Annotated in this window: 57 protein-coding genes and 1 riboswitch (1 of these 58 cut by a window edge); of the genes, 25 read left to right on the top strand and 32 right to left on the bottom strand. The window is 63.8% G+C overall.

Going from position 1 to position 54,865, the window contains the following annotated elements; genetic code table 11:
• Together H0241_RS32425 and H0241_RS32420 are read right to left on the bottom strand one after the other, a co-directional pair.
• Window positions 1-189: the beginning of a glycosyltransferase family 2 protein gene (locus tag H0241_RS32425; protein ID WP_181061838.1), read on the bottom strand. It extends 747 nt beyond the left edge of the window; only the first 189 of its 936 coding nucleotides appear in the window; it begins with the start codon at window positions 187-189; its stop codon lies beyond the left edge, outside the window.
• Between the two features lies 1 nt (window position 190).
• On the bottom strand, window positions 191-1,186 hold the full coding sequence (locus tag H0241_RS32420) for a glycosyltransferase (protein ID WP_181061837.1): 996 nt from the start codon (window positions 1,184-1,186) through the stop codon (window positions 191-193).
• A 277-nt stretch (window positions 1,187-1,463) separates the two neighbouring features.
• Between H0241_RS32420 and H0241_RS32415 the strand changes: the two genes are divergently transcribed.
• Window positions 1,464-1,784 carry a DUF1330 domain-containing protein gene (locus tag H0241_RS32415; protein ID WP_181061836.1) on the top strand — a complete coding sequence of 107 codons (321 nt, stop codon included), beginning with the start codon at window positions 1,464-1,466 and terminating at the stop codon, window positions 1,782-1,784.
• A gap of 9 nt (window positions 1,785-1,793) precedes the next feature.
• Here H0241_RS32415 and metW read toward each other — a convergent pair whose 3' ends face one another.
• Window positions 1,794-2,408: a methionine biosynthesis protein MetW gene (metW, locus tag H0241_RS32410; RefSeq protein ID WP_112562220.1), complete on the bottom strand. Its 615-nt coding sequence runs from the start codon at window positions 2,406-2,408 to the stop codon at window positions 1,794-1,796.
• On the bottom strand, window positions 2,405-3,574 hold the full coding sequence (gene metX / locus H0241_RS32405) for a homoserine O-acetyltransferase MetX (RefSeq protein ID WP_181061835.1): 1,170 nt from the start codon (window positions 3,572-3,574) through the stop codon (window positions 2,405-2,407). Before metX ends, metW begins: the two co-directional genes overlap by 4 nt.
• A 60-nt stretch (window positions 3,575-3,634) precedes the next feature.
• Window positions 3,635-3,712: riboswitch (SAM riboswitch) on the bottom strand.
• A gap of 128 nt (window positions 3,713-3,840) precedes the next feature.
• On the opposite strand from metX, the gene hisC reads away from it, so the two are divergent.
• On the top strand, window positions 3,841-4,950 hold the full coding sequence (hisC, locus tag H0241_RS32400) for a histidinol-phosphate transaminase (RefSeq protein ID WP_181061834.1): 1,110 nt from the start codon (window positions 3,841-3,843) through the stop codon (window positions 4,948-4,950).
• A 6-nt stretch (window positions 4,951-4,956) separates the two neighbouring features.
• Window positions 4,957-5,892, top strand: a complete 936-nt coding sequence (locus H0241_RS32395; RefSeq protein ID WP_181061833.1) for a prephenate/arogenate dehydrogenase family protein — start codon at window positions 4,957-4,959, stop codon at window positions 5,890-5,892.
• Window positions 5,893-5,901: 9 nt separating this feature from the next.
• Here H0241_RS32395 and H0241_RS32390 read toward each other — a convergent pair whose 3' ends face one another.
• On the bottom strand, window positions 5,902-6,837 hold the full coding sequence (locus H0241_RS32390) for a sugar kinase (protein WP_181061832.1): 936 nt from the start codon (window positions 6,835-6,837) through the stop codon (window positions 5,902-5,904).
• Window positions 6,838-6,897: 60 nt separating this feature from the next.
• Complete coding sequence (locus tag H0241_RS32385; RefSeq protein ID WP_181061831.1) at window positions 6,898-7,896, bottom strand: DUF2125 domain-containing protein; 999 nt, start codon at window positions 7,894-7,896, stop codon at window positions 6,898-6,900.
• A gap of 122 nt (window positions 7,897-8,018) precedes the next feature.
• Here H0241_RS32385 and H0241_RS32380 point away from each other — a divergent pair, with 122 nt between their 5' ends.
• The gene (locus H0241_RS32380) at window positions 8,019-8,564 is read left to right on the top strand and encodes a gamma-glutamylcyclotransferase (protein WP_181061830.1); all 546 of its coding nucleotides are present in this window, start codon (window positions 8,019-8,021) and stop codon (window positions 8,562-8,564) included.
• On the opposite strand, the gene H0241_RS32375 is transcribed toward H0241_RS32380, so the two are convergent.
• Window positions 8,554-9,531, bottom strand: a complete 978-nt coding sequence (locus H0241_RS32375) for a quinone oxidoreductase family protein (RefSeq protein WP_181061829.1) — start codon at window positions 9,529-9,531, stop codon at window positions 8,554-8,556. The two genes, H0241_RS32380 and H0241_RS32375, sit on opposite strands and share 11 nt — an antisense overlap.
• Before the next feature lie 167 nt (window positions 9,532-9,698).
• Here H0241_RS32375 and H0241_RS32370 point away from each other — a divergent pair, with 167 nt between their 5' ends.
• From H0241_RS32370 to H0241_RS32360, 3 genes are all read left to right on the top strand, one after another.
• A complete protein-coding gene (locus H0241_RS32370) occupies window positions 9,699-10,667 on the top strand; it encodes a GlxA family transcriptional regulator (RefSeq protein WP_181061828.1) in 969 nt (322 codons plus the stop codon).
• 155 nt (window positions 10,668-10,822) lie between these two features.
• Window positions 10,823-11,770 carry an aldo/keto reductase gene (locus H0241_RS32365; RefSeq protein ID WP_181061827.1) on the top strand — a complete coding sequence of 316 codons (948 nt, stop codon included), beginning with the start codon at window positions 10,823-10,825 and terminating at the stop codon, window positions 11,768-11,770.
• A gap of 88 nt (window positions 11,771-11,858) precedes the next feature.
• On the top strand, window positions 11,859-12,485 hold the full coding sequence (locus tag H0241_RS32360) for a LysE family translocator (protein WP_181061826.1): 627 nt from the start codon (window positions 11,859-11,861) through the stop codon (window positions 12,483-12,485).
• Between the two features lie 12 nt (window positions 12,486-12,497).
• Here H0241_RS32360 and H0241_RS32355 read toward each other — a convergent pair whose 3' ends face one another.
• Entirely contained in the window at window positions 12,498-13,298 is an 801-nt protein-coding gene (locus H0241_RS32355) for a lysophospholipid acyltransferase family protein (RefSeq protein ID WP_181061825.1), read from the bottom strand.
• Window positions 13,299-13,414: 116 nt separating this feature from the next.
• Window positions 13,415-14,320, bottom strand: a complete 906-nt coding sequence (locus tag H0241_RS32350) for a LysR family transcriptional regulator (RefSeq protein WP_181061824.1) — start codon at window positions 14,318-14,320, stop codon at window positions 13,415-13,417.
• A 103-nt stretch (window positions 14,321-14,423) separates the two neighbouring features.
• Between H0241_RS32350 and H0241_RS32345 the strand changes: the two genes are divergently transcribed.
• Window positions 14,424-14,975: a carboxymuconolactone decarboxylase family protein gene (locus H0241_RS32345; RefSeq protein WP_181061823.1), complete on the top strand. Its 552-nt coding sequence runs from the start codon at window positions 14,424-14,426 to the stop codon at window positions 14,973-14,975.
• 44 nt (window positions 14,976-15,019) lie between these two features.
• Complete coding sequence (locus H0241_RS32340; protein WP_181061822.1) at window positions 15,020-15,652, top strand: pyridoxamine 5'-phosphate oxidase family protein; 633 nt, start codon at window positions 15,020-15,022, stop codon at window positions 15,650-15,652.
• 97 nt (window positions 15,653-15,749) lie between these two features.
• Here H0241_RS32340 and H0241_RS32335 read toward each other — a convergent pair whose 3' ends face one another.
• The 3 genes from H0241_RS32335 to ftsE form a co-directional block, all read right to left on the bottom strand.
• A complete protein-coding gene (locus H0241_RS32335) occupies window positions 15,750-16,469 on the bottom strand; it encodes a YdcF family protein (RefSeq protein ID WP_181061821.1) in 720 nt (239 codons plus the stop codon).
• 134 nt (window positions 16,470-16,603) lie between these two features.
• Window positions 16,604-17,593, bottom strand: a complete 990-nt coding sequence (locus tag H0241_RS32330; protein ID WP_181061820.1) for a cell division protein FtsX — start codon at window positions 17,591-17,593, stop codon at window positions 16,604-16,606.
• Window positions 17,586-18,245 carry a cell division ATP-binding protein FtsE gene (gene ftsE, locus H0241_RS32325; RefSeq protein ID WP_023685344.1) on the bottom strand — a complete coding sequence of 220 codons (660 nt, stop codon included), beginning with the start codon at window positions 18,243-18,245 and terminating at the stop codon, window positions 17,586-17,588. The genes H0241_RS32330 and ftsE overlap by 8 nt, the downstream gene beginning before the upstream one ends.
• 180 nt (window positions 18,246-18,425) lie before the next feature.
• On the opposite strand from ftsE, the gene H0241_RS32320 reads away from it, so the two are divergent.
• From H0241_RS32320 to H0241_RS32310, 3 genes are all read left to right on the top strand, one after another.
• Window positions 18,426-19,070 (top strand): hypothetical protein, encoded by a 645-nt coding sequence (locus H0241_RS32320; RefSeq protein WP_181061819.1) that lies wholly within the window; start codon window positions 18,426-18,428, stop codon window positions 19,068-19,070.
• A gap of 22 nt (window positions 19,071-19,092) precedes the next feature.
• Window positions 19,093-19,635, top strand: coding sequence for a hypoxanthine phosphoribosyltransferase (gene hpt, locus H0241_RS32315; RefSeq protein ID WP_181061818.1), 543 nt, complete (start codon window positions 19,093-19,095; stop codon window positions 19,633-19,635).
• A 64-nt stretch (window positions 19,636-19,699) separates the two neighbouring features.
• The gene (locus H0241_RS32310; RefSeq protein ID WP_181061817.1) at window positions 19,700-20,071 is read left to right on the top strand and encodes a response regulator; all 372 of its coding nucleotides are present in this window, start codon (window positions 19,700-19,702) and stop codon (window positions 20,069-20,071) included.
• 6 nt (window positions 20,072-20,077) lie between these two features.
• Here the strand turns inward: H0241_RS32310 and H0241_RS32305 are convergent, their stop codons facing one another.
• Complete coding sequence (locus H0241_RS32305; RefSeq protein WP_181061847.1) at window positions 20,078-21,028, bottom strand: DMT family transporter; 951 nt, start codon at window positions 21,026-21,028, stop codon at window positions 20,078-20,080.
• Window positions 21,029-21,250: 222 nt separating this feature from the next.
• On the opposite strand from H0241_RS32305, the gene H0241_RS32300 reads away from it, so the two are divergent.
• The gene (locus H0241_RS32300) at window positions 21,251-22,114 is read left to right on the top strand and encodes a LysR family transcriptional regulator (RefSeq protein ID WP_181061816.1); all 864 of its coding nucleotides are present in this window, start codon (window positions 21,251-21,253) and stop codon (window positions 22,112-22,114) included.
• 18 nt (window positions 22,115-22,132) lie between these two features.
• Here the strand turns inward: H0241_RS32300 and H0241_RS32295 are convergent, their stop codons facing one another.
• The 3 genes from H0241_RS32295 to H0241_RS32285 all read right to left on the bottom strand — a co-directional run bounded on the left by H0241_RS32295 (window position 22,133) and on the right by H0241_RS32285 (window position 26,234).
• Window positions 22,133-22,504 carry a glyoxalase superfamily protein gene (locus tag H0241_RS32295; protein WP_181061814.1) on the bottom strand — a complete coding sequence of 124 codons (372 nt, stop codon included), beginning with the start codon at window positions 22,502-22,504 and terminating at the stop codon, window positions 22,133-22,135.
• Window positions 22,505-22,545: 41 nt separating this feature from the next.
• Window positions 22,546-25,155, bottom strand: coding sequence for a TIGR02302 family protein (locus H0241_RS32290; protein ID WP_181061813.1), 2,610 nt, complete (start codon window positions 25,153-25,155; stop codon window positions 22,546-22,548).
• A 137-nt stretch (window positions 25,156-25,292) separates the two neighbouring features.
• Entirely contained in the window at window positions 25,293-26,234 is a 942-nt protein-coding gene (locus H0241_RS32285; protein ID WP_181061811.1) for a threonine/serine dehydratase, read from the bottom strand.
• A 50-nt stretch (window positions 26,235-26,284) separates the two neighbouring features.
• On the opposite strand from H0241_RS32285, the gene H0241_RS32280 reads away from it, so the two are divergent.
• Window positions 26,285-26,587, top strand: a complete 303-nt coding sequence (locus H0241_RS32280; protein ID WP_181061810.1) for an ArsR/SmtB family transcription factor — start codon at window positions 26,285-26,287, stop codon at window positions 26,585-26,587.
• A gap of 20 nt (window positions 26,588-26,607) precedes the next feature.
• Here H0241_RS32280 and lysA read toward each other — a convergent pair whose 3' ends face one another.
• The 3 genes from lysA to argH all read right to left on the bottom strand — a co-directional run bounded on the left by lysA (window position 26,608) and on the right by argH (window position 29,619).
• Complete coding sequence (gene lysA, locus H0241_RS32275; protein ID WP_181061809.1) at window positions 26,608-27,876, bottom strand: diaminopimelate decarboxylase; 1,269 nt, start codon at window positions 27,874-27,876, stop codon at window positions 26,608-26,610.
• 64 nt (window positions 27,877-27,940) lie between these two features.
• Entirely contained in the window at window positions 27,941-28,147 is a 207-nt protein-coding gene (locus H0241_RS32270) for a hypothetical protein (protein WP_181061808.1), read from the bottom strand.
• A gap of 71 nt (window positions 28,148-28,218) precedes the next feature.
• Window positions 28,219-29,619, bottom strand: coding sequence for an argininosuccinate lyase (argH, locus tag H0241_RS32265; protein ID WP_181061807.1), 1,401 nt, complete (start codon window positions 29,617-29,619; stop codon window positions 28,219-28,221).
• A gap of 35 nt (window positions 29,620-29,654) precedes the next feature.
• Between argH and tlpA the strand changes: the two genes are divergently transcribed.
• Window positions 29,655-30,350, top strand: coding sequence for a thiol:disulfide interchange protein TlpA (tlpA, locus tag H0241_RS32260; protein ID WP_181061806.1), 696 nt, complete (start codon window positions 29,655-29,657; stop codon window positions 30,348-30,350).
• Here tlpA and H0241_RS32255 read toward each other — a convergent pair.
• On the bottom strand, window positions 30,347-32,794 hold the full coding sequence (locus tag H0241_RS32255; RefSeq protein WP_181061804.1) for a bifunctional diguanylate cyclase/phosphodiesterase: 2,448 nt from the start codon (window positions 32,792-32,794) through the stop codon (window positions 30,347-30,349). The two genes, tlpA and H0241_RS32255, sit on opposite strands and share 4 nt — an antisense overlap.
• Before the next feature lie 44 nt (window positions 32,795-32,838).
• Complete coding sequence (locus tag H0241_RS32250; protein ID WP_235984597.1) at window positions 32,839-33,963, bottom strand: endonuclease/exonuclease/phosphatase family protein; 1,125 nt, start codon at window positions 33,961-33,963, stop codon at window positions 32,839-32,841.
• 264 nt (window positions 33,964-34,227) lie between these two features.
• On the opposite strand from H0241_RS32250, the gene H0241_RS32245 reads away from it, so the two are divergent.
• From H0241_RS32245 to H0241_RS32225, 5 genes are all read left to right on the top strand, one after another.
• Window positions 34,228-35,580, top strand: a complete 1,353-nt coding sequence (locus H0241_RS32245; RefSeq protein WP_181061803.1) for an extracellular solute-binding protein — start codon at window positions 34,228-34,230, stop codon at window positions 35,578-35,580.
• Window positions 35,581-35,698: 118 nt separating this feature from the next.
• Window positions 35,699-36,583 carry a carbohydrate ABC transporter permease gene (locus H0241_RS32240; protein WP_181061802.1) on the top strand — a complete coding sequence of 295 codons (885 nt, stop codon included), beginning with the start codon at window positions 35,699-35,701 and terminating at the stop codon, window positions 36,581-36,583.
• A gap of 7 nt (window positions 36,584-36,590) precedes the next feature.
• Window positions 36,591-37,505: an ABC transporter permease subunit gene (locus H0241_RS32235; protein ID WP_181061801.1), complete on the top strand. Its 915-nt coding sequence runs from the start codon at window positions 36,591-36,593 to the stop codon at window positions 37,503-37,505.
• A gap of 14 nt (window positions 37,506-37,519) precedes the next feature.
• On the top strand, window positions 37,520-38,620 hold the full coding sequence (gene ugpC / locus H0241_RS32230) for a sn-glycerol-3-phosphate ABC transporter ATP-binding protein UgpC (protein ID WP_181061800.1): 1,101 nt from the start codon (window positions 37,520-37,522) through the stop codon (window positions 38,618-38,620).
• Between the two features lie 76 nt (window positions 38,621-38,696).
• The gene (locus H0241_RS32225) at window positions 38,697-39,500 is read left to right on the top strand and encodes a phosphodiesterase (RefSeq protein WP_181061798.1); all 804 of its coding nucleotides are present in this window, start codon (window positions 38,697-38,699) and stop codon (window positions 39,498-39,500) included.
• Between the two features lie 6 nt (window positions 39,501-39,506).
• Here H0241_RS32225 and H0241_RS32220 read toward each other — a convergent pair whose 3' ends face one another.
• The 3 genes from H0241_RS32220 to H0241_RS32210 all read right to left on the bottom strand — a co-directional run bounded on the left by H0241_RS32220 (window position 39,507) and on the right by H0241_RS32210 (window position 43,322).
• Window positions 39,507-40,589, bottom strand: a complete 1,083-nt coding sequence (locus H0241_RS32220; protein WP_181061797.1) for an ABC transporter ATP-binding protein — start codon at window positions 40,587-40,589, stop codon at window positions 39,507-39,509.
• Window positions 40,586-42,160, bottom strand: a complete 1,575-nt coding sequence (locus H0241_RS32215) for an ABC transporter permease (protein WP_181061796.1) — start codon at window positions 42,158-42,160, stop codon at window positions 40,586-40,588. The genes H0241_RS32220 and H0241_RS32215 overlap by 4 nt, the downstream gene beginning before the upstream one ends.
• Window positions 42,161-42,314: 154 nt before the next feature.
• Entirely contained in the window at window positions 42,315-43,322 is a 1,008-nt protein-coding gene (locus H0241_RS32210; protein ID WP_181061795.1) for an iron ABC transporter substrate-binding protein, read from the bottom strand.
• Between the two features lie 205 nt (window positions 43,323-43,527).
• Between H0241_RS32210 and H0241_RS32205 the strand changes: the two genes are divergently transcribed.
• From H0241_RS32205 to H0241_RS32195, 3 genes are all read left to right on the top strand, one after another.
• Window positions 43,528-44,064, top strand: coding sequence for a sigma-70 family RNA polymerase sigma factor (locus tag H0241_RS32205; RefSeq protein ID WP_112562252.1), 537 nt, complete (start codon window positions 43,528-43,530; stop codon window positions 44,062-44,064).
• A gap of 1 nt (window position 44,065) precedes the next feature.
• Window positions 44,066-44,704, top strand: coding sequence for an NrsF family protein (locus H0241_RS32200; RefSeq protein ID WP_181061793.1), 639 nt, complete (start codon window positions 44,066-44,068; stop codon window positions 44,702-44,704).
• Window positions 44,705-44,904: 200 nt separating this feature from the next.
• Window positions 44,905-46,839 (top strand): PAS domain S-box protein, encoded by a 1,935-nt coding sequence (locus H0241_RS32195; RefSeq protein ID WP_328824931.1) that lies wholly within the window; start codon window positions 44,905-44,907, stop codon window positions 46,837-46,839.
• Between the two features lie 28 nt (window positions 46,840-46,867).
• Here H0241_RS32195 and H0241_RS32190 read toward each other — a convergent pair whose 3' ends face one another.
• From H0241_RS32190 to H0241_RS32160, 7 genes are all read right to left on the bottom strand, one after another.
• The gene (locus H0241_RS32190) at window positions 46,868-47,746 is read right to left on the bottom strand and encodes a 3-hydroxybutyryl-CoA dehydrogenase (protein WP_181061792.1); all 879 of its coding nucleotides are present in this window, start codon (window positions 47,744-47,746) and stop codon (window positions 46,868-46,870) included.
• A 120-nt stretch (window positions 47,747-47,866) separates the two neighbouring features.
• Window positions 47,867-48,796, bottom strand: coding sequence for an electron transfer flavoprotein subunit alpha/FixB family protein (locus H0241_RS32185; RefSeq protein ID WP_181061791.1), 930 nt, complete (start codon window positions 48,794-48,796; stop codon window positions 47,867-47,869).
• Window positions 48,797-48,816: 20 nt separating this feature from the next.
• Window positions 48,817-49,566, bottom strand: coding sequence for an electron transfer flavoprotein subunit beta/FixA family protein (locus tag H0241_RS32180; protein WP_023671670.1), 750 nt, complete (start codon window positions 49,564-49,566; stop codon window positions 48,817-48,819).
• 216 nt (window positions 49,567-49,782) lie between these two features.
• Window positions 49,783-50,583 (bottom strand): rhomboid family intramembrane serine protease, encoded by an 801-nt coding sequence (locus H0241_RS32175; protein WP_181061790.1) that lies wholly within the window; start codon window positions 50,581-50,583, stop codon window positions 49,783-49,785.
• Between the two features lie 32 nt (window positions 50,584-50,615).
• A complete protein-coding gene (locus H0241_RS32170) occupies window positions 50,616-51,197 on the bottom strand; it encodes a cob(I)yrinic acid a,c-diamide adenosyltransferase (protein WP_181061789.1) in 582 nt (193 codons plus the stop codon).
• Window positions 51,198-51,216: 19 nt separating this feature from the next.
• Window positions 51,217-51,408, bottom strand: coding sequence for a twin transmembrane helix small protein (locus tag H0241_RS32165; RefSeq protein WP_112562259.1), 192 nt, complete (start codon window positions 51,406-51,408; stop codon window positions 51,217-51,219).
• A 23-nt stretch (window positions 51,409-51,431) separates the two neighbouring features.
• Window positions 51,432-52,298 (bottom strand): SDR family oxidoreductase, encoded by an 867-nt coding sequence (locus H0241_RS32160; protein ID WP_181061788.1) that lies wholly within the window; start codon window positions 52,296-52,298, stop codon window positions 51,432-51,434.
• Between the two features lie 60 nt (window positions 52,299-52,358).
• Here H0241_RS32160 and H0241_RS32155 point away from each other — a divergent pair, with 60 nt between their 5' ends.
• Window positions 52,359-53,207, top strand: coding sequence for a YihY/virulence factor BrkB family protein (locus H0241_RS32155; protein ID WP_181061787.1), 849 nt, complete (start codon window positions 52,359-52,361; stop codon window positions 53,205-53,207).
• Between the two features lie 87 nt (window positions 53,208-53,294).
• Here H0241_RS32155 and H0241_RS32150 read toward each other — a convergent pair whose 3' ends face one another.
• Window positions 53,295-54,191: a DMT family transporter gene (locus tag H0241_RS32150; RefSeq protein ID WP_181061785.1), complete on the bottom strand. Its 897-nt coding sequence runs from the start codon at window positions 54,189-54,191 to the stop codon at window positions 53,295-53,297.
• A 214-nt stretch (window positions 54,192-54,405) separates the two neighbouring features.
• Between H0241_RS32150 and H0241_RS32145 the strand changes: the two genes are divergently transcribed.
• Window positions 54,406-54,693 (top strand): hypothetical protein, encoded by a 288-nt coding sequence (locus H0241_RS32145; RefSeq protein ID WP_181061784.1) that lies wholly within the window; start codon window positions 54,406-54,408, stop codon window positions 54,691-54,693.
• The last annotated feature ends 172 nt before the right edge of the window (window positions 54,694-54,865 follow it).

Genomic DNA, 54,865 nt, shown 5'->3' with positions numbered 1-54,865 from the left:
CCGCGGGTCACGGATTTCGGCAAGTGCCGCGGCCGTGCCGTCGGTCGAGCCGTCATCGACGACAATGTGTTCGAATCGGGTAAAATTCTGCGCCAGAACGCTTTCGACGGCGCGCACGACCTTGCTGCGCCGGTTGTGTGTGGGCGTGATCACCGAGATAAGAGGCTCGATATCCAAGGTCTTGGCCATTTCAGCTATGACCCACATAAAGAGGCACATGTTCCGGTTCATCCCGGACCAGACCAAGCGCCATGGCCATCTGGGAAACAAAAACCAGAGTGCAAAAGGCCAACCCGACGATCAGGGCAAACGGAATCTGCCAGATAGGCATCCCGAGTTGTGCCGAATGCGCAACGACGCGCCGGCTCAATCGCCAGGATGTTGAAAACCAGTGCCTTGTCGCCTTCAGCATGCGCCTGCCTTGCGAAGATGATTCCAGCGCCACATATTTGCGGTCCGCGTCGCGCCCGGTAACCAGGGCGCGCCAGAAGAAAAAGCGCCAGCCGCGCGGGGGATAATGGCTGGCCCGAGCATCGACCCTGACAAAGTCATATCCGCTTTCTCGTAACTGGCTCGTCAGCAATGTGCAAGAAACCTTGAAACCGTTGCTGGCAGGGTAGGGGTGGTTGGCTAACCAGATTCTACGAAAAGCGCAATTGTTGGCGTTCATCGCCCGCTTTGAAGCGAAACGCTGGTCACCCTCGCGCAGGGGGAAGAACCACAGAAGGGCAAAGGTCCGCGAGGCGAAATCGTCGCAGTCGAGATAGGTGTAGCCACTCACGGCAGTCTTCGTCGGGTCCCCCAGCGGTTTCAGCAGCGCCGACAGCCAGCCTTTCTCAACAACCGTATCCGAATCGGTGAAAATGACGACGTCGCCCGTTGCAAACTGGGCGCCCTTGTTTTTGACCTCATAGTATCGGCCTCCGGTGCAGGCGCCGAAGACCAGGTTTGCAACCGTGCCAAGTTGCGGGACAAGTTCGCAGATACGCTGCTGGAGCAGCGGCGTATCGGTATTCTGCCCGCTGTGGACGATAATAAGCTCCGGTTTGGCGTACTGTTCGTCCGCCGTTGCCCTTTCGATCTCGCGCGCCAAAGCGGTGAGTGCAACGCCAATCTCATCTTGGTCGATGGACTTGGCATTCTCCATTTCGACAACAACCGAATAGGTCGGATTTTTCCGTTCCATGCCCCGCTCAGTATCACCTGCGAGGCAACGCTACAAAGAACATGCTCACATGTCATCACGCGATGCGAGCGGCGACCTGCCTGAATAACGAATTTCGAGCCTCGCGCCCCAATGGCAACACCCTCGCGGATCGGGAGACATGCATTGGAGGGAGGATAGGCGTACCGCATCGGCCGCGTTCCTATTACCTCAGGCGTAATCGACCGATGGCCATCATCCCTGCAGATTGTGCCCACGAAGCCGGTTGTTGCGCTTCGATCGAACAGGGAGTTCAGCCATGACCGCCTACGCCGTCGCCCATATGCGTCAAGTCACAATAGGCCCGCAGATTGTCGAGTATCTGCAGAGGATCGACGCCACATTGGAGCCGTTCGGCGGCCGCTTTCTTGTCCATGGCGGCGACCTGGACGTGGTCGAGAACGAATGGCCGGGGCATCTGATCGTCATCGAGTTTCCGGACAGGGCGCATGCGCGCGGCTGGTATGATTCGCCTGCCTATCGGGAGATCCTGGCCTTGCGTACCGACAACTCCCATGCCGATGTGGTCATCGCCGACGGTGTCAGGCACCCGCACAAGGCCACGGACGTGCTGGAATAGGGGCAAACTCTACCGCTTCAGCAAGAACACCGCCTGCTGGCCGAAGAAATTCCAGAACCACCATGGCATCGACAGGCCAATCTTCTGGCCGTTGCCGTCGAGCGCGGTGGCTTTTTCGACCGAAGCGCCGAGCTCTTCGACCAGATTGACGAAGTCGCGGATGGTGCAGAAGTGGATGTTGGGCGTGTCGTACCAGGAATAGGGCAGGTCCTCGGTCACCGGCATCCGTCCCTTGAAGAACAACGACAGCCGCACCCGCCAATGGCCGAAATTGGGGAAGGAGACGATGGCGCGGTTGCCGATTCTCAAGAGTTCGTCGAGCACCAGCTTCGGGTTGCGAGTCGCCTGCAGCGTCTGCGACAGGACGACGAAGTCAAAACCCTTGTCTGGATAGAATTCGAGGTCGGTGTCGGCATCGCCCTGGATGACCGAGAGGCCGCGCGCCACGCATTCGTTGACGCCGCGCTGCGACAGTTCCAGCCCGCGCCCGTCGACCTGTTTGGTTTCCTGCAACAGTTCGAGCAACAGGCCGTCGCCCGAGCCGACATCGAGCACCCGCGAGAGCGGCGGGATGAGGCCGGCGACGACTTCGAGGTCGACGCGCTGGGCGCGGTTGACGCTCATGAGGCGAGCCCTCTCGCCCGCGCGGCCGAGCCGATAAAGCCGTTGATGGCGGCAAACAGTTCCGGCTCGTCGAGCAGGAAGGCGTCATGGCCGCGATCGGTGTCGATCTCGACGAAGGAGACGGACGCGCCGGCGGCGTTGAGCGCATGCACGATCGAGCGGCTCTCCTCGGTCGGGAACAGCCAGTCCGAGGTGAACGATACCAGGCAAAAGCGCGTCTTCGTGCCGGCAAAGGCGTCGGCCAGCCGGCCGCCATGGTCGGCGGCGAGGTCGAAATAATCCATCGAACGGGTCATGTAGAGATAGGAGTTGGCATCGAAGCGGTCGACGAAGGTCATGCCCTGGTGGCGTAGATAGCTTTCGATCTGGAAGTCGGCGTCGAAACCGAAGGTCAGCGCGTCGCGGTCCTGCAGATTGCGGCCGAATTTTCTGTGCAGAGCGGCTTCCGACAGATAGGTGATGTGGGCGGCCATGCGCGCCACCGCCAGCCCTTTTTCAGGGCGCTTGCCGTGCTCGAAATATTTGCCGCCATGCCAGTCCGGGTCGGCCATGACAGCCTGACGGCCGACCTCATGGAAGGCGATGTTCTGCGAGGAATGGCGCGCGCCGGTGGCGATCGGCAAAGCCGAGAAGACGCGCTCGGAATAGCACGATGCCCATTCGAGCACCTGCATGCCACCCATCGAGCCGCCAAGCACGCAAAACAGCTTCTCGATGCCGAAATGGTCGACCAGCATCAGCTGCGCCCGCACCATGTCGCGGATGGTGATGATTGGCAGGTCGAGCCCGTAAGGCTTGCCGGTGGCGGGATTGGTCGAAGCCGGGCCGGTGGAGCCGAGACAGCCGCCGATGACGTTGGAGCAGATGACGAAGAAACGGTTGGTGTCGATGATCTTGCCGGGGCCGATCAGCACTTCCCACCAGCCGGGCTTGCCGGTCACCGGATTGGTGTTGGCGACATGCTGGTCACCGGTCAGCGCGTGGCAGACCAGGATGGCGTTGGTGCGCGCGTCGTTGAGCGTGCCGTAGGTCTGGTAGGCGATCTGGAACGGCGACAAAAGCGTGCCGGCGTCGAGCTTGAGCGGCTTGTCGGGGCCGAAACGCAACACAGGGCTGGACGGGCTGTCGGCCTCGTTGTTGGTTTTTGCAGCGCGGAGCGCGGTCATGTGACTCTCCTTGCCCGCCGTCAGGCAATAAAAAACCGGCAATGCGATCGCAAAGCCGGTTACGTCACGCAAACGGCCCTTTAGCGAGTTGTTTAACGTGGCTGCAAGCCGACCGGCCAAATCACCACGGAACTGTTGCGTTCTTCTAGAACTCACGCGGCCCGGCGTCAACGGCAAGCTATTGCCGCCGCCTCTCGACATTCGGAGCCACGGCTTGTATTTCCGCTGCGGCCTCCGGACGGAGGCATTCTCGACGGATTTGCGACATGGACAAGACAGCGGACAAGGCACGGCCAACGCCCCGCGCGGGCATCATGGAAATAGAAGCCTATGTGCCTGGCAAGAGCACCGCGCCGGCCGGCGTCGCCAAGGTCCATAAACTGTCGTCGAACGAGAACCCGCTCGGCCCGTCGCCGAAAGCAATCGAGGCCGCGCGTGAAGTGGCTAGCAAGCTGGACGTCTACCCCGACGGCACCGCCCGCCGGCTGCGCGAGGCGATCGGCGAGGTGCATGGCCTCAATGCGGCAAACATCATCTGCTCCAACGGCTCCGACGAGATATTGGGCCTGCTGGCGCAGACCTATCTGGCGCCAGGCGATGAGGCCATCATCACCGAACACGCCTTCATGATCTACAAGATCTACATCCAGTCGGCCGGCGGGAAACCGGTGACGGTCAAGGAAACCGACGAGCGCGCCGATGTCGACGCGATTCTGGCCGCGGTTACGCCGCGGACCAAAATCGTGTTCCTCGCCAATCCCAACAATCCGACCGGCACCTACTTGCCGTTCCAGGAGGTTCGCCGCCTGCATGCCGCCCTGCCGGGCAATGTGCTTCTGGTGCTCGACGCGGCCTATGCCGAGTATGTCCGGCGCAACGACTACGAGGCCGGCATCGAGCTGGCGGGCAGTGCCCAGAACGTCGTCATGACCCGCACATTTTCCAAGCTCGGCCTAGGCGGCGCGCGCATCGGCTGGATGTATGGCCCGCTGCACATCGTCGATGCGATCAACCGCATCCGCGGTCCTTTCAACGTCAACGCGACGGCAATCGAGGCCGGCATTGCCGCCATTCGTGACCGCGCCCATGTCGAGCGCAGTTCGTTGCACAACGAGACCTGGCTCATTTGGCTGAATGAACAGCTGACGAAGCTTGGGCTCAGGGTGACGCCCAGCGTCGGCAATTTCGTCCTCATCCATTTCCCCGAGGACAAGAAGCATTCGGCAGAGGCGGCGGACGATTACCTCACCCAGCGCGGCTATATATTGCGACGCGTTACCGGCTATGGCTTTCCCAACGCGCTGCGCATGAGCGTCGGTACCGAAGAAGCCAATCGCGGCGTTATCGACGCCCTCACGACATTCCTGAAAAGCTGAAAACACATGACGTCACCAATGTTCGAGAAAATCGCGCTGGTCGGCATCGGTCTGATCGGCTCGTCGCTGGCCCGTGTCATCCGCCGCGAGGGTCTCGCCCGCCATGTCGCCATCGCGACGCGCAGCCCGACCACGCTGGCGCGGGCGAAGGAGCTCGGTCTTGGCGAGAGCTACAACACCGACGCCAAGGAAGCCGTACGTGACGCCGACCTGATCATCGTTTCGGTGCCGGTCGGTTCATCGGGCGAGGTGGCGCAAGAGATCGCGCCGGCGTTGAAAAAGGGCGCCATCCTCACCGATGTCGGTTCGACCAAGGCTTCGGTGATCGCGCAAATGCAGCCTTATGTGCCGGACGGCGTGCATTTCATCCCGGGACATCCACTGGCGGGCACCGAGAAGTCGGGCCCTGATGCCGGCTTCGCCGAGCTGTTCGAAAACCGCTGGTGCATCTTTACGCCGCTTCCCGACACCGATCCGGCCGCGCTGGAGAAGCTGTCGGAGTTTTGGCGGCGCTGCGGCTCGAACATCGACACGATGGACCCGCAGCATCACGACATGACGCTGGCCATCGTTTCGCATCTGCCGCACATCATCGCCTACAACATCGTCGGCACCGCTGACGATCTACAGTCGGTGACCAAGTCGGAAGTGATCAAATATTCGGCCTCGGGTTTCCGCGACTTCACCCGTCTCGCCGCTTCCGACCCGACCATGTGGCGCGACGTGTGCCTGCACAACAAGGACGCCATCCTCGAAATGCTGGCGCGCTTTTCGGAAGACCTAGCCTCGCTGCAGCGGGCGATCCGCTGGGGCGACGGCGAAAAGCTGTTCGACCTGTTCACCCGCACCCGCGCCGTGCGCCGCTCGATCATCGAGGCCGGGCAGGACATCGACGTGCCGGATTTTGGCCGCCAGGCAGTCGAGCATCCCAAAGGGAGCTGATATTCAGGCTTAGCCTTGTTGGGATGCCGGCCAGGTCGCCTCGACCATGGCCATTGTCTCGGCCCGATCCGGCGCCCCCAGCCGGCCACCAAAACGCTGACATTTGAGCGCGGCGGCGGCACTGGCAAAGCGCAAGGCCTGCTCGATGGGCATGGCTTCCGCGAGCCCGACGGCGAAGGCGCCGTGAAACACGTCGCCGGCGGCAAGCGTGTCGACCGCCTTGATCTTTGGCGCTGCAATGTGGCGAACGCCGCCGGCAGACCGATCATGCCACCAGCTCCCCGCGGCGCCACCGGTGACCGCGACGAAGGCGTCGGTGCGGCTGGCGAGGTCGGCACAGGCGGTTTCCGGATCCAGGGCGTGGCCGCAGACGATGCGCGCCGCCATCTCCGAAGCGACGATGTGTGACGCCAGCGGCAACAGACGCTCCAGCACTTCGAGCGGCGCCGTGTCGGCGTCGAGGATCGCCGGGCGGCCGGCGTCGCGCGCGGCGGTCAAAGCAAGTGCGGCGGCACCGGGCCAGCGGACATCGACCAGAACGGCGTCGAAGGCGGTGAGATCGGCGACGGGCAGCGCCTCGGGGTCGGCCTGCGCCTTCGGGTCGTAGAAAGGCACGATGATGCGTTCGCCATGGGCGTCGACCAGGATCGAGGCCAGCGCCGAACGCGCGCCTTTGACGCGGCGGACAAAGCTGCAGTCAACGCCCTCGGCCGCGATGCCGGCCAGCAGTTGGTCGCCGACGCCATCGTCACCCGCACTTGCCCACAGGAACACCTCGGCGCCGAGACGGTGTGCGGCGCAGGCAGCACTTGTCGCCATGCCCGCAGCGATCTGGACACCGTCCGAGGCGATGAACTTGCCCTGATGCGTGGGCAAGGTTTCGACGCGCAGGATCGTGTCCAGCGTCAGCGCGCCAACGCTCAGCAGTTTCACCGGCCGGTTCATGCGTTGGCTTGCTTGAGCATGATCTCTCCCCAAAAGCGGTTCCCGCTTTGGGATCATGCTCTAGTCGAGTGGCTTGATCTTGCCCAGCGGAATGAAGCCGAGCGAGGCCTTGCCCTTCACCACCTTAAGCGGCATCGACGGTTCGTTACCGAGCAAAGCCAGGCCGGCAAAGCCTTGCTCGATCTGGTTCTTCTGCTCGGGAATAGCGGTGGCGAGGATCGCCGCCACGGCTTTGGGATCCTTGAGCTTGATCGTCAGGTCGGCATTGACCAGACCATTTTCGTCGACCGATACCGGGCCGGAAACGGTGATGCGCGCCGTTCCCGAGGACAGGTCGAGGTTGTGGATGTCGGCCGCCTGGCCGCGCAGGCTCTTGGCCTGCGCCTTCATCAGCGCCACGCCGTTCTTCAGCGTCGCGTCGCCGCTGCCGTCGAGCGGCGGCAGCACCCGCCCGCCGATCGCGTCGGCATCGATCTCAAGATCGGTGAAGCTTCCGACATAGCCGACGTCCAGGCCGTCGGGCCGCAGTTCTCCCGCTGCGGTGCCGGCGCTGAACAGCGAAACCGGGTCGGTGTCATCGGCCGGATCGGTCTGGCCGGACAGGGCCTCGGCCTGCAGCGAAATGCTGCGAGGCAAGGGCCAGGAGAGCTTTGCATTGGCCTGCAGATTGTCCCAGTCGATCCAGAGCGGCGTCATTCCCGGCACCGATGTGCGCAGCGGTCCGCGCAACTCGGCGACAGGCGACAACGGCCGCGTGATCTCGGCCATGAAGTTGAAGCTGCCGGTCGAGGCAGCGACGTTCTTGGCGTCGTCCTCGTAAGCCAGATTGTCACAGGAGATGGCAAAACTCAGGGGATAGCCGCTGACGGTGAGGTTGGCGCAGCCGGCCTCGATGCCTTTGTCCTTGAGCTGCGCCACCGCCTTGTCGGCCTCGCTGCTGACGCGCCCGGCGACATAGAACCAGACCGCGCTGTAGACGCCGAACAGCACAACGACCAAAGCGGCGAGCCAGAACAGCCGGCGGCGAAATTTTGACGGACGCTCGTCAGTTGACGTCATGCTGCGGCTTTCATCAACGCGGCGTGTTGCGGGTGGACTGTGGTTTACGCAACAAGCAAATAGATAGAAGAGCACCGATTCCGATGCGGTGTCGTCACTCTCGTGCAATCAGGCTTGGCGATATGGGCGATTTTTGGGTTTTTGGCTACGGCTCGCTGATCTGGCGGCCGGGATTTGCGCATGTCGAGACCCGGCGCGCGCACCTTTACGGCTACCGCCGGTCACTCTGCGTCTATTCCTTCGTGCATCGCGGCACGCGTGAGCGGCCGGGTCTGGTGCTCGGCCTCGACCGTGGCGGCTCTTGCATCGGGCTGGCCTTTCGCGTGCCCGGCGAGTTGCGCGATGAGGTGCTGACCTATCTGCGCGAGCGCGAACTGGTCACCAGCGTCTATCTCGAGCGCGTGCTCGATATCAGCCTCGATGGGAATGGCTTGGCCGGGCGTGAGACTGTGAAAGCGGTCGCCTACATCGTCGACCGTCAGCATGAACAATATGCCGGCGGGCTCGATGCGGCCCATGCGGCGACGGTCATCCGTGGCGCCGTCGGCCAGTCCGGAAACAATGAGGACTATGTGCTGAGCACGGTCAAGCATCTTGAGGCGCTGGGCATCAGCGATCATTGGCTGGAGGAGGTGGCGAGACAGGTCGCGCCGAACGCTACATTGTGAAAATCTGTTTTCCCAGATCGGCGCGATCCAGGCTGTTTGCGACGGCAAGCCTGAACTCGGTCAGCGGGTGGATGCCGCCGACAGGAATATGGAAGCCAGGCTGGCCGAAGATGTCGACAATCTCGCGCAGTATCGGCCGGTCGGCTTCGACAGGCGGGGAAAAGAAGTAGCGATAGATGTTTGCCCTGATTTCGGCGCCGCTCAGCAGAACGTCGAAATTGTGCAGTTCGAAACGCTCGGCGCTCATGCCGCCGTTGATGACCATCTGCCCGCCAAGAGCAAGGGTGCGGATCAACTCGCCGCTGGCAGGCCCGCCGACATTGTCGATGATGCCGTTCAGTCCCGCGCCGCCGGTCATGTCCATGACGGCCTCCCGGATGCCCTTCACATCCGACAGGTCGAGGATGGCGGTGGCGCCAAGCTCCTTCAGGTCCGGGCTTTGATGCTGACGTCGCACCACCGCGATGACGTTGATGCCGCGCCGTTGGGCGAACTGCATCACCATTGTTGAAATCGAAGAATAGCCAGCCGTGACCGCCAGCCACTGGCCAGGCAGCACCCTGGAATCCACCAGCAGATCCCAGGCGGTGATCGGGTTCACCATCTGCCCGGCACGTTCGGCGGGATAGTCGGCGGGCAAAGGGATCAGCCATTCAGCGGGAATGGCCGCGTATTCGGCCCATGTGTTGTAGTGGCTGAAGGCGACAAGCGTGCCGGGTTGCAGCGCGACATCCGCTCCTATGGCCTCGACAATGCCGGCGCCGTGGTTTCCGGCGATCTGCCTGGGGAAATGCGGCTTCTTCGGTTCGGGATAGAGGTTCTGGATGAACAGAAAGTCGCCCGGGTTCACCGAAGCCGAGACCATCCTGACCAGCACCTCGCCGTCGCCGACGCGCGGGGTGGGAACGTCGTCCAGGTAGAGCACGTCCCGCGGCGAGCCGATCTCGTCGAATAGAATTGCTTTCATGTCGGTCTCCAAATGGGCCAGCGGTCTGGACGCGACCGGGCCAAACACGCCGATACATGCATCGGCGCGGCGGACCTTACGGGCGGTCGCCGAAAATCAGAATTGGCAGATTTGACAATCTATGTGCTAAACTTGCCATGTATTTTGTTTGCGCATGAGAAGGCACCTTGGCCGACCAACCCCTCCACGCCGTGATCTGGCTGCCGTCGACTTTCTATTCGGCGGTCGCCGCGACGCTGGTCGAAATGTTCGACCTGGTGAACACCATTCGCGGCACACCGGCGATTTCCTTCGAATTTGTCGCGCGGCAGGCCGATGCCACGACGACGCCGGGAATTTCCTTCAACACCAGACGCGAACCCTCGCAGCGGATGGACCTGCTGATCCTGCTTGCCATGCCCGGCATGCAGGTGCCGGAGCTTGTTGCCGCGCTGGCGCAAGAGAGCCGCCATGCCGCGCCGCTCATCGCCAGGGCGCAACGCGACGGCGCCATCATCGCCGCGCATTGCGGTGCCGGTTATTTCCTGGCCGATGCCGGCCTTCTCGACCGAAAACGCGCGACGATCTCCTGGTGGCTGAAGGCCGATGCCCAGCGCCGCTTTCCGAAAGTGCGCTGGGACGCTTCCCGTGTGCTGGTCGGGGACGGCCGGATCTATACTTGCGGCGGCGGCTTTTCAGGCCTGGAGCTCGGCAAGGCGCTTCTCAAGGATCTTGGCTTCATCAAGGAGGAGCGGTTGGTTCGCAAGCTGCTGGTGCTGCCGCCGTCGCGCCAGAGCCAGGCGCCATATGAATTCCCGCTCACCGATCTGCTGCCCTTGCATGAGCCGTTGCGCGACCGGCTCGAAGCCCTGGCAAGAAACCAGCTCAGAACGCTCGACCTTGCCTTGCTTGGCGCGCAACTCGGCCTGTCGCCACGAACGCTGGCGCGCCGGTTTGCCGATGAATTGCACACGACTCCCGGCCGATGGATTCAGGACCGACGGCTCGAGGCCGCCAAGACGCTTCTCGAAAGCACCAGGCTTGGCATTGCGGAAATATGCTATCAGGTCGGCTATCAGGATGCGGCCTCGTTCAGCAGGCTTTTCAATCGCACAATCGGACTGCCACCCGGCGAGTACCGGCGCCAAAGCCAGTAGAAATGGCCAGGTGATGGGCGAAGCGGTCGCGCCTTTGTGAAGCGCTAGTCCGCTGGAAAAGTCGCCGAGACCTTTGACCTCGGCGCGGCGAGACCTAGCTTAGCTGCGGCCCGAAGCATTCGGGTTCGCCCGCCACCAGCATCACGGAGCCCATCTTGCAGAAACGTCGTCTCGGTCAAACCGACCTGTCCATCGCGCCGCTGGTTCTGGGCGGCAATGTCTTCGGCTGGACCGCCGACGAGAAGACCTCCTTCGACCTGCTCGACCGGTTCGCCGACGCCGGCCTCAACGCCATCGATACGGCGGACGCCTATTCGCGCTGGGTGCCCGGCCACAAGGGCGGCGAGTCCGAGACCATCATCGGCAAATGGATGAAAAGCCGTGGCAACCGCGACAAGATCGTCGTCGTCACCAAGGTCGGCTCGGATATGGGGCAAGGCAAGAAAGATTTGTCGGCCGCCCATATTGAAAGGGCGGTCGAGGTGTCGCTCAAGCGGCTGCAGACCGATGTGATCGACCTCTATTTGTCGCACTGGCCGGACCCGACCACGCCTTACGAGGAGACGCTCGGCACCTATGAGAAGCTGCTCGCCGCGGGCAAGGTCCGCCATATCGGCGCCTCGAACCTCGACGCCGGCCAGCTGCGCGCCGCGCTCGATGTGGCCAGCCTGCGCGGGCTGCCGCGCTATGCCGTGCTGCAGCCGGAATACAATCTCTACGACCGCTCTTCCTTCGACGGACCGCTGCATGATCTCTGCGCGGCGGAGGATATCGGCGTCATCACCTATTTCGCCCTCGCCAAGGGGTTTTTGAGCGGCAAATACCGCAGCGAGGCCGATCTTGGCAAAAGTGAACGCGGTGGTGGCGTGAAAGCCTATCTCAATGCGCGCGGCATGCGCATCCTGGCGGCGCTCGACGCTGTGTCGGCGCGGCATTCGGCCAGCCAGGCGGAAGTGGCGCTTGCCTGGGTGATGGCGCAGCCAGGCATCACCGCGCCGATCGCCAGCGCCACGACGCTTGATCAGGTCGAGAGCCTGGTACGGGCGGCATCGCTGAAGCTCAGCGCGGAGGATCTCGCGGCGCTGGACAAAGCCAGCGCTTAGCAAAGGCCTCCTAGAGGTTCGGCACGATCGTTCAAGACGACGGCAGTCCGGCTTGCCACACTGCTCTCCAGCATCGTGGGAGAGGAGTATGGGCGCAGACATTCTTTCACAGGCGCAGCCCTGGCAGCAATTGCTGGCGCTGGTGCTGGCGGCAACCGTCGTCATGGGCAGTCCAGGCCCGGCGACGATCAGCGTCACGGCAATAGGCGCCGCCTTCGGCCTGCGCAATTCGCTTGGCTACGCATCGGGGATCATTCTCGGCACGGTCGCTGTGCTGCTGGTGGTGGCCACCGGCATCACGGCTATCCTCACCTCGATGCCGGGGGTAGCGCCGGTGCTGGCGGTCGCTTCTGCCGCCTACATCCTCTACCTCGCTTACAGAATAGCGACGGCGCCACCGCTGGCGGCACGCGAGAGCGGGGCAGTGCGGCCGACCTTCCTCGGCGGCTTCCTGCTCGCTATCGCCAACCCGAAAGCCTATGTGGCGATTGCGGCCGTGCTAGCCGGGTCGTCGACGGCGGCCGGCGCCGATGCTCTCGGTGTCCCGGCGAGGCTGGCGGTTCTTGGCCTGATGATCGTCGCCATCCATGTGCTGTGGCTGCTGGCCGGCGCGGCTTTCGCTCGCACCCTGCGCCAGCCGCTGGCGTCGCGGATCATCAACCTGGTGTTCGCGGCAACGCTGGTGCTGACTACGGCGCTGGCTGCGTGGCCGTAAGCCGAGCGGAGATCAGACTTTGGTCTTTACGGCCGCGGCGAGTTCGGCCAGCCGCTTGACCGCCGTCGGCGGCATGGACGGCGGATTGGGTGCCTGTGATGCCTCGACCAGCAGCTGGTCGCAAGCGGCTTCCGTCTCGCCGATCAGCCGGTCCATGAATTCGTCCTTGCCGAGCCCGGGCGGGATCGGCGGCAGGAAGCGGGCCTTGATGGTGCCGGGATAACGCATGAATTTACGGCGCGGCCAGTAGAGACCGGCGACATGGGCGACCGGCACCACCGGAACACCAAGCTGCGCATAGAGCTCGACAATGCCGTATTTGTAGGCCGGCTCGTCGCCCGGCGCCCGGCGCGTTCCCTCGGGATAGATGATCAGCTGGCGCGGATTGCGCGCCATCTCCTGCTTTGTCGAGACAACAACCTGCTTCAACGCCTTGGAGCGGCTGCCGCGATGGACCGGGATCATCCGCATCTTCAGGATGTACCAGCCGAAGAAGGGGATCCAGGTCAGCTCGCGCTTCAGGATATAGAGCGGGTCGCGGAGGAACGGAAAGAAAGCGATGGCGTCCCAGAATGACTGGTGTTTCGGCGCCAGGATGAAGGAGCCTTCGGGCAGGTTTTCGACGCCGGTGATCTCGCTCCTGGTGCCGGCGATCTTGTCGTAGAGCCAGAGGCTGGTGCGCGACCAGAATTTCGGCACGAACCAGGCGCGGTGGCGCGGCGACAGGAAATAGTAGGGGGTCCAGAGGATCATCTGGACGATCAGATTGATGTAGAAGACGAAGTTGAACGCCAGCGAGCGGATATAGAGCATGCGGGGAAGGGCCCGTTGAGGAGGTGTGCGTTGGTTACACCAAGCGCAAGCAAAAAGGAAACGCCGCAATGGCCTGATATCGGCAGGCTCGCCGTCGATCCGCAGCCGGCCTCAGCTTACCATGTCGCCTGCAGCAACCGCTGCTTCAGCCGGGGAGCGGCGAAATCGAGAAAGGCGCGCAGTTTCACCGGCAGCAGGCCCTGGCTGGCATGGACGAGGCTAACCGGCCATGGCTGCGGCTCGAAGGGCCGCAAGACCGGGACGAGCACGCCAGAGCGCACCGCGTCCGCGATCTGGTAGGACAGCACCCGCGTCATCCCGGCGCCGGCAATCGCGGCATCGATCGCCGCTTCCGCGGTGTTGACCCGAAGCCGGGAATGGATTGGGACAATGAGCTCGCCCTTGCCGGTTGCAAAGCTCCAGCTGGCAAGAGCTGCCGTTCCCTCGAAGCTGATGCATGCGTGCGCCGCGAGATCCTGCGGGATTTGTGGCGCGCCATGCCTGGCCAGATAGGCCGGGCTCGCGCACACGACGCGGCGGATCGAGCCGACGCGGATGGCGATCATATTCGAGTCTGGAAGCTGGCCGATGCGGATGGCGAGATCTAGGTGTTCATCGACCAACTGGGTTACCCGGTCGGCCAGCGTCAGGCGGATGTTCACCTGCGGGTAGGCCGCGAGGAAGTCAGTGACGACCGGCAAAACATGCAGGCGGCCAAAGACGATCGGCGCTGTGATGATCAACTCGCCGGTAGGCGCGCTGTATTCGCCGGCGGCGGTGCGCTCGGCTTCGCCGACCTCATCGAGAATTCGACGGCAGGCGGCAAGATAGGAATGGCCTGCGTCGGTCAATGTCAATCGGCGCGTCGAGCGGTTCAGCAGGCGTGTCTGGAGGTGCCGTTCCAGCTCGGAGACCTTGCGGCTGACCGTAGCAAGCGGAACGCCGGAACCGCGCGCGGCGGCGGAAAGGCTGCCGGCCTCCACCGTCGCCACGAAAAGGGACATGGCTTCGAGACGATCCATCACTTCTTTCATTAATTGGAAGGGTTGATTGCGAAAATACCATCTACATCCGAGATATGGAAGGTCGCATATGAGCTGCACGCACCTCAAAAAGGAAGTCTCCATGCCCCGTATCGCTACGCCTTCGTCCATTGCAGACGCCCCGGCTACCACCCAGCCCATGCTGCGGGCCGTCGAGAAACAACTCGGCGTGGTGCCGAACCTGTTTAGAATGGTCGCCAACAGCCCGGCCGCGCTCGAGGGCTATCTCGGCATGTCGGGGGCGCTCGCCAAGGGTCGCCTGCCGGCGCCGACGCGCGAACGCATCGCGCTCGCCGTCGCCGAAATCAATGGCTGCAGCTACTGCCTTTCCGCGCACACCTATCTCGGCAAGAACCTCGCCAAACTCGGCGATGCCGAGATGATAGCCAACCGCCATGGCGGCTCCACGGATCCGAAGGCGGCAGCGGCGGTACGCTTCGCGGCCAAAGTCGCGCATGCTCGCGGGCACGTCGGTGATGAGGATCTCTCCGCCGTCAGAATGGCCGGCTATGACGATGGAGAGATCATAGAGATCGTCCAGCACGTCGCCCTGAATACCTGGACCAACTATATCAACGAGGTCGCCGGGACCGAGATCGATTTTCCGGTTGTCGCTGCCCGCGACGCGGCCTGAACGAGCAGCGCAAGCAGCAAGCCGGACAGAGGAAGGACGCTTCCATGAACGCTCACACCTTTACCAGCGATGTCGCCTTCACGCCGACGGTCAAGGCAATCCAGACGCGCAAGGGGTCGCGCAAGGGCTATGCCAGCGCCGAGGAGCGTGGTGGATGGCGTGCTCATATGACGCCAGATCTGGCCGATTTTATCGCGGCGCAGACCAGCGTATTTCTGTCGACGGCCAATGGCGAGGGCCAGCCCTATATCCAGCATCGCGGCGGGCCCGCCGGCTTCCTCAAGGTGTTGGACGAGAAGACCATCGGCTTTGCCGATTTCTCGGGGAATAGGCAGTTCATCACCCAGGGCAATCTTGCCGACAACAATCAGGCGTTCCTGTTCCTGATCAACTATGCGCATCGGCAGCGCGTCAAGATCTGGGGTACGGCGCGCGTCGTCGAGGACGATGCCGAGCTTTTGGCAAAGCTGATGCCGCAGGACTACAAGGCGCGCCCAGAGCAGGTCATCCTGTTCACCGTCTCGGCCTGGGATGCCAATTGTCCGCAACACATTCCGCAGCGCTTCGAGGCTGCAGATGTGGCGGCCGCGCTTGCCGAACGCGACAAGCGCATTGAGCAACTCGAACAGGAAATTGCGCGGCTGCGCGGCGCAGCGGACGGCGCTGCCAAGGGGTAATCGGGCGCCGTCAGAGCCGTTTGTTGGACGCAATTCCCGAGGGAAAGCGCACGCGCTTTTCCCGGGAAAACCGCTACGCACTTTTCCTGGAATTGCTTTAGTCCTTGGCGGTCGAAACCTCGGCCAGCGCGACGCTGTCGGCGGACTGGCGGACCGGGACGATGCCGCGCGCCAGCGCCAGCAGGTATTTGCTGTATTCGGTCAGAAGCACGCGCAGCGCTTCCGGCTTGGTCAGCCAGTCGCCATTGTCGAGATTGGTGTTGACCACCGGATAGGGTTCAAGCTTGGCGCCGTGCAGCAGGCGGCCCATTTCCAAGAGGCTGCGCGGCATATGGTAGTTGTTGGTGACGAGAATGACGCTGCCATAGGCGTGGCTCTCCACCCATTTGGCGCTTTCCTCGGCATTGCCGATCGTGTCGAGCGCGGCGCGGTCGATGTCGACGCAGCAGGAAAACAGCGCCTTGTCGCCGCCGGTTGCGGCCTGCAATTGGCGGCGGCTGGCGGAGGGATGCACGCCTGAGATCAGCAACCGCTCGCCCTTGCCGGAGGCAAGCAGGTCGAGTGCGGCGTCGAGGCGCGCCTGGCCGCCGGTCAAGACGATGATCGCGTCGGCCTTGGCCGGGTTGGCCGGGGTGGTCATGTGGCTGACCTTGCTGGCGAACCAGCCGAAGCCGCCGGCAAACAGCGCCATCAGCAGCAGCAAACACAGGGAGGCGACACGCAGCGCCGTCCGCAAACGGCTCGGCCCGGTGCGCACACGCCCACCCACCACTGGCATCTGTCCAGCCGTCCCGGTCGAGTCCCGCGCGTCCATCATCCTATGGTTAATCCTGAAATGCCGCTTTGATAAGGAAAAAAGCGCACATTGCGTTACGTCGTTTTTCGATCCGTGATCGCCTCGTTGTTTTTGTCCTTGCCCCTGAACTGTTTTTTTGCCTCCGCCGTCGTTGTTCAACTCGCATCCGGCTGGCGGACATCGATGTCGCTGAGATAGGCGACGACGGTGGCGTGCGAGGTCGCCGCCGTCAGCCCGCCGATCACCAGCACCATCAGGCCGACGCCGAGATAACCGGCCGATCCGATAGCGAAATTGCCGAACAAAGCGGTGGCCTGGTCGGCCTGCGGCGTTGCCATGTTGCGCGACGACCACCAGGAAAAGACGATGAAAACGAGGATCGCGGCGGCCCCGCCGGCGGCAGCGCCCTTCATGCCGGTGACCAGGAAATGCCAGCGGAATTCGCGCGCGATAAAGCGCGCTTCGGCGCCGACGAAATGCAGCACTTCGATGATATGGCCGTTGCCGGCCATGGCGCCGCGTGTGGCGAACACCACTGTCAGCACTGTCGCCGACAACATCAGCACCAGCACGGCGATACCGATGGTGACCGTGGTGCGGGCCATGGCGACCAGCCGATCGACCCAGGTGCGATGATCGTCGAGCGAAGCACTTGGCAGCTTCGGCGTGATCGCCGCGCGGATGGCGGCAAAGTCGGGCGGGCTGGTCTCGTCGATGGTGACGATGATCAGCCGCGGCACCGGCAGTTCGTCGATGTTCAGCCCCGAGCCCAGCCATGGCTCCAGCAGACGGGCTGTCGCATCGCGATCGATGATCTTGGTTGCTTTCACGCCGGGGAATTCACCGGCGATCTGCGAGGCCTGGGCAAGGGCCGCCTCCATGTCGAGGCCATCGAAAGGTTTGATCTGGATCGTCGCCTCTCGCGAGATCTGGTTCTCCCACACCGAGGCGGTGTCGCGCACCAGCGTCACCGCGCCGAAGGTCAGGCAGGACAGAAAGGTCATGATGGCGATGACCAGCACCAAGGCGCGGCCGGCAATGTTCTGCGCCGGCACGATCGGCGCCATGCGTCGCTGGACGCGCTGCATCGTTGCCGCCGGCTCCGCGACCTCTTCATGCAGATGTTCGGCGGATAGCTCAGTCATAGATATCCAGCCTTCCGCCGGCCAGGATCATGCGGCGCGCGTCGACCTGCTCCATCAGGCCGAGATCGTGGGTGGCGATCACAACCGCGGTGCCGAGACGGTTGAGCTCGATGAACAGCCTGAGCAGCCGGCGCGCTAGCGGCGGGTCGACATTACCGGTCGGCTCGTCGGCGAGCAGGATTTCGGGCTGTTCGATCAGCGCGCGAGCGATCGCGGCGCGCTGCTTTTCGCCGCCCGACAGGACCGGCGGCAGCACATGCATGCGCTCGCCCAGCCCAACCCATTTCAAAAGTTCGGTGACGTCGGTGCGATAGCTCGCTTCCTCGCGGCCGCGCACGCGCAACGGCAGAGCGACATTCTCATAGGTGGTCATGTGGTCGAGCAGGCGGAAATCCTGGAACACCACGCCGATGCGGCGTCTAAGATGCGGCAGCTCGGCGCGCGAGATGCGCGAGCGGTCCTTGCCGAAGATGGTGATCAACCCGCGTGTCGGCTTCAGCGACATGAACAGAAGGCGCAGCAGCGTCGTTTTGCCGGCGCCGGAGGGCCCGCTCAGGAACTGGAAGGAGCTCTCCGGAATGTGCAGGGAGATGTCGCGGAGGATTTCCGGACCCATGCCATAGCGGAGGCCGACATTTTCGAAGCGGATCACGTGCGACGACCTGAAGCTTGTGGCGGCGGCGTGCCAGCCCTTTCTGTCAAACGACCATCGGCCGCCATGGTTAACCGTCGGTTAATTTTCGCTGTTTTTGAATGCGTCACAAGGGTTCCGGTGGGGAAGCGTTAACCATTTCCATTTACGCAAAAGAAACGAAGAGCGAACAGCGGGGCCATGATGGCTGAGCAACGAACCGCGCGCCCGGTTTCCGGCGAAATCATGACCGGGCTGGGGACAAGTGTCGCGCCGGAATTGCGGCCTGTGGCGACCGACATCGTCGATGCCGATTATGAGGTGCTCCCGCGTCTGGTTCCGCGCATGGAGGCGGCCTCGCTGCCGGAACGCGGCATTGCAACGCCGTCGATGGCGGGCATGGACATGCTGCGCAAGCCGGAAGCCGCAACCGTGCGGCCGCCGGCGTCGCGTGGCGGGCCGATTTTCTGGATCGCCGGTGTTGGGGCGGCACTCGCCGCCTTCTGGGTCTCGGGCGGCCACACGCTGGTGCGCCAGACGCCGTTCTGGACAGTCGAACAGCCGGTGGGCGCCGTACTCAGCATTGCCGGCGTCACCTCGCGTGTCGATGCGTCTGGCGCCACCCCTGTTCTGTTCGTCGATGGCGAGGCCGTGAATGACGGTGTGAAGGCGGGACAATTGCCGCCGCTGGAGATCCGCGTCACCGGCAATGACAGCCGCATCACGCGCTATACGTTGGGGACATCCAACCGTTCGCTGGCGCCCGGCGAAAGATTCGGCTTTTCCAGCCGCCTCGATGTGCCTAGAAACGGGGTCAAGGCCGTGGCGGTCACCTTCGCCGGCTAGGGATTTCTCTGAAAGGTTGTTGATGCCAATAGTGCGCGGCAAGGACATAGAAGTCCTGTTTTCGGCGTCCGCGATCGCGCGGCGCAATCTTGAACTCGCCAAGGAGATCGCCGAGCACGACTATCACGATCTCTTGGTGATTTCGGTGCTGAAGGGCTCCTTTATCTTCGCCGCCGATCTCATTCGCGCCATGCACGATGTCGGGCTGTCGCCGGAGGTCGAATTCATCTTCATCTCCAGCTACGGCGCCGGTACCACCAGCGGCGAGGTGAGGGTGCTACGCGACATCGACAATGAGGTCGCCGGCCGCGACGTGCTGCTGATCGACGATATCCTCGAATCAGGCAAGACGCTCTCCTTCACCCGCAATCTGATGCTGTCGCGCGGCGCCAAAAGCTGCGCCATCGCGGTGCTGCTCGACAAGCGCATGCGCCGCCAGACCGAACTCAACGCCGACTATGTCGGCTTCGACTGTCCGGATTATTTCGTCGTCGGCTACGGTATGGACGTCGCCCACGCTTTTCGCGAATTGCCGTTTGTTGGCGTCGTGAAAGGTGATGCCTGAGAAAAGGCCTCCGACGCTTCAAATTTTCAGAAAAAGTCAACTTTTGCCCGCCAAATTCCGGCGCATGGCAAAGCTTCTGATCGTCGAGGACGATGAGTCCGTCCGCACCCTCGCCGCCCGCGCGCTCGAACGCGCCGGGCATACAATCGACATTGGCGCCGATGGCGCACAGGGGCTGGCGATGATCAGCGCGGCGGGCGGCAGTTACGACCTTGTCGTCTCCGACATCCGCATGCCGGAGATGGATGGCATCGAAATGGCGATCGCGGCGGCCAGGCTCTTTCCGGCGATGAAGATCCTGCTGATGACCGGCTATGCCGACCAGCGCGAGCGTGCCGAGGAACTGAACGGCATCATTATCGACGTCGTGCAAAAGCCGTTCACGCTGGCCGAAATCCGCTCGCGGGTCGAACAGGCGCTCGCCTGCTTCGCCTGATACGCTTCAGGCAGCATCCTGGCTTGCAGCAAGGACTGGGCCGGCGCTCCTGCGCCGTTCGGTGTTGAGCGCCAGCAAGCCGGCGCCGATGATCAACGCGGCACCGATGGCGGTGGTCGAGCGCGGCACCTCGTTGAAGAACAGAAAGCCCCACAGCGGCGACCAGATGATCCCGGTGTATTCGAAGGTCGCGACGCGGTTGGCCGGCGCCAGCCGGTAGGCCTGCGACAGCAGGATCATGCCCGCCGAAGCGACGAAACCGCAGGCGGCCATCTTGAGGAAGTCCGGTGTCGTCGGCCAGACCCACGGCCGCACCAGGAATTCGAGGCTGGGATGGACCGCGTGGGTAATGCCGGCAAGCCAGAACGTGCCGGCAACCAGGGCAGCACCGACGAGGTAGGCGCCGTTCTGGTAGAACGCCATGACGGTGGAGGATTCGGTGTCGCCGATCTTGCGCGCCATCAGCTGCGAAAAGCCGTAGAGCAGCGCCGAGCCCAGTGACAAAAGCGCCGCCCAGTCGAACAGGCCGGCGCCCGGGCGCAGCATCACGACCACGCCCAGCATGCCGATCAGCACGGTGGCGAGCGTCTGCCAGGAGACGCGTTCGCCGAGATAAGGCCCAGCCATCGCCATGATGAACAGCGGCGCCATGAAATAGAGCGCCACCGCGTCGGCCAGCGGCAAGGCGGCGATCGCCAGGTAGTAGACGGTATAGGAGCTGAACTGGATGAAGGCGCGTATGGTCAGCAGGCCAAACCGCTTCGAGGCAATGGCTCGCAGGCCGACATCGGCGCGAACGAGAACGATCAGGATCGGCAAGGCAACGATCGAGCGGATCCACATTACCTCGGTTACGGGATAGCCACCCGACACCGCCTTGACCAGCGGGTCCTGGAGCGAGAACACCAGCACGCCAAGGCACAGGCTGATAATGCCGAGAACGATCCGGTTGCGCATGTCGTTCAAGTGGCCCCTTGCCTGCCCGCAGCCGCCCGGCCGCGGGGTAAAAAGAACCCGCCACCGTTTCGGGCAGCGGGTATGAGTGAGGACTCTTCGATTGGTCCGCAACCGATTTCGCGGTCGCATATCCAATGGGTGAGCGGACTATGCTGCCGCGTTTGACATGTTGCAAACGAATTGGAATGATACCAGCGATCAAATTTCCTTATGACGGATTCGATGCGGCCAACCCTCGACAGCGATCTCCTGCGCACCTTCGTCGCCATTGCCGAAGCCGGCAATTTCACCCGCGCGGCGGAGCAGGCCGGCCGCACCCAGTCGGCGGTGTCGATGCAAATGAAGAAGCTCGAGGAGCTGGTCGGCGACAGCCTGTTCGAGCGTGGCTCGCGCGGCGTCGCGCTGACGCGCCGTGGCGGCGAGCTGATCGTCAATGCCCGCCGCATCGTTTCCCTGCTTGACGAAACGGCAGCCTCGATGGCGGCGGCCCCGCTCGGCGGGCCGGTGCGCATTGGCATTCCAGAGGAATATGGCCACGCCATCCTGTCGCGCGCGCTTGGCGCCTTCTCCAAGCGCCACACCAAGGTCGAGGTCACGGTACGCTATGCGCATTCGGGCGCACAACTGGCGGCGCTGGCCGCCGGTGAGCTCGATCTAGCCGTGGTCTTCGAATGGCAGGATCCTGGCGGCGGCGAGGTGCTGATGCACGATCCGACGGTGTGGGTGACATCGAGCCTGCATCACATGCACGAGGAGCGGCCGGTGCCAATCGCGCTCTACAACCGGGCCGGCTGGTGCAAGGATTTCGCCATCAAATCGCTGGAGCAGCGCGGGCTGGCCTATCGTGTCGCCTATACCAGCGACACCACCGGCGGCCTGAAGCTTGCCGTCACCTCTGGCCTGGCGATCGCGCCGATCTCGCACAGCAACATTCCCGATGGCTGTCGCGAGCTCACCGCCGTGGACGGGTTCGGCCACATCGATTCCTCGAATGTGGTGATGCATCGCAATCCCAATGCCTCAGGCGAGGCGATCGACGGCATGCAGGAAGCGATCCGCGACGCATTCGTCAACAGGTCCGATTAGGCTCTTTCCTGGACCTGCTCAGCCTGCTGCATCCTCATAGAAATGCAGGCGATTGCCGAAGGGGTCGCCAACTGACACTTCTCGGGTCTGCCACGGCGTGGTTTCCAGCCCCGGCCGCGCAAAGCGGTATTTCTTGCCGATCAGTTCGCGGTGCAGAGCGACGATGTCCTCGACCTTGATGCGCATGGCGATGCCCGGCGCGCCGTCGCCATGGTGTTCGCTCAGATGCAGCACGCAGCCGTCGCGGATTACGCCCATATAGAGCGGTGCATTGTCGTCGAAGCGGTGCTCGAACTCGACCTCGAAGTCGAGGAAGTCGAGGTAGAATTCACGCGCCTTGGCGATGTCGAAGATGCGCAGGATGGGCGTTACGGCACCGAGTTTCGGCATGGCGCTGATACCATTCAGTTCGACGGATGTTGCCTTGGAGGCTACTTGAGCTCCAGCAGCCGCTCGAGGTAGCTGCGTTCGATGTCGGGGCTGAGCGCGTTGCCGAGCCGCTTGCGGATCGCTTCGAGGATCTGGCGGGCGCGCTGCACGTCGATCTCGTCGGGCACCTTAACCGAATCGCCGAAATCCGGTCCGCGGCTGGCGCGCGGTCGTCCGAGCGGATCGCGGTCGGCGTCCTGCTGGCGGCCGCCTTCCTGGCTACCGCCCTGGTCGCCCTGCATCGCCTGCAGCTGCTTCATCATCTCCTTGGCGCCCTTGCGCAGCGCTTCCAGCGCGCGGCCCTGATGGCCGACGGCCTGGTCGCCCTCACCTTCACCAAGCGACTTTTCGGCATTGCCCATGGATTTGCCGGCGTCGCCAAACCCCTCATTGGGCTCCATGCCCATGCCTTCCAGGCCCTTCTTCAGCTTGTCGAGTTCGCTCTGCAACTGGCCCTGGCCCTCCTGCAGCTGCTTCATCGCATCGGCGAATTCCTGCGGCGTCATCGGCTTTTTGCGGGCAAGCGGATCGCGATCGTCACCGGGGCCGGGTTTGTCCTGATCCTGTCCGCCGAGCTGCTGGTCGCCATCCTGCTGGTCTTGATCTCGTTGACCCTGGCCGCGCTGCATCTGGTCCATGCGGTAGGTGTCGTTCATCATCTCCTGCTGGCGGCGCATGATCTCGCCCAGCTTGTCCATCTGCTGGCGCATCTCGCTGTCCTGCTCGCCGCCTTGCTGCTGACGGCCGGCCTGCAGATTGTTCATCATGTTTTCCAGCTGCGACAGCAACTCCTGCGCCTTGTCGCGGTCGCCTGATTTCGCCAGGTTCTCGATCTGGTCCATCATGCGGTCGATGTCGCTCTGGCGCAGCTCGCGGCCGTTCTGCTGCATCTGCGGCGCGTTCGGGTTCTGCTTGGCGCGCTCGGCGAATTCCTGCAGGAATTCGTTCATCGCCTCGCGCAATTCCTTCATCGCCTTTTCGATCTCTTCGTCGCTGGCGCCGCGCTTGATGGCGTCCTGCAGCGCCTGCTGCGCCTGGCGCAGGCGCTTTTCCGCCGCGGAAAGATTGCCTTCCTCGATGCCGAGCGCGATTTCCCAGAGATAGGCAACCTCGTTGCGTAGCTGGTCGTCGCTGTCCGACATCTTCAGCCGGCTGCGGGCGCTCATGATGGCGAGGTAGTGCGACATGTTGTCGAACGTGTCATCGGGCCGAAGCGTGATCGCGTCCATCAGGTCGAGCACGCGCGGCTTGGCATTGGCGTCGAGCGCCAGCAGGCGGCGCTGCTCGATCACCGCCCGCGCCAGCGGGTTGGCGAAGGGTCGCTCCGGCATCACAATAGTCTTGGTTTCGCTGGTCGCGGTGTGTCCGGCATCGTCGGTGGCGACGAGCGACAGCTTGATGCTGGCGCCGGCCCAGACGTGTTCGGTGAGATCCTTGGTGGTCTTGGCGGCGTTCGCCTTGCCGCCGCGGCGCGGCAGCGCCAGCGGCATCTCAGGCGGACCATAGAGCGGATGCGCATCGGGCGCTGCCGGGTCAGCCAGCGCGAAAACCGCCTTGGCGGTGGCCGCGCCATAGTCGTCGTCGATCTGGTAGTTGAGCTCGAAGGCGCCGTTGACGGCGCGCTTGGGCTCGCCGACGAAGCGGATCGTCGGTGGCTTGTCGGGGATCACGGCGAAGGCCCATTGACCGAGATCGGCTTCACCCGATTTCAGCGTCAGCGTGCCGTCGGCCGTCAGCTTGCCGGTGAACTGGCGCAGCTTGGGTGTCGCCGGGTTCACTACTGCTGCCTTGACGGCTGCCGCTTGCGGTCCCGTCGGGTCGATGGCGCGGGCATTGCCGCCCTTGTCGGCGAAGCTAAGCGTTTCCTCGCCGGAGCCGCCGGTGACGCGCAGAGAGACGTCGCTGCCTTGCGGCACGATGAAGGTGGCGGTTGCCTGCTTGGCATTGTTGTCGATAACCGGGGTGGTCAGGAAAATGGGCGGCTTGCCAGTATAGGCCGGCGGGGTCACCCAGGCATCGATGCGCGGTGGCACGATGTCGCGCGTCGCATGGGCGCGGAAACCATCGGAGAGCCTGCCGCCGGACGGGCCGAAGGAAAAGGCAAAAGCGGTGACCAAAAGCAGCGCCGCCACGGCGCGCAGCCCCCACGGATCGCGCTCCGGCACCCGGGTCCGCGGCAGATCGCCGCCAAGGCTGCCAAGCTTGTCGGCCATGCGCTTTTGGTGTTCGCGCCACAGCGCCTGGGAAAAGATGCTTTCCTTGCCGCTCGGACGGTCGGTCTGCACCAGCACCGGGCTATGCTGCAACTGGTTGGCCGCCTCGATGCGGCGGTCGACCTCGGCGGCGGTCGGAAGCTTGAAGAAACGCAGCGGATAGAGCGCCGCAAGCGTGGCAAGGCCGAAAGCCGTGACCAGGACAATGCGCGCAATATCAGGCAGGGGGGGAAAGAGGCCGAGCCAGGAGAGGCTGATGAACAGGCTGGCGACGATGAGCAGCGGCAGAAGCAGCGGCCAGCCGCGCTCGACCGTCATCGAGACCCGTGTTGCCAGCCGGCTCAGTGCAAGCCGCCCGGCCAGGCTGCGATCGCCGCTGGAAATGGGGCGTTCCGTCATCGGCCCTTCCTGCCCGGGCGGGATAGCCCGGACTCAACAAGCAGAAGTTTACCAGCAAACACGGCAAAGGCGAGGCGGTTCCTGAAAACTTGAAGAGCTTTGGCGGGTTTCCCTCCGCAATTCAGTCGGTGCAAGAATCAGAATTTCGCCGGATCGGTGTTTGACCCGCAGACCAGGACGGCAATTCGTTCGCCTGGCGCCGGCGTGTAGCGGCCGGACAAAAGGGCTGCGAAGGCAGCGGCGCCGCCCGGCTCGGCGATGATCCGTACCCGCTCCCACAGCGCCTTCTGGGCGGCGATGATGGCGTCGTCGGTGACGAGGATGGAGCGTTCGACAAAGGCCTCGGCGATCGGGAACATCATCTCGCCGACGCGCTTGGGCGCAAGCGAATCGGCGGCGACGCCTTCGGCGGGCGCATCGACCGGGTGGCCGGCCTCGAAGGCGCGATGCAGTGTCGGTGCGCCCTCGGGCTCGATGGCGACGATCCTGATGCGGCCGGCAAACCAGGCGGCGATGCCGCCGATCAGGCCGCCACCGCCGACGGCGACCAGCAGCGTGTCGATCTGAGGCAGATCTTGCTCGATTTCGAGGCCGAGCGTGCCCTGGCCGACCAGCGTCTCTTCCTGGTTGAAAGCATGGATCTGTAAGGCGCCGGTCTTTTCGGCAAAAGCCTCGCTGGCGGCCAGCGCTTCGGCATAGCGGGCGCCACCAACGATCAACTCGGCGCCGTAGCCACGAATGCGCTGCAGCTTGGCTGGCGGGCTGACTTCGGGGACGAAGATCGTCGCCTTGTGGCCGAGCCGCATGGCGGCATAGGCGACGGCGGCGCCATGATTGCCGCCCGACGCCGCGACGACGCCGGCCTCCGGCACCGGCCGCTCGAGCAGATTGGTGAAGGCGCCGCGCGCCTTGAACGAACCGGAATGCTGCAGGCATTCGAGCTTGAGGTCGACCGCCAGCGGCGGCCGGTCGAAATCGGCCATGTCGACGCGCAGCACCGGCGTGTGCCTGACATAGGGGCGGATGCGCGGTTCCATCGCGGCAATGCGTTCGCGCGTGATGGTGTTGCCGTTCGTCATGACCATCTCCTTGGGATTGACAGCAATTAGTAACTTGGCAAAATGGCTAAATGCAAGAGGTTGATGTCTTCAAGGCGATCGCCAACGAACGCAGGCTGCAGATCCTCGATTGGCTGAAGGATCCGAAGGCGCATTTCCCGGCCCAGGCAGACGGCGATCTGGTCGAGGACGGCGTTTGCGCGCTGCTGATCGCGGAGAAGCTCGGCATTACGCAGGCGACGCTCTCCGAGCATATGCGCGTGCTTACCCAGGCTGGCCTGCTGCGCCCCAAGCGCATCAAGCAATGGACGTTTTACCGCCGCGACGAGAACAGGATCGCCGACACAAGGATGCTCATCCAGAACCGGCTGTAGCGCAGCCGGCGCGGCGGCTTCTATGCAAGCCAGTCGGGCACCGAATCCAGGCCAATCAGCTCGTCATAGGTCTGGCGCCGGCGCACGACATGGAAACGGTCGCCGTCGACCAGAACCTCGGGTACCAGCAGCCTTGTGTTGTAGGTGCCGGACTGCACCGCGCCATAAGCGCCGGCGGTGGAGACGGCAATCAGGTCACCAGACTTCAGCCGGGGCAGGTCACGGTCGAGGCCGAGATAGTCGCCGGTCTCGCAGACCGGGCCGACCACATCGACCGCCATGCGCGGCGTGTCGGCCGGCGGCTGCACCACCGGCTTGATGTCGTGGAAGGCATCGTAGAGCGTCGGCCGGATCAGATCGTTCATGGCGGCGTCGACGACGAGGAAATTCTTGGCGTCGCCTTCCTTCACGAAGATCACTTCCGAGACCAGGATGCCGGCATTGCCGACGATCAGCCGGCCCGGCTCGAACATCACCGTTACCCCAAGCTTTGTGAGATGCTTCCGAACGATCTCGGCATAGGCATCGGGCAGAGGCGGCGGGCTGTTGTCGGTGCGGTAAGGGATGCCGAGGCCGCCGCCGAGATCGACGTGCTCGACGGCATGGCCATCGGCGCGCAGCGCGCCGACCAGTTCCGCCAGAAGCGCGAATGCGTCGTCAAAGGGCTGCAACTCGGTGATCTGGCTGCCGATGTGGGTATCGAGGCCAATGGGCTTGATGCCCGGCAGACCGGCGGCGCGGGCATAGACCTGGCGTGCCCTTTGCCAGGGAATGCCGAACTTGTTCTCGGCCTTGCCGGTGGAGATCTTCCTGTGGGTCCTGGCGTCGACATCCGGGTTGATGCGCAGCGAGACCGGCGCCACCTTGCCGAGCGCCGTGGCGCGGGCCGAGAGCATTTCCAGCTCCGGCTCGGATTCGACGTTGAAGCAGAGAATCCCGGCCTCGAGCGCGAAATCCATTTCGCGCGCGGTCTTGCCGACACCGGAAAACACGATCTTGTTGGCCGGAACGCCGGCGGCGAGCGCGCGGCGCATTTCGCCTTCCGAGACGGTGTCGGCGCCGGCGCCGAGCCTTGCCAGCGTGCGCAGCACCGCCTGGTTGGAATTCGCCTTCAAGGCGTAGCAGACCAGCGTGTCGAGCCCGGCAAAGGCGCTGGCAAACACCCGGTAGTGTCTGGTCAGCGTTGCCGTCGAATAACAATAGAACGGCGTGCCGACGCTTGAGGCGATGTCTGGTATCGCCACGTCCTCGGCATGGAGTACGCCGTCGCGGTAGTCGAAATGGTTCACGAGAGTGGTTCCGGAAGTTGGAGCACGAGACCTGGTTAGAAACGCTAAGCCGGTCTCATCGGCTCTAGAGCAGCGGGTCGAGGATGAACTTCTTGTCCGCGACCGGTTTTTCCGGCTCCGGCGGCACGGGCTGCTTGGCGCGCTCGGCGTCCTTGCGGGCCTGGACGGCTGCTTCATAAGGCGTGTCGAGACCGGCCTTGCGGCCGCAGGCGGTCACGGCGACCATCGCCGTCAGCAGCGTCAGCGTCACCAAAATCCTGCGTGCGGTCATCGATCCATCCGTCCGAAACTTTTATGTGCTGCCGCTTTTAACCGAGTTTTCGGCGCATTGCACCCCCGGCATCACGCCTTGGCGATGCGCTTTTTCCAGGTGCGGATCTGCTTCCTGACTTCCGACGGCGCGGTGCCGCCGAAGCTGGTGCGGCTCTTGACCGAATTCTGCACCGCCAGCACCGAGAAGATGTCCTGCGTAATACCGGGGTTGATCGACTGCAGATCCTCCAGCGACAGCTTCTCCAGGCTGACCTTCTTCTCTTCGGCCAGCGCTACCGCGCGGCCGGTGACATGATGCGCCTCGCGGAAGGGCAGGCCCAGCGTGCGGACCAGCCAGTCGGCGAGGTCGGTCGCGGTCGCGTGGCCTGAGCCGGCGGCCTTTTTCATGGCGGCGGCATTCACCGTCATGTCGCGCACCATGCCGGTCATCGCCGCCAGCATCAGGTCCAGCGTCTCGGCGGCGTCGAAGACGGATTCCTTGTCTTCCTGCATGTCCTTGCCGTAGGTCAAAGGCATGCCCTTCATCACCGTCAGCAGCCCGACCAGATGGCCGGTGACGCGGCCGGTCTTGCCGCGCACCAGCTCGGCGGCGTCCGGGTTCTTCTTCTGCGGCATGATCGAGGAGCCGGTGGAGAAAGAATCCGACAGCCTGACAAAGCCGAATTGCGGCGTCGACCAGATGATGATCTCTTCGGCGAGCCGCGACAGATGCGTGGCGCAGATCGCTGCCAGGCTCAAGAACTCCAGCGCGAAATCGCGGTCGGAGACGCTGTCCAGCGAATTGCGCATCGGCTCGCGGAAGCCGAGCGCCTTGGCGGTCTTGTGGCGATCGATGGGGAAACTGGTGCCGGCAAGGGCTGCCGCGCCCAAAGGGCTTTCATCCATCCGCTCGATGGCGTCGCGGACGCGCGACAGGTCGCGCGAAAACATCTCGACATAGGCCATGCAGTGGTGGCCGAAGGTCACCGGCTGCGCCGCCTGCATATGGGTGAAGCCCGGCATCACAGTTGCCGCATGCTCCTCGGCCCGCTCGAGGAAGGCTGATATCAGACCCTTCAGCGCCTCGGCGACCCGGAAACACTCGTCCTTGACCCAGAGTCTCAAGTCCACCGCGACCTGGTCGTTGCGCGAGCGGGCGGTGTGCAGGCGGCCGGCAGCCGGACCGATCAGGTCGGCGAGGCGCGCCTCGACATTCATATGAATGTCTTCAAGCCGGGTCGAGAATTCGAACGTGCCGGCTTCGATCTCTTTCAGGATCGTGTTCAGGCCGTGAGCGATTTTTTCTTGATCGGCCGTCGAAATAATGCCCGTTTCAGCCAACATTTCGCTGTGAGCGATCGAACCCCTTATGTCCTGTGCATAAAGTTTGCGGTCGAACGAGATCGACGCGTTGATCGCTTCCATGATTGCGGCCGGACCCGAGGCAAAACGTCCGCCCCACATCTGGTTGCTGGCCTTCTTGTCGCTCATCGCTATAACCCGTGCTCCGGAGCAGTTTTAGAATAATGGCAAACGGCAATAGATACTTCCCGGCCCCGCGCCTGATCCTTGCGGCCTTGGTGGCGGGCGTGTTGGCGGGCGCGGTCGCGGTATATGTCAGCGAGAGCGGTTCTGGCAACAACACAGCCTCCGGCAGTGCGTCAGCGCAAGCTGCCACCGGCGGCAGCAAGGACGACGTCGCCTGCGCCGCCAAGAGCGACCGCGCCAAGAAGGTTGCGGCCGCGGCCACCGGCCAGGTTGCCGCACTGTTGCCGGCCGATCCGCCGCAATCGCTGAAAAGCCTTGCCTTCAACGGCCCCGACGGCAAGCCGATGACGATCGCCGACCACGCCGGCAAGACGGTGCTGCTCAACCTGTGGGCGACTTGGTGCGCGCCTTGCCGCGCCGAAATGCCGGCGCTCGATGCGCTGCAGAAGGAAAAGGGCAGCGATGCCTTCGAGGTGATCGCGGTCAATGTCGATGCCGGCGACGATGTGAAGCCGAAGAAGTTCCTCGCCGATATCGGCATCGGTGCGCTCGGCTATTACCGCGATTCGACGCTGGCGTTGTTCAACGACGTCAAGACGCGTGGCCTGGCGCTCGGCCTCCCTGTCACCATGCTGATCGACGGCGAAGGCTGCCTGGTTGGGCATATGAACGGGCCGGCCGAATGGTCGGGACCGGATGCCAAGCGGCTGGTCGAGGCGGCGCTCGCCCCTTAGGCTGAGCGAAGCGCCGCCGCCGGTTCGAGCATCAGGATGCTGCCGCCGCGCTGTTTGATCGGGGCGTGGTCCTCAGTCGTCGGCGCGGTGACGCCGGTCAGTTCGCTGAAGTTCTCGATCGGGCTCGGCCGGCCAAGATAATAGCCCTGGCCGATCTCGCAGGCCTCGGCGTCGAGGAATTTCAGTTCGCCCAGCGTCTCGACGCCCTCGGCCAGGACCGGCAGGCCGAGACCGCGGCCAAGCCCCAGCACGGCGCGCACGATGGCCGCCACCTGGCCGTTGCTGTCGACCGATTTGATGAACGAGCCGTCGATCTTGATCTTGTCGAAGGGGAAGGCGCGAAGGTTGGACAGCGAGGAATAGCCGGTGCCGAAATCGTCCATCGCCACACGCACGCCCAGCGCCTTGACCTGCCGCAAGGTGGTGAGCGCGCGCGGCATGTCCTTGACCAGCGCCGTTTCGGTGATCTCGAGTTCGAGCCTGCCAGGCGACAGGCCGGAGCCGAGCAGGACTTCATGCACCTTGCGGCTGAAATTCGGGTTGTGGAGCTGTACCGCCGAGACGTTGACCGCGACGGTGAGAGGGTTCTTCCAGCGCGCTGCCTCGGCGCAGGCCGTCGCCAGCACCCATTCGCCGATCTGGATGATGACGCCGCTGTCTTCGGCCACCGGAATGAAGGTCGCCGGCGACACGTCACCGCGCTGCGGATGGCGCCAGCGGATCAGGGCCTCGAACCCGACCATCCGCCCGCTGCTGATCTCCTTTTGCGGCTGGTAGACGAGGCGAAACTCATTGCGCGCTATGGCCTGGCGCAGCTCGTGCTCCATCACGCGCCGGTCGCGCGCCTCGGCACCCATCGAGGCCTCGAAATAGCGATAGGTGTCCTTGCCTTCGGCCTTGGCGCGATAGAGCGCCGTGTCGGCGTGGCTGACCAGGGCTGTCGGCTCGTCGGCGTCGAGCGGATAAAGTGCAATGCCGATGCTGGCCGACACCAGCCCGCCACCAGCCGACAGCCGGTTTTCCTCGCGCATCGACGCCAGCACCGCCTCGGCGATGCGGCCGGCTGCCTGCGGATCAGAAAGGTTCGGGGCGATGATGGCGAACTCGTCGCCGCCGAGACGCGCCAGCATCTGCCCGTGGCGGAGCACGGCGGAGGCGCATAGCGCCACCTTCTGCAGCATGGCATCGCCGGCGCCGTGACCGAACAGATCGTTCACTTCCTTGAAGCGGTCGAGGTCGAGCAGCAGCAGCGCAAGATGCCCGCCCTTGCCGCCGCGGTCCATTGCGGCAATTTCGGCCTCGAGCCGGCCGGAGAAACTGCGGCGGTTGGGGAGCCCGGTTAGCGGGTCGAAGTGGGCGAGGCGCAGGATCTCCTGCTCGGCTTTCTTGCGTTCGCGGATGTCGCGCACGGCGACGACGCTGTGCGGCTTGCCGCAGTAGTCGATGCTCCTGGCGATCAGTTCGACGGGGATGGCGGTGCCGTCATGGCTTCTGAGCTCCGCTTCCTGTGCCTGTCCGCTGCAGTCGGACATGCTGGCCGCGGTGCGTTCGCCGAACAGGTCGCCGAGCAGCATCACGTTCAGTGCTTCCGGCGCCATGCCGGTGAGGGCGGCGATGCTGTCATTGGCGCTGACGATGCGGACGCCGTCGCAGACGATCAGACCCTCGACGGCGGCGTTGGCCAAGCCATGCATGCGCTCGGCCTCGAGCTTGTGCCGACGGAAGCGCAAGTCGATCCACAATGCTGCCGCCGAAAGCACAAGAATGACCAGGCTGACGGCCGCGGCGGCGAAGGCCTGCGATACAGGTTCGATCGTGAACTCAGATATTTCGATGGAGGAGTCCGGGAAGATCGACACTGCGGCCATGGCGATGAAGTGCAGGGTGCAGATCGCCAACGTCAACAGGACGGCGGCGCCGATGGTCGCCTGCATGGACGGGCGCCGCAGCACGACCAGCAGCGCCAGCGCGGCGAGGGTGACGCCTGCCAGCAGTGAGACGGCGACGAGAAGCGGGTTCCAGACGATGCGTCCTTCGACCTCGAAAGCGGCCATGCCGATATAGTGCATGGCGGCGATGCCGGCACCGAGGATCGCGCCACCGACCAGGGCGTAGTCGATGCCCCGGCGCAAGGTGGCAATCCACATGCCTGCGGCTGTCAGGGCGACGGAAGCGGCGAGCGAAAGCGCCGACAGTTCCGCATTGTACGCGTTGGGGATTCCCGGAGAAAAGGCAAGCATGGCGATGAAATGCGTCGCCCAGATGCCGAAGCCGGTGGAAGTGGCTGATATCATCAGCCAGGTATAGCGGTTGCGCTCGCTTGAGCGGTCGACATGGCGAAGCAGATTGACCGCCGAGAAGGAAGAAATACCGCAGATAAGGGCTGCCAGTGCGACCAGTCTCAGATCGTGCTCGTGCACGATGCAATTATAGACCGTCAGCATCTCGCCCCACCTGCTCTCCCGCAGCAATCAAGCCGTCGACCTGATTAGTACGGGGCACTTGAAGAATCGGTTATGCGCACTGCAACTACAGCGGGTTTTTCGGGTTGTACCTTGCGGCGATCTTTTTTCATTCCAGGCGCACGGTCACGAGCAGCGCTTCGTGATCGGAGCTCGGGCGGCCATCCGGCAACACCGCGGGCAGAACCGCCGGGGCGCTTGCCGCAAGGCCGCGCAAAGAACCAGTCGATGCGGCCGACCGGCGCCGGATTGCCGGCCTCGCGCCGCTGGGTCGGCACATCGAGATTGTTGGCGGCCTGCCAGCCATAGCCGCGCCCGGCAAGGACTTCGAACAGCGGCTCGTGGCGTTCGACGTTGTCGATCAGCCGGCCGGGCTCGGCGGCGATGCGCGCTCGCCATCCGGCAGGATCGTCATTGCGCTCCTCATGGGTGGCGGTCAGTGTGTTGAAATCGCCGCCGATGAGCACCGGCGCGTCGGGATCGTATCGGTCGATGGCATCGAGGAGGTGGCGGGTCTGGTCGGCCCTTCCGGCAGGATCGGTGCGGTTTTCAAGATGCACCGAGACGACCGTCACCCTGCTGTCGCCGAGCAGCACCTGGCCGCCGATCGCCATGCGGCCGCCGATGCGCGGCTGGCCACGCTCCGGCCGGAACCAGCCGCCGGCGGCGTCGAGACGCACCAGAAAGGGCCGCTGCAAAGGCACCGCGCTGGTCACGGCGTTGCCGTGGAAGCCTTCGCTGTTGGCGGCTTCTCCGGTTTTTGCGCGCTCAGCCTCGTTGCCGCCGCCGAGCTCGACAAACTCGACGCCATAGGCATAGGTGTGGCCGAGCCGGTCAGCCAGCGTCCGCAATGGATGGCCATTGCCGGAGCGCACCATGCCGTTGTCGACCTCGGACAGAAGCACCACGTCGGGCGACTGGGCGGCAAGCGTTGCGGCGATGGCATCGCCATGGCGCAGCCGCTCGACATTCCAGGCCACCACTTTCAGGGTGTCGCCGGCTATTTCGCGCGACGCCTTGCCGCCGATCTCGATCTGGCCGAGCGCCGGTATGGCGGCCGCATGGCGCAGATGGGTGGCGCTATCACGCGGGCCTTCGCTCATCGCCTGGCGGTCGGCGGCGGGCACATGCGTCAATTGCTGGACCAGCATTCGTGTCTCCACCTCGTCACAAGACCGGACATATTAGCCGGGTAATCATTGTTGCGGCGGGGCCTTTACGCCATTCCGAGCTGCCCTAGCTACCTAGAGCGCCGATGTGACGGTTTCATCCCGGCGTGGCCGTCGAGGAGGAGAGACCGGCTGTCCACAGGCCCGAAAAGGGCACAACAGAACTGTCACATACCTTCTCTATGAGAGCGGCAAGGGACTTGCGCAAAGCCTGATGTCATCAGCCACTCAAGAGGGATAAAATCCATGTCGATCTTCAAGCAGGGCCTAGCTGCCCTTGCCGCCGGCGCCTTCAGCATCGCGCTGGCGCAGCCGGCCGCCGCGGAACCGGTCAAATTCGATTTCTGGTTCGGCCTTTCGGGCGACCTCGCCCGCGTTGTCGATACGCTGTGCAAGAACTTCAACGCATCGCAAGCCGACTATGAAGTCGTCTGTACCAGCCAGGGCAATTACGATGCCACGCTGCAGAACACCATTGCCGCTTTCCGCGCCGGCAAGCAGCCCGCCGTCGTGCAGGTCTATGACGTCGGCACCGCCACCATGATGCTGTCGGGCGCCTACAAGCCCGCCGACAAGCTGATGGAAGAAAATGGCTACAAGATCGACTACGCCGACTATTTCCCCGGCATCGCCCGCTACTACGCGACGTCGAAGGGCGAGATGCTGTCGTTCCCGTTCAATTCCTCGACGGCGCTGATGTACTGGAACAAGGACGCCTTCGCCAAGATCGGCAAGACCGAGGCGCCGAAGACCTGGGAAGATGTCGGCGCAGACCTGCAGGCCATGAAGGACGCCGGCTATGAATGCCCAATGGCAATCAACATCTCGGCCAATGAAAGCTGGCAGTTGATGGAGCAGTTCTCGGCCATCCACAACCAGCCGATCGCGACCAAGAACAACGGCTATGACGGCCTCGACGCGCGGCTGGAAGTCAACAAGACCAAGTTCGTCCAGTACGTCACCGATCTGAAGAAGTGGTATGACGCCGGCCTGATCAAGATCAAGTCCAAGGATCTCGGCCAGGATATGGTCCAGGCCTTCGCCTCCGGCACCTGCCAGGTCATCATGACCTCGGTCGGCGACCACGGCACCGTCGGCAAGACGCAGAAGGAAGGCATGAATTGGGACGTCGCCGAACTGCCGGTCTATGCCGGCACCGAGCGCAAGAATTCGCTCGTCGGCGGCGCTTCGCTGTGGGTGCTCTCCGGCAAGTCGGATGCCGAATACAAGGGCGCTGCCGCGTTCCTGAACTTCATCCACGACCCCAAGACGGCTTTGTTCTGGTCGACCAACACCGGCTATATCCCGGTGACCAAGTCGGGCTTCGAGTACATGAAGGGCCAGGGCTTCTACGACAAGGCGCCCTACAAGGGCCGTGAAACCGCGATCGCCAGCCTGACCGCGTCCGAGCCGACCGAAATCACCCGCGGCATCCGCCTGGGCAACTTCACCCAGATCCGCGCCGAGTTCGGCACCCAGATGCAGGCCATTTTCGCCAACAAGGTCAGCGTCCAGGAAGGCCTCGACACGCTGGTCAAGAATGGCGACGCTATTCTCGACCGCTTCCAGCAGACCTATCCGGGCAAGACCCTGCCCTGATCGCCTGAGGACTTCAGGGCCGCCCGTCACTTTCCGAGCATCATGCTAGGGTCGACGGGCGGCCATTTGGTTATTAACCTTGCTCTAAGCCAGCTGTCAGGCGGGCGTCGGCGGACCGATGGAAAAACGCGTTACCTTCAGCAGGTGGACTATCGGCATCCTTTTCGCGGTGCCGCAGCTCTTGCTGATCTTCACCTTCTTCTACTGGCCGGCCGGCCAGGCCGTGTACTGGTCACTGACGCTGCAGCAGCCCTGGGGCGGCGGCAACATCTGGGTCGGGCTCGACAATTTCCGCTCGATCCTGTCCAACGCCGACTACTGGAATTCGATCAGCGCCAGCCTCATCTTTGCCGGCATCAGCACCGGGCTGGCGATGTTCATCGCGCTTGTGCTCGCCGCGCTCACCGACCGCCAGCTTGCCGGCTCGCGCCTCTATCGCGTGGTGCTGATCTGGCCCTACGGCATCGCCGCACCCGCACTGGCGATGGCGTTCCGCTTCATCCTGGCGCCGGAAGCCGGCTTCATGGCCGTCGTCAACCAGGTCTGGCCAGGCTTCTGGGACCCCGGCCTCGATGGCACTGACGCCATGGCCTCGATCATCGTCGCCTTTTCGTGGAAGTATGTCGGCTATAACTTCATCTTCTTCCTCGCCGCGTTCCAGGCCATCCCGCGCTCGCTGATCGAGGCGGCGGCAATGGACGGCTCCGGCGTCATCAGGCGCTTCTGGGACATCCAGTTCCCGCTGATCACGCCGACGATCTTCTTCCTTTTGGTCATCAACATCACCGAAAGCTTCCAGGATTCCTTTGGAATCGTCGACATCATGACGTCGGGCGGTCCGGCGAACGCCACCAATCTGATGGTCTACAAGATCTATTCCGACGGCTTCAAAGGGCTCGACTATTCGGGCGCCGCCGCACAGAGCATCATCCTGATGCTGCTCATCGTCGTGCTGACGATTTTCCAGTTCCGCTTCATCGAGCGGCGCGTGCACTACAGGTGAGGCGGATATGGTAGAGCGCACCCCCTTCCTCAATTTCTTCACGCATGTGATCCTGTTCGTCGGCTTCGTGTTTTGCATCGCGCCGTTCGTGGTCGTGATCATCGCAGCGTCGCACAATCTCAAGGACGTCAACGACGTACCGATGTCGCTGCTGCCGGGCAACGACTTCTGGCTCAACATCAAGACGGCGTGGACGACGGCCGACCTCGGACCGAAACTGCTCAACAGCTTTATCATGGCGGCCGGCGTCGCCGCCGGCAAAGTGATCATCTCGGCGCTCACCGCCTTCTCGATCGTCTATTTCCGCTACCCCGGCCGCACCTTCATCTTCTGGCTGATCTTCGTGACCCTGATGCTGCCGCTGGAAGTGCGCATCGTGCCGACCTATGCCGTCGTCGCCAACGTACTGTCGCCCTACCAGACCATCCTCGATATCACCGGCCTGACCTGGCTGATCGAGAAGGTATCGGGCGTCCAGGTTTCGCTCAGCCTTGGGCTGCTCAATTCCTATACCGGACTGATCCTGCCGCTGATCGCCACGGCCACCGGCACTTTCCTCTACCGGCAGTTCTTCTTGACCGTTCCCGATGAACTGACCGAGGCCGCGCGCATGGACGGCGCCGGGCCGCTGCGCTTCTTCATCGATATCCTGTTGCCGCTGTCGCGCAACAACATGGCCGCGCTCGGCACCATCATGTTCCTGTGGGCGTGGAACCAGTATCTGTGGCCGCTGCTCATCACCACCGACCAGTCGCATGCGACGGCGGTGACCGAACTGAAGCAGCTCATTCCCAATGTCGGCGGCATACCGGAATGGAACATCGCCATGGCCGGCACGCTTATCGTCATGCTGCCGCCGCTGATCGTCGTTGTCGCCATGCAGCGCTGGTTCGTGCGCGGCCTGATCGCCACCGAAAAATAACGAGGAGACGGCCAATGGCCTCCATCACCATTCGCGACGTCACGAAGAGCTACGCCAAGATGCAGGTCGTGCATGGCGTCGATCTCGACATCGCCACTGGCGAGTTCGTCGTCATCCTCGGGCCGTCGGGTTGCGGCAAGTCGACGCTGCTGCGGATGATCGCCGGGCTGGAGGATATTTCGGGCGGCACGATCGCCATCGACGGCACGGTGGTCAACAAGCTCGAACCGCGCGAGCGCGGCTGCGCCATGGTGTTCCAGAACTACGCCCTCTATCCGCATATGAGCGTGGCGCAGAACATCGGCTATTCGCTGAAAGTATCGGGCGTTCCCGCCGCCGAGCGCACCCAGCGCATCCAGGCGGTTGCCCGCACGCTGGAGCTCGAACATCTGCTCGACCGCAAGCCGATGGCGCTGTCCGGTGGCCAGCGCCAGCGCGTGGCCATGGGCCGCGCCATGATCCGCGAGCCGAAGGTGTTTTTGTTCGACGAACCGCTATCCAATCTCGACGCCAAGCTGCGTGTCCAGATGCGCTCGGAAATCCGCAAGCTGCATCGCCGGCTCGCCGCCACCTCGGTGTTCGTCACCCACGATCAGGTCGAGGCGATGACTTTGGCCGACAAGCTGGTGGTGATGAATGGCGGCCGTGTCGAGCAGGTCGGCACGCCGGCCGAAGTCTACAGCCGTCCGGCGAGCCGCTTCGTCGCCACCTTCGTCGGCGCGCCGGCGATGAACATGCTCGAAGGCACGGTCACGCTCGACGGCCTGTCGCTGCTTGGCGACAGCCGCAAGCTCAATGTTTCGCGCACGGGCCTGCCGGTCGGCAGCAAGGTCGCGGTCGGCATCCGGCCGGAGGCCGTGCGCCTGGTCGCGCCCGGCACGCCAGCCGCTCTGGAAGCGACCGTCGATCTCGTCGAAGAACTCGGCGCCGGCCGTGTGGTCTATGTCGATCTCGACGGTGCACCGTTTTCGGTGGTGACATCGGAGACAGTCCATCCGGTGCCGGGCAGCGCAGTCGGCCTGCAGTTTGCCGAAACCGACCTGCACTTCTTCTCGTCCGAGACCGGAGCCCGGCTCGACGTGTTCAAGGCTTCGGTGCCGGAGCCGGTGTTCTGATTCTTACAGGCCATAGGCAAGTGCCTTCCTGTCCGCTCAGGACGGACGGCAAAGCAGTCTCCCAAGGAAAAGTCGCATGAAGATCATCCAGGTCACCGATGTCCATCTGGGGCGGCGCGGCGAGATCCGCTATGGCGTCGACCTGCATGAACGGCTCGACCGCTGCATCGACCACATCAATGCCCGCCACGGCGACGCCGCCCTTTGCGTGTTCAGCGGCGACCTGACCGAGACCGGGGCGCCTGAAAGCTACGCCGATCTCAAATCGGTTTTAAGCCGGCTTTCGCTGCCGTACCGGCTGCTGCCGGGAAACCACGACAGGCGCGCCAACCTCATAGCGGCATTTCCCGGAAACCCGATCGACGACAATGGCTTCGTGCAGTCGGTCTTCGACACGCCCCAGGCATCGCTCTTGTTCCTGGACAGCTTGGCCGAAGGCCGTGTCACCGGCGAACTCTGCGACAAGCGGCTGGCCTGGCTCGACGCGCGGCTCGGCGAGGCGGCGGGACGGCAGGCCTACATCTTCCTGCATCATCCGCCGGTCGAGCTCGGCCTGCCTCTGCTCGACCCGCTCGGGCTGGAACAGCCGCAGCGCTTCCTCGATGTGCTGACACGCCACGGCAATGTCGGCCACATCTTCTTCGGCCATGTCCATCGCGACATTGCCGGCACGATCGGAGGCATCCCGTTCACCGCGCAGCGTGGCCTGCATGCCCGTTTCATGCTCGACCTCGTCGGCGAGGAGATGATCGAGCAGGCGCCGCCGACCTACGGCATCGTGCTCATCGACGCTGCGGCCCGACGGCTGGTCGTGCACAACAACGACTTCCTTGAGAACTGGCCGCTCTGGTCACCGGCGACGGGCCAGAGGGTTGGGTAGGTTTAGCTACGCAAACACATGCGCCTTGCCGGAGACTGTCAGCCGCACGATCTCGCCGACGGCCGGCGCGTCGATACCCGGCTTGCGGAGCATCAGCGGGGTGTTGCCGATTGCCGCAGCGTCAGGTGGATCGGGGTTGTTCAACAGCCGCACCGCAATGGTGCACATCGAGCCGGCAAACTCAGAGTCCGTCACCTCGGCGAAGATCGTGCCCGGCGGGCCCGACATGCCCTCGCGCGAGGTGCGGTTCACCTGCACCTGCTCCGGCCGCAGCATGATGCGGGCGATATCGCGGCGCTCCATGCTGTCGACGGCGATACGGCCGAGCGAGGAGGTAGCGAAGCCATCTGAAATCTTTGCCGGCAAGATGATGGCGTCGCCGAGGAACTCGGCGACCATGCGGTCCTTCGGCTGCAGATAGAGTTCACGCGGCGTGCCGATCTGCGAGAACTTTCCGTCGCGCATGACCGCGACCTGGCTGGCGAAGGACAGCGCCTCCGCCTGGTCGTGGGTGACCAGGATGGTGGTGATGCCGGCGGCTTCGAGCAATTCGGCAACTGCCTTGCGCATCGAGGCGCGAAGCCCGGTGTCGAGCGCCGAGAACGGCTCGTCGAGCAGCATCAGCCTGGGTTTCATCGCCATGGCGCGGGCCAGCGCCACGCGCTGCTGCTGGCCGCCCGAGAGCTGGTGCGGGCGGCGTTTGAGGATCGCCTTGTCGAGGCCGACCGTGTAGGCGAGTTCGGCGATGCGCTCGGCGCGCTGGTCCTCGCCGCGAGCCATGCCGAAACCGATATTGTCGGCGATGCTGAGATGCGGGAACAGGGCGCCGTCCTGCGCCACCAGGCCGATGCCGCGGCGATGCGCCGGTACCGCATGGCCGCCATTGGCCAGCACCTCGCCGTCGAGCACGACGCGGCCCTGGTCCGGGGCCTCGAAGCCGGCGATCAGCCGCAGCAACGTCGTCTTGCCGCAACCGGAGGGGCCGACAATCGCGGTGCGGCTGCCGCTAGCGGCGCTGAGGTCGATGCCGGCAAGGGCGGCGACCGGGCCGTAATGCTTGGTGAGGCCGCTGATTTCGAGAAAGCTCATCGTCCGGCCATCCGTTTCGACTGGACATAGAGCAGCCAGGTCAGCGGCAGCGACATCGCCACCATGATGAAGGCGTAAGGCGCGGCCGAGGCATAGTCGATCTCGCCGCTGTAGGACCAGAACGCCATGGCCAGTGTGCGCGTGCCGTTGGGCGCCAGCATCTGGGTGGCCGTCAATTCGTTCATGATGCCGAGCGCGACCAGCGCCATGCCGGCGGCGGCGCCCGGCGCCGATAGGCGGATTGTCGTCGACCACAGCGCTTTCAGCGGCGGCCGACCGAGGCTGGCGGCGGCACGTTCGAGCTCGATCGGCGCCTGGGCGATCGATGCCCTCAGGCTGATCAAGGCGCGCGGCAGGAACATCAGGGCATAGGCAACCAGGATGGTGAACAGCGTCTGGTAGAGCGGCATGGCGATGCGTACGGTGATGGTGACCAGCGCCAGCGCGATGACGACGCCGGGCAGCGCACCAACGATGTAGTTGCAGCCCTCGAGCAACCGCTGCAGCGGCCCCGGGGCGCGGATCGAGATCCAGGCCATCGGCATGGCGGCAATGGTCGCAAGCACGGCACCGGCGAGCGCCAGGAACAGCGTCTGGCCAAGCGCCAGGCCGATCTCGTCGAACCGCCAGACATCGGCGCCGCCAGCGACCAGCCAGCGGCCGATGGTGACGAAGGGCACGCCGATGGCGAGCAGCGTGGTGATGGCAGGCAGAGCCAGGCAGGGCAGCGTGGCGCGTCCGAGCCTCGTGCGCTGCCGGTGGCGCGCCGCGCCTGAGCCGACGCGGGCATAGCGCTCTTCGCCGCGCACCAGCACCTCCAGGGCGAGCAGCACGAAGCAGCAGGTCACAAGGACGCCGGCCAGCATGTTGGCGGCCGGGCCGTTGAAGGTCGACTGGAACTGGTCGACGATCGCGGTGGTGAAGGTGTCGAAGCGGATGAAGACATAGAGGCCATATTCGGCAAGCAGATGAAGTCCAACCAGCAGCGCGCCGCCGCAAATGGCGAGCCTGAGCTGCGGCAGCACGACACGTGCGAATACGCGCCACGGTCCGAGGCCAAGCGCCGCGGCAGCGTCTTCCAAAGCAGGGTCGAGCCGGCGCAGCGCGGCCGCGATCGGCAGATAGAGGAACGGGAAATAAGCGATGACGGAGACGAGCACGCCGGCCCACAGGCCGTGCAGTCCCGGCACGAGAGTAATCCAGGCGTAGGAATGGACGAAGGCGGGGATGGCGAGCGGTGCCACCGCAAGCCAGGCCCACAGCCTGGCGCCGGGCAAGTCGCTGCGCTCTGTAAGCCAGGCCAGCGCTATCGACAAGATGATGGCGATCGGCACGGTGAGCGCTACCAGCAGCACGGTGTTGACCAGGAGTTCGCCGACGCGTGGCCGGAAGACCAGGGCCGAGACGGTGTCCCAGCCGGTCTGCACCGCGATCCAGATGATGAAGGCGAGCGGCAGCAGCGACAGCAGCGAGACGATGATGGCGGCAAGCGCGATCCAGGACATGGGTTGTCGGTGGCGCGACCGCCCGGCTGCAGGGCCTGAACGTGCGAGATCGACCGCAGATTGCATCAGTTCGACCGCGCCACTGCCGCCGGGGCGGGGGCGCCGCAGGCGCGGCCGGAAACGCAATGTGTCGTCATGGACGAAGCCATCTCGAAAACAGAGCGCTCCTGCGGAAAGCCCCGCAGGAGCGCAATCGCTGCCCTTTTAGGACGAACGCAGACTAAAGCAAGCCGGCTGCCGTCATCAGGTCGGTCACCTTCTTGGAGTTCAGCTTTGCCGGGTCGACCTTCGGCGCCTGCAGATCGGCCAACGGCACCAGTTTCGGGTTGGACTGAGCGTCCTTGCCGACGGCGTACTCGAAGGAGGTGCCGGTCTTCAGCACGTCCTGACCGCCCTTGCCGGTCACCCATTTCAGGAACGCCTGGGCTTCCTTCTGGTGCTTGCTCGAGGCCAGCACGCCGCCGCCGGAAATCGAGACGAAGGCGCCCGGGTCCTGGCTCTTGAAATAGTGCATTTCGACATTCTTGCTGTTTTCGCCGGTCTTGGCCTGATCGCCAAAATAGTAATAGTGGTAGATGACGCCGCCTTCGATCTCGCCGGCATTGACCGCCTTCATCACCGTGCTGTTGCCCTTATAAGCGGTGAAGTTCGCCTTCATAGCCTTCAGCCAGTCGGCGGTAGCGGCTTCGCCCTTGAGCTCGAGCAATGCACTGACGATGGCCTGGAAATCGGCGCCAGAGGGCGAAGCGGCCCAGCGGCCCTTCCAGCTCGGATCGGCGAGATCGAGCATCGATTTGGGCAGCTGGTCGGCGGTGAGCTTGGTCTTGTTGTAGGCAAAGACGGTGCTGCGCGCCGCGACACCCACCCATTTGCCGCTGCTTGGCTGGTAATCAGCCGGGACCTGGGCAAGCGTATCAGCGTCGATGGGCGCAAACAGGCCCGCGGCTTCGACCAGGGTCATGGCCGGGGAGTTTTCGGTCAGGAACACGTCGGCCGGCGAAGAAGCGCCCTCGGCGACGATCTGGTTGGAGAAATCGCTGTCGCCGCCATTGCGCAGCGTGACCTTGATGCCGGTTTCCTTGGTGAAGCCTTTGACCCATTCCTTGGCCAGGCTTTCATGCTGGGCATTGTAGACGACGATGCCGGCATCCGCGGCCATTGCCGGGTCGCCGATCAGGCCGATGGTCAGCGCGGTGGCGCCGACCAGGGTGGAAAGAGCATATTTCATGGCGTCATCCTCAATCTCGGCGGTTCTGGTTTTGCACGCCTGCTCCTACCAATACCTGATCATCATAGTCAACATTGCCCGGCTGCTTCAATCGGTCGCCGCCCCCGCAAACTTTCGTGATTTTGCGGCACTTTGGCTTGGACATTATTTCGTTGGCCACGTAACAAATCAGCGCCGAAGCGCGAAGATCGGGGAGTGAACTCTTGTGAGCGGCAAGGATGAGGCCGAGCTTTCCCGGCTGATGCGGGCCGCGATTGCGGGAGATGAAAGGGCTTACGCCGACTTTCTGCACCGGATCGCCGCGCTGGTTCGCGGTTTTGTCAGGCGCAAGATCGTACAGGGCGGGGTCGACCCCGAGGATGTCGTGCAGGAAACCTTGCTGGCCATTCATGTGAAACGTCATACCTGGCGCCAGGACGCGCCGGTGTTGCCGTGGATCTATGCGATTGCCCGCTTCAAGCTCATCGATGCCTTCCGGCGGCGCGGCCGGCGCATCGAGATCGAGATCGACGAGATCGCCGAGACCTTTGCCGAGCCGGAAACCGAGACGGTCAGCGAACGCGACATCAACCGAGCGCTGGACGGCTTGCCGCCGGCGCAGCGGTCGGTGGTCTCGGCCATATCGGTCGATGGCCGCTCCATCGGCGAGACAGCGGCCAAGCTCGGCGTCAGCGAGACGGCGGTGCGGGTGTCGCTGCATCGCGGGCTTGCCGCGATCGCCAAACGGTTCGGGCGGCAATGACATGAGAACCGAGGATCTCATCAAGGCACTTGACGCTGACGTGCGCAGCAAGGCGATGCCGTTACGCTCGGCCTGGTGGATGGCTGCGGCTGCGGCTGCGGTGATCGCGGCGGTGGTCTTCTTTTTTACCATCGGCCCGCGTCCTGACATCATGATCGCAATGCATACGGTGCGGTTCCTGGCGAAATTCGTCTTCACGCTGATGCTGGCCACCACTGCCTTTGGCCTGATCCGGGCGCTGTCGACACCGGGCGCCTCGACGGCCCGGGCCGCGGCCTGGATGCTTGCGGCGCCGCTGCTTGTGGCCGTGGCCGTGGCTCTCGAACTGTTCATGGTGCCGGAGCCGATGTGGAGCACGCGCATGGTCGGCTCCAACATGATGATCTGCATGGGCTTCATCCCGCTGATCGGCATCGGCCCGCTCGCCATCTTCCTTTGGATGCTGCGCTATGGCGCGCCGACACGGCCGGTGCTTGCCGGCGCGGTCGCGGGCCTGCTTGCGGGCGGCCTGGCGGCGACCTTCTATGCCGCGCACTGCTTCGACGATTCGCCGCTTTTCGTCGCCACCTGGTATACGCTTGCGATCGCCATCCTTGCCGGGCTCGGCGCGCTCGGGGGGCGGTTCTTCGTCCGCTGGTAGCAGGCCTGCAATCGCCGGCAATAATCACCGATCCTTAATCATGCCGGCAATTGTTTGCGGGTTAACCGTGTTGCCGATGGCTCCGGCGCAACCTTTCCTTAAAATCGATCATCCAAGGTTTTCCGCAGAAATGTGTTGCGCACGGGGTGGCATGCACAGTGACGCGATGGAAACGAAAAAGCCTGCGGGCTGACAGTCACGTGGCTTTGGTGCTCGCGGCCGGAGGACTTTGCGCCGCCGTGGTGGCGATGCTGCTGTCGCGGCTCGACGTCAGCGCCGAAGTGCTCAAGCTCTGCCTGCTGATATCGGTGCCGGTCGCCGCCGTGGCGTTGATGCTCGCCGCTTTGTTCATTTACCGGATACTGGACGACCGCCGGCAGATTGCCGAGAGCGAGCAGCGCTTCCGCCGCGCCATGGAGGATTCGGCGATCGGCATCGCCATTGTCGGCCTCGACGGCTGCATCCAAGAAACCAATCCGGCCTTTGCCGCCATGCTCGGCTACAGCAAGGAAGAGATCGAGGCGCTGACCTTCTTCCAGATCACGCATCCCGACGATGTGCAGATCGGTCGCGAGACGATGGACGGCATGCGGGCGGGCACCGTCAACGCTTTCCACTTCGAAAAGCGCTACCTCAAGAAGGACGGCACGCCGGTGTGGGCCCATCTTGCCGGTTCCGTCATTCGCGACGAGAAGAGCGGCCGCCCACTCTACCTCGTCTCGCAGATCGAGAATATCGACGCGCGCAAGCAATCCGAGGCGCGCATAGCCGAGGCTGAAACGCGCTGGAATTTTGCCCTGGCCAGCGCCGGTCAAGGCGTCTGGGACCTCGATATGCGCAAGGGCGGCACAACCTACTCCGCCACCTGGGTGAAGATGCTGGGCTATGCCGATGGCGAGCTGGACGGCGACCCCGACCGCTGGCTGACGATGATCCACCCCGACGACCGCGAAAACGTGGCCGAAGCCGATCGCGCCCATCTGGAGGGCCGGACACCGTTCTTCGAAGCCGAATTCAGGATGCGTCACAAGGACGGACACTGGGTCTGGATTCTCGATCGCGGCAAGACACTCGAACGCGACACGGAGGGCCGGCTGATCAGGGCCATTGGCAGCCTGACCGACATTACCCAGCGCAAGCAGACCGAGGAAAGCCTGATCGTGTCGGCGGCGGCGCTGGCGGACGAGAAGGAGCGGTTGAGGGTGACGCTGCAGTCGATCGGCGACGCCGTCATCTGCACCGATGCCGCCAACCGCATCACCTTCATGAACCCGATCGCCGAAAAGCTGACGGGCATTCCAGGTGCCGAGGCGCTCGGCAAGACGCTTGGCCATGTCTACTGGGCGGTTGACGAGGAGACCGGGCAACGGATCGGCATGACGCGGCCGGCGCTCGGAGGTTCCAGCCCCGCCGACCAGAACAGCCGCGCCGTCCTCATTCGCCGCGACGACACGCGCTGCAGCATCCGCCAGGTGGTGTCGCCGATCATGAACGACCGCCAGGAGTTCTGCGGCTTGGTCATCGTGTTCCAGGATTTCACCGATGCGCGCGCCTTGCAGCGCCAGCTCGCCTACGCAGCCGCGCATGACACGCTCACCGGCCTTGCCAACCGCTCAAGCTTCATCCGCACCATGGAGGAATTGGTCGACCAGAGCCGCAAGGCCGGCGCTGCCAAACCGGCGGGCGAACACCATTTCATGTTCATCGACCTCGACCATTTCAAGCTAGTCAACGACACCGGTGGCCATGCCGCCGGCGATGCCTTGCTGAAGCGGGTTGCCGAGGCTATTCGCGGTGCGCTGGGGCCGAAGGATATCGTTGCCCGCCTCGGCGGCGACGAATTTGCGGTCATCCTGAAGTCCGGCTCGAGCGCCGGCGCCAGGATTGCCGCACGCTCGATCATCGACGCCGTTCGCAGCCTGCAGTTCAACTGGGAGGGCCGGCCGCATGCGATCGATGCCAGCATCGGGCTGGCGCCGATTCACGCCGGCAGCGGCGAGGTCGACGAGATCATCGCCCGGGCGGATGCTGCCTGCTATGCGGCCAAGGCCGCCGGCCGCGGCTGTGTTTCCGTGGCGCCTGACGACAACGGGTCAAGCGGCCAAGCCGAGCCACCACTGGCGGCGGCGTCCTGAGAGCCGCGCTGACTTTTCGTTCAGGTGGTTAGCGCGTCGGGACCGGGTGTTCGCCGCGATAGTCGTAGAAGCCGCGCCCGGTTTTGCGGCCGAGCCAGCCGGCCTCGACATATTTCACCAGCAACGGGCAGGGGCGGTATTTCGAATCCGACAGGCCGTCATGCAGCACCTGCATGATCGACAGACAGGTGTCGAGGCCGATGAAGTCGGCGAGCTGCAGCGGCCCCATCGGATGGTTGGCGCCGAGCTTCATGGCAGTGTCGATGGCGTCGACCGAACCGACGCCTTCATAGAGCGTATAGATCGCCTCGTTGATCATCGGCAGCAGGATGCGGTTGACGATGAAGGCGGGGAAATCCTCCGAGACGGTAATCGTCTTGTCGAGCTGCTTAACATAGGCCTTGGCCGCCTCGAAAGTCTGGTCCTCGGTGGCGATGCCGCGCACCAGCTCGACCAGCTTCATCAGCGGCACCGGGTTCATGAAATGTATGCCGATGAACCGCTCGGGACGGTCGGTCTGCGCGGCCAGCCGGGTGATCGAGATTGACGACGTGTTGGTCGCCAGGATCGCTTCCGGGTTGAGCTGCGGACAAAGCTGGGCGTAAATCTTGCGTTTGACCGTCTCGTCCTCGGTCGCTGCTTCGATCACCAGATCCGCACCGGCGAGATCGGCCATGGCGGGAGCCGCCGAAATGCGTGCCATCGCATCGTTGCGCAGCTTTTCGTCAAGCTTGCCGGAGCCGACCTGGCGGGCCATGTTGCCGCTGACGGTGGCAATGCCCTTTTCGATCCGGTCGGGCGAGACATCGTAGATCAGCACCTTGTAGCCCGAAAGCGCCGACACATGCGCGATGCCGCCGCCCATCTGGCCGGCGCCAATAATGCCGATCGTCTCGATCTTGGCCATTTGCAGCGATCCCGTCGAAAAGGCCTTTGCGGCCTGCTTTTTGTGCAGTGCAAACTAAAAGGGTGGGGCAGCTTCGTCTACCCCACCCTCTCACAATTTAATACGCTTTGGCAGAAAGCGTCAAAGCGCCTTTTGCAGCTCCGGCAGGATGACGAAAAGGTCGCCGACCAGGCCGTAATCGGCAACCTGGAAGATCGGCGCTTCCTCGTCCTTGTTGATGGCGACGATGACCTTCGAATCCTTCATGCCGGCAAGGTGCTGGATGGCGCCGGAAATGCCGACGGCAATGTAGAGATCGGGAGCCACGACCTTGCCGGTCTGGCCGACCTGCCAGTCGTTCGGCGCGTAGCCGGCATCGACGGCGGCGCGGGAAGCGCCGACGGCGGCACCGAGCTTGTCGGCGACCGGCAGGATGACTTCCTGGAATTTCTCCGCCGAGCCGAGCGCGCGGCCGCCCGAGATGATGATCTTGGCCGAGGTCAGCTCCGGACGGTCGGTATCCGACAGCTTGTTCTCGACGAAGGTGGACAGGCCTGGGTTGGCCGCTGCCTTGACGGTCTCGACCGCGGCCGAACCGCCTTCGGGCGCCGCCTGGAAGGAAGCGGTGCGCACGGTGATCACCTTCTTGGCGTCGCTCGACTGCACCGTCTGGATGGCGTTGCCGGCATAGATCGGACGCTTGAAGGTGTCCGGCGAAACCACCTCGATGATTTCCGACACCTGCGCGACATCGAGCAGGGCTGCCACACGCGGCGCGACGTTCTTGCCCGACGACGTCGCCGGCGCGATGATCGTGTCGTAGGCGCCGGCGAGCGAAACAACCAGAGCGGCCGTCGGTTCGGCGAGGCGCTCGGCCAATTCGTCGGCTTCGGCCAGCAGCACCTTGGTCACGCCCTTGAGCTTGGCGGCGGCATCGGCAGCGCCCTTGGCGCCCTTGCCGGCAACCAGCACATGCACGTCCGAACCGATCTGCAGCGCCGCCGAGAGCGCCTTGGCGGTCTGGTCGGAAAGGCTTGCGTTGTCGTGTTCTGCGATGAGGAGAATGGTCATGTCTTTATCCCTTCCCAGCCTTACAACACGCCGGCTTCGTTCTTCAGCTTGTCAACCAGCTCGGCGACGCTCTTGACCTTGACGCCCGCCTTGCGGCCGCTGGGCTCCTCGGTCTTGAGCACTTTCAGGCGCGGCTTGACGTCGGCGCCGTAGTCGGCCGGGCTCTTTTCGTCGAGCGGCTTCTTCTTGGCCTTCATGATATTGGGCAGCGAGGCGTAGCGCGGCTGGTTGAGGCGAAGATCGGCGGTGATGATCGCCGGCATCTTCAGTTCCACCGTCTGCAGGCCGCCATCGACTTCGCGCGTCACCTTGGCCTTGTCGCCGTCGAGCACGACCTTGGAGGCGAAAGTGCCCTGCGCCCAGCCGAGCAGGGCGGCCAGCATCTGGCCGGTCTGGTTGGAATCGTCGTCGATCGCCTGTTTGCCGAGGATGACGAGGCCGGGCTGTTCGGCATCGACGACGCCCTTCAGCACCTTGGCGACGCCGAGCGGCTCGGTCTGCTCGTCGGTCTTGACCAGAATGGCGCGGTCGGCGCCCATGGCGAGCGCGGTGCGCAGAGTTTCCTGCGCCTGCTGCGGGCCGATGGAAACGACGATGATCTCTTCGGCCTTGCCGGCTTCCTTCAGTCGGAGCGCCTCTTCCACCGCGATCTCGTCGAACGGGTTCATCGCCATCTTGACGTTGGCGAGTTCAACCGCCGAACCATCGGCCTTCACGCGAACCTTGACGTTCGCATCCACAACCCGCTTCACGGGCACAAGGATCTTCATTTGCCTGTCACCTCTCCTGAGATATTCGGGCGCGCTATAGCAGCGTGCGCCATTTCAGAGTTGTCGAAAGCCGACATTCCTGACTGAATTCCGGCCAAACGGAATTCTGGCCAGACGGAATTCTTGTCTTCTGCCGCCTAACGGTGGCGCTCTCCGTAGTTGCGGCAGCGCAACACGTCAATATGCCACGGCAGCGGCCAAACCACTCAAATCGGTTCAGTCCTGACCGGAAGCGCCACCGCGGCCCCAGCGCGTCTCAGGTTGCGTGGGAGCGGGATCGGCTGGCGCCGGCGCGGTGGAAACGGCCGGCTGATCGACGGGTTCGGGCTCGCCGTCGTCACCGGCAAGCAGCGGCACGCCGCGGCTGCGCATGATCAGCACCAGAACGCCGCCGGCAATGATGCCGCCAATATGGCAGGCCCAGGATATCTGGTTTTCGCCGCCGGCGGCAAACATCACCACCTGGAAGCCGATCCACAGGATCAGCGGGATGAAGGCCGGGATACGCAGCGGAATGCGGGCGAAGACCAGCACCCAAACCTTTACGCGGGGATAGAGGACCAGATAGGCGGCGACGACCCCGGCGATGGCGCCGGAGGCGCCGATCAGCGGCACTTGCGAATCCCAGGCGACGAGCCCCTGGAAAGCGGCTCCGGCGATGGCGCACAGCAGGTAGAAGATGAGGTAGCGGATGTGGCCGAGCGCGTCCTCGACATTGTCGCCGAACACCCACAGGAACAGCATGTTGCCGCCGAGGTGGAAGATATCGGCATGCAGGAAGGCATAGGTCAGGTAGCTCAGGCTCTCCGGAATGACGACGAATTCAGGCGAGAGCTCTGCCGTGTTGTGGACAACCGAAGGAATGAAGCCGAGGCCGAGCACGGCTGCGTTGTTGAAATTTTCGCCGCCGATCGTGGTGACGAGAAAGACCAGCGCATTGGCCGCGATCAGGCCGATCGTCACATATTGCAGCCGGATGTGGCGCAACCTGTTGGTGTCGTAAAGCGGGATGAACATTCCCCAGGCCCTCGTCCGCTTCTCGAGAAAATTCAGCGGTTCTTGCCGGGCACCCATAACACGTCGGCATTTCCGTTGTCATTGACCGCACGGGCGGCGACGAACAGAAAGTCGGAGACGCGGTTGATGTATTTCAGCCCTTCGCGGTTGACGTGCTCGGCCGGGTCCTGCGCCAGCGCCACCATGATGCGCTCGGCCCGCCGGGTCACGGTGCGGGCAAGATGAAGCGCGGCGGCCGCAGGCGTGCCGCCGTTGAGAACGAAGGATTTCAGCGGCTTAAGCTCCTTGTTGAGGAGATCGATATCCTTTTCGACGCGGTCGGTCTGCGAAGCGATGATGCGCAGAGGCTCGTAGCCGAGCGGCTTGCCGTCGTCGGGCACGGCGAGATCGGCGCCGAGATCGAACAGGTCGTTCTGGATGCGGGACAGCATGGCATCGATCGCGGGATGGCTTGCCGCCGTATTCAGGCGGGCGATGCCGATGCAGGCATTGGCTTCGTCGACCGTGCCATAGGCATCGACGCGCAGGTCGGATTTCAGCCGCCGCTCGCCGGTGCCGAGGCCCGTGGTGCCGTCGTCGCCGGTGCGGGTGTAGATCTTGTTGAGCTTGACCACGTCGCCTCCCGAACGGCCGTCACTTGCGGGTGAAATACACCACCAGCAGGATCAGCGCCAAGGCCACGGCCTGCAACAGCACGCGCGCCTGCATCAGCTTGTTGGAGGTGACGCCATCGCCGCCGCGCATCATGTTGATGAGGCCGCGGACCAGCACGATCAAGACCGCGGCCATGGCCACAACGGCGAGGATTTTGAAGACGGTGACCATCTGGCGGCTCCAGTTCGTTTCGGTCAGGCGCGCCTGGCAAGCACGCGATAGAGCATCGATGCCGGCAGGATGCGTTTCAGCATCACGCCGATCTTAGCCGGCACTGTTACCACATAGTGCGGGCGTGGGCGCCGCGACAGAAGTGCATGGCGCAAGGCCGCATAGACCACCTCCGGTCCCTTTTTCAGCCGCGATGAGCTGCCGCCGGCCCGAAGCCGCGCCAGTTGCGCGGCATAGGCGACGTGGTGGACCGAATTCTCGTGGTCGATGTTTTTCAAAAACCAGAACAGCCCATTGCTGGCGATTTTCGACGTCACCGGCCCCGGTTCGATCAGCGAGACATGGACGCCGCTGCCCCTGAGTTCCTGCTGCATGCACAGCATTAGCCCTTCGAGAGCGTGCTTGGAGGCTGAGTAGGCGCCGCGAAAAGGCACCGGCGCCAGGCCAAGGATCGAGGAACAGTGGACGAGGCGGCCGTGCCCTTGGCGGCGCATCACCGGCACGATGCGCTGGGTGAGGTCGTGCCAGCCGAAGAAATTGGCCTCGAACTGCTCTCGCAATGCCGCAACCGGCAGGTCTTCGACCGCACCTGGCTGCGCATGGGCGCCGTTGTTGAACAGGGCGTCGAGGCGCCCGCCCGTCCGCTCCAGCACCGATGCCGCAAGTGCTGCGATGGAGTCCGGCTTACGGTAGTCGAGATAAAAGGCCTCGATGCCGTCGGCCTCGAGTGCGGCGATGTCTTCCTGTTTGCGCGCCGTTGCAAACACCCGCCAGCCATCCGCCTTCAGCGCCCGGGCGCAATAGGCGCCTATTCCGGAAGAGGCACCGGTGACGATGATGGTGCGCAACTCTTTCGCCGGCGGGATCGTGGTTTGAGCAAGGGTTGCCATTTGCCACAATCCCTTCCCATATTCGCGGCGTCGAGACAATCGAAGGGAACGCGGCTCTTGATGCGGAATATCGTCGTGCTGCGCCGCGTGCTCTATGACGCGCTTGGCCATTTCAACACCGACGACGGCTGGGCGATGGCCAGCCATCTGGCGATCACCTCGCTGATGGCGTTGTTCCCCTTCCTGATCTTTGCCACCACGCTGGCGAGCTTTCTCGGCGCGCAGGCCTTCGCCGATACCGCAGTGCACCTGGTCTTCGACACCTGGCCCGAACAGATCGCCAAGCCGATCGCGCGCGAGGTGCTCAACGTGCTGACGGTGCGGCGCACCGATCTTTTGACCTATGGTGTGTTGCTGGCCGCCTATTTCGCCTCCAACGGTATCGAGGCGCTGCGCACTTCGCTCAACCGCGCCTACCGTGTCGCCGAGACGCGCGGCATCATCTACCGCCGGGTGCAGAGCATTTTCTTCGTGTTGATCGCCACGGCCGGGTTCCTGGCGATCAGCCTGCTGCTGGTATTTGCGCCCTTGCTGGCGCGGTTGGCGGAAGCTCATTTCGAGTGGATCAAGCCCTATACCGGCACGATCACGCTATGGCGTTACGTCATCGCCTCAGTGGTCATCATCGGCGGGTTGTTTGCCGTGCATTATTGGCTGCCGGCCGGCAAGCGCCGCTTCGTCTCGCTGGTGCCTGGCATCGTTTTCACCCTGGCCGCATGGCTTATCGGCTCGACGATGTTCGCGACCTATCTCGATCACTTCTCGTCCTATGTGACGACTTATGCCGGGCTGGCGTCGATCATGATCGCGGTGGTCTTCCTCTATATGCTGTCGGCGATCTTCATCCTCGGCGGCGAACTCAACGCCGCGATCAGCCGCTTTCTCGAGGCGCGCGCCAGGGTCGGATGAGTCGATAACGGCCGGATTGAGGAACTGGAGAATTGGAGAATTGGAGAATTGAGGAACTGGAGAAGAAGCCCGCAGCGCCAGATTTCCTCAGTTCCTCAGTTCCTCAGTTCTCCCCTTGGCGGGCCGAGCCGTGGCAAGCCCGACGCCGAGTGTCGCGATGGCCATGCCGACGATCTGCACGAGGCTGAGCTGTTCGCCGAACAGCGCCCAGGCGATCACAGCCGTGACGGCCGGCACCAGGTAGAACAGCGAAGCGACTTTCGACATCTCGCCGTCGCGGATCATCACCATCAACAGGAAGATGGCGCCGATCGACAGCACCAGCACCAGCCAGGCCATGGCAAAGATCAGTTCGCCGTTGATGATGACCGTGTGCGTCTCGAAGGCCAGCGAAGCCAGGATCATCAGCGCGCCGCCGCCGATATATTGCCACATCGTTGCCGCCACCAGGTCGCCGCCCGAGGCATAGCGCTTCTGCCAGATGGTGCCGGCGCTCATGCCCAGCACCGAGACCAGAGAGGCGATAAGCGTTTCCGGCGTGACGCCGCCGCCAAGCGCGCCGAGCTTCGGCCACAGCACGATGACGACGCCTATGAGGCCAACGGCGAGGCCGGCCCAGTGGCGCGGCAGGATGGCTTCGCCGAGGAACCGGCCGGCAAGCACGGCCGTGATCAGCGGTTGCAGGCCGACGATCAACGCCGAAAGACCGGCCGGCATGCCCCTGTGGATCGCCCAGAACACCGCGCCGAGATAGACGCCATGCATGAGGATGCCGGCAACGGTGGCGTGAAGCGCTTCCGCCCTTGTGGCGCGCTTCGAGCCAAGCACGAGCATCAAGCGGGCGAGCAGGACGGCGGCGATGACAAAGCGTACCGCCAGGAAGGTGAAGGGCTCCGCCCAGGGCATGGCATAACGCGCACCGATGAAGCCGGTCGCCCACAGGACGACGAAAGAGGCGGGGATGAACCGCTTGAGACTGTGCATTTTTCGGGGAAGCCGTTTCCGGGGGAGGCCGATTGGGTGAAGAGACAAATACGGCAATTGCTCTAATGCGGTTCAATCCGGCAAGCAAAGCGAAACAATTGATCCATAAGCTCGCTCTGATGTAGAGGTGGCCGAATTCAAGGGCGGCGTCGGACAATCGACTTCTGTCGATCGATCTGGCGACATGGCGTTTCGGCTTCGACAAGGAGCGCGCATGCTGTTGCATCTCGACACAAGCTGGCTGTTGATGACGGTTGCGAGCGTGGCCGTGTTCGGCTTTTTCTTCGGCTCGGCGCTCGACGCCATCATGGAGGAGGACGGTTTTGGGTCGACCGGCAACACGCTGCTGTTTACGCTCGGCTTCTTCGTCGCGATCATGATCGCGAACGAGCATGGCATCGTCCTTAGAGATCTGAAGCTCGCGGTTGCCTGGGGACTGGGTGGCGCCTTCGCGTTTATCGGAGCGTTGGCGCTGCTTAAGGCGGGGCTCGCACGCCTCTAACGGTGCATTGATGTCGAGGTGATGCCGGCCTGCGAACGGCTGATCCCTGCGCTTCCGGTGCTCATATGTGGACGGCCCCCCGCTTGCAAGGATGGTTGAGATAGTTTGATCGGGTCTCTTGCGCTCATATGTCCGGCCTTTTGCGCGCGGATCTGAGAGCGCTGGCCAAGAT

Source organism: Mesorhizobium neociceri (assembly GCF_013520985.1).
Lineage (GTDB): Bacteria > Pseudomonadota > Alphaproteobacteria > Rhizobiales > Rhizobiaceae > Mesorhizobium > Mesorhizobium neociceri.
The sequence above is the reverse complement of the archived record's forward strand: the minus strand, read 5'-3'. Positions and strand labels throughout refer to the sequence as shown.

What these genes read in the sequence shown, in the direction of transcription:
- H0241_RS32420 (WP_181061837.1), bottom strand. Translation starts at nt 1,186, where the DNA reads ATGGAACGGAAAAATCCGACCTATTCGGTTGTTGTCGAAATGGAGAAT.
- H0241_RS32415 (WP_181061836.1), top strand. Translation starts at nt 1,464, where the DNA reads ATGACCGCCTACGCCGTCGCCCATATGCGTCAAGTCACAATAGGCCCG.
- metW (WP_112562220.1), bottom strand. Translation starts at nt 2,408, where the DNA reads ATGAGCGTCAACCGCGCCCAGCGCGTCGACCTCGAAGTCGTCGCCGGC.
- metX (WP_181061835.1), bottom strand. Translation starts at nt 3,574, where the DNA reads ATGACCGCGCTCCGCGCTGCAAAAACCAACAACGAGGCCGACAGCCCG.
- hisC (WP_181061834.1), top strand. Translation starts at nt 3,841, where the DNA reads ATGGACAAGACAGCGGACAAGGCACGGCCAACGCCCCGCGCGGGCATC.
- H0241_RS32395 (WP_181061833.1), top strand. Translation starts at nt 4,957, where the DNA reads ATGACGTCACCAATGTTCGAGAAAATCGCGCTGGTCGGCATCGGTCTG.
- H0241_RS32390 (WP_181061832.1), bottom strand. Translation starts at nt 6,837, where the DNA reads ATGAACCGGCCGGTGAAACTGCTGAGCGTTGGCGCGCTGACGCTGGAC.
- H0241_RS32385 (WP_181061831.1), bottom strand. Translation starts at nt 7,896, where the DNA reads ATGACGTCAACTGACGAGCGTCCGTCAAAATTTCGCCGCCGGCTGTTC.
- H0241_RS32380 (WP_181061830.1), top strand. Translation starts at nt 8,019, where the DNA reads ATGGGCGATTTTTGGGTTTTTGGCTACGGCTCGCTGATCTGGCGGCCG.
- H0241_RS32375 (WP_181061829.1), bottom strand. Translation starts at nt 9,531, where the DNA reads ATGAAAGCAATTCTATTCGACGAGATCGGCTCGCCGCGGGACGTGCTC.
- H0241_RS32360 (WP_181061826.1), top strand. Translation starts at nt 11,859, where the DNA reads ATGGGCGCAGACATTCTTTCACAGGCGCAGCCCTGGCAGCAATTGCTG.
- H0241_RS32355 (WP_181061825.1), bottom strand. Translation starts at nt 13,298, where the DNA reads ATGCTCTATATCCGCTCGCTGGCGTTCAACTTCGTCTTCTACATCAAT.
- H0241_RS32350 (WP_181061824.1), bottom strand. Translation starts at nt 14,320, where the DNA reads ATGGATCGTCTCGAAGCCATGTCCCTTTTCGTGGCGACGGTGGAGGCC.
- H0241_RS32345 (WP_181061823.1), top strand. Translation starts at nt 14,424, where the DNA reads ATGCCCCGTATCGCTACGCCTTCGTCCATTGCAGACGCCCCGGCTACC.
- H0241_RS32340 (WP_181061822.1), top strand. Translation starts at nt 15,020, where the DNA reads ATGAACGCTCACACCTTTACCAGCGATGTCGCCTTCACGCCGACGGTC.
- H0241_RS32335 (WP_181061821.1), bottom strand. Translation starts at nt 16,469, where the DNA reads ATGATGGACGCGCGGGACTCGACCGGGACGGCTGGACAGATGCCAGTG.
- H0241_RS32330 (WP_181061820.1), bottom strand. Translation starts at nt 17,593, where the DNA reads ATGACTGAGCTATCCGCCGAACATCTGCATGAAGAGGTCGCGGAGCCG.
- H0241_RS32320 (WP_181061819.1), top strand. Translation starts at nt 18,426, where the DNA reads ATGATGGCTGAGCAACGAACCGCGCGCCCGGTTTCCGGCGAAATCATG.
- hpt (WP_181061818.1), top strand. Translation starts at nt 19,093, where the DNA reads ATGCCAATAGTGCGCGGCAAGGACATAGAAGTCCTGTTTTCGGCGTCC.
- H0241_RS32310 (WP_181061817.1), top strand. Translation starts at nt 19,700, where the DNA reads ATGGCAAAGCTTCTGATCGTCGAGGACGATGAGTCCGTCCGCACCCTC.
- H0241_RS32305 (WP_181061847.1), bottom strand. Translation starts at nt 21,028, where the DNA reads ATGCGCAACCGGATCGTTCTCGGCATTATCAGCCTGTGCCTTGGCGTG.
- H0241_RS32300 (WP_181061816.1), top strand. Translation starts at nt 21,251, where the DNA reads ATGCGGCCAACCCTCGACAGCGATCTCCTGCGCACCTTCGTCGCCATT.
- H0241_RS32295 (WP_181061814.1), bottom strand. Translation starts at nt 22,504, where the DNA reads ATGCCGAAACTCGGTGCCGTAACGCCCATCCTGCGCATCTTCGACATC.
- H0241_RS32290 (WP_181061813.1), bottom strand. Translation starts at nt 25,155, where the DNA reads ATGACGGAACGCCCCATTTCCAGCGGCGATCGCAGCCTGGCCGGGCGG.
- H0241_RS32285 (WP_181061811.1), bottom strand. Translation starts at nt 26,234, where the DNA reads ATGACGAACGGCAACACCATCACGCGCGAACGCATTGCCGCGATGGAA.
- H0241_RS32280 (WP_181061810.1), top strand. Translation starts at nt 26,285, where the DNA reads ATGCAAGAGGTTGATGTCTTCAAGGCGATCGCCAACGAACGCAGGCTG.
- H0241_RS32270 (WP_181061808.1), bottom strand. Translation starts at nt 28,147, where the DNA reads ATGACCGCACGCAGGATTTTGGTGACGCTGACGCTGCTGACGGCGATG.
- argH (WP_181061807.1), bottom strand. Translation starts at nt 29,619, where the DNA reads ATGAGCGACAAGAAGGCCAGCAACCAGATGTGGGGCGGACGTTTTGCC.
- tlpA (WP_181061806.1), top strand. Translation starts at nt 29,655, where the DNA reads ATGGCAAACGGCAATAGATACTTCCCGGCCCCGCGCCTGATCCTTGCG.
- H0241_RS32255 (WP_181061804.1), bottom strand. Translation starts at nt 32,794, where the DNA reads ATGCTGACGGTCTATAATTGCATCGTGCACGAGCACGATCTGAGACTG.
- H0241_RS32250 (WP_235984597.1), bottom strand. Translation starts at nt 33,963, where the DNA reads ATGCTGGTCCAGCAATTGACGCATGTGCCCGCCGCCGACCGCCAGGCG.
- H0241_RS32245 (WP_181061803.1), top strand. Translation starts at nt 34,228, where the DNA reads ATGTCGATCTTCAAGCAGGGCCTAGCTGCCCTTGCCGCCGGCGCCTTC.
- H0241_RS32240 (WP_181061802.1), top strand. Translation starts at nt 35,699, where the DNA reads ATGGAAAAACGCGTTACCTTCAGCAGGTGGACTATCGGCATCCTTTTC.
- H0241_RS32235 (WP_181061801.1), top strand. Translation starts at nt 36,591, where the DNA reads ATGGTAGAGCGCACCCCCTTCCTCAATTTCTTCACGCATGTGATCCTG.
- ugpC (WP_181061800.1), top strand. Translation starts at nt 37,520, where the DNA reads ATGGCCTCCATCACCATTCGCGACGTCACGAAGAGCTACGCCAAGATG.
- H0241_RS32225 (WP_181061798.1), top strand. Translation starts at nt 38,697, where the DNA reads ATGAAGATCATCCAGGTCACCGATGTCCATCTGGGGCGGCGCGGCGAG.
- H0241_RS32220 (WP_181061797.1), bottom strand. Translation starts at nt 40,589, where the DNA reads ATGAGCTTTCTCGAAATCAGCGGCCTCACCAAGCATTACGGCCCGGTC.
- H0241_RS32215 (WP_181061796.1), bottom strand. Translation starts at nt 42,160, where the DNA reads ATGCAATCTGCGGTCGATCTCGCACGTTCAGGCCCTGCAGCCGGGCGG.
- H0241_RS32210 (WP_181061795.1), bottom strand. Translation starts at nt 43,322, where the DNA reads ATGAAATATGCTCTTTCCACCCTGGTCGGCGCCACCGCGCTGACCATC.
- H0241_RS32200 (WP_181061793.1), top strand. Translation starts at nt 44,066, where the DNA reads ATGAGAACCGAGGATCTCATCAAGGCACTTGACGCTGACGTGCGCAGC.
- H0241_RS32190 (WP_181061792.1), bottom strand. Translation starts at nt 47,746, where the DNA reads ATGGCCAAGATCGAGACGATCGGCATTATTGGCGCCGGCCAGATGGGC.
- H0241_RS32185 (WP_181061791.1), bottom strand. Translation starts at nt 48,796, where the DNA reads ATGACCATTCTCCTCATCGCAGAACACGACAACGCAAGCCTTTCCGAC.
- H0241_RS32180 (WP_023671670.1), bottom strand. Translation starts at nt 49,566, where the DNA reads ATGAAGATCCTTGTGCCCGTGAAGCGGGTTGTGGATGCGAACGTCAAG.
- H0241_RS32175 (WP_181061790.1), bottom strand. Translation starts at nt 50,583, where the DNA reads ATGTTCATCCCGCTTTACGACACCAACAGGTTGCGCCACATCCGGCTG.
- H0241_RS32165 (WP_112562259.1), bottom strand. Translation starts at nt 51,408, where the DNA reads ATGGTCACCGTCTTCAAAATCCTCGCCGTTGTGGCCATGGCCGCGGTC.
- H0241_RS32160 (WP_181061788.1), bottom strand. Translation starts at nt 52,298, where the DNA reads ATGGCAACCCTTGCTCAAACCACGATCCCGCCGGCGAAAGAGTTGCGC.
- H0241_RS32155 (WP_181061787.1), top strand. Translation starts at nt 52,359, where the DNA reads ATGCGGAATATCGTCGTGCTGCGCCGCGTGCTCTATGACGCGCTTGGC.
- H0241_RS32150 (WP_181061785.1), bottom strand. Translation starts at nt 54,191, where the DNA reads ATGCACAGTCTCAAGCGGTTCATCCCCGCCTCTTTCGTCGTCCTGTGG.
- H0241_RS32145 (WP_181061784.1), top strand. Translation starts at nt 54,406, where the DNA reads ATGCTGTTGCATCTCGACACAAGCTGGCTGTTGATGACGGTTGCGAGC.